Below are 57,671 nucleotides of genomic sequence, written 5' to 3' on the forward strand. Positions count from 1 at the left end.
ATGGCTTTAGGACACAACTTAAGAAAGAAAATTGCAGCATAAGGGCAATTTTTTTCCTTCCCTTAAAATCAAAACATTAAAAGCCAAAATGGGCAACAAATAAAAAACCGCCTCAAATTTTGTTTTGAGACGGCTTCTTTGCTTTTAATTGGCCTTATCATGTTCGACCCAAACGAGATCTGAAACAGTATAACCAATTTCCTGTGCCTTTATAAGATAATCTGATTTTACATTTTCAGGAATAGTTTTTTTCTCTGGAAAGAATCCACATGTATTTTAAACTTTCTCCTGCTACAAGTGCATATTTATAATCCGGATCAATGACAATTACATTATAACCGGAATAAAAAGGACCAAAAAATGAGCCCTTAAGCATACCAACATCGTCCTTTGTGACAGATTTGGCTTTCCCGATGCTTTTCTCCCATTTGTCTTTTTTGACATTATAGCCCTTATTATCAATTTTTATAGTTCCGTTGTCGTTTAGCGAGTATTCTGCAGTAACATTGTTTAAACCCCTTTTTCAGACTTAAAATCTAATTGGGCAATTTCGTACCATTTACCCAAGTATTTAGATTTATCAAAGTTTTGTACAGCAGTCGCTTTTTTTGGAATTGTAGAACCGCAAGAGTAAAGCAGAAAAGCAATTCCTGCTCCAATTAAAACAGGAGCTATATATCTATTTTTCATAACGTTATCTTTTTACATAAGTAAAGATAGCATCAGAATTATACATCTAATTTACGAAATTATTTTTGAATTTTATATGATATGTGCCAGAAAATTACAGTAAAAGAAAAACCCATCAATCCCGAGGTTTGGGACTGATGGGTTTTAAAATATAATTTACGTAAATTATACGTGTAATGCTCTATTATCAGTAGCGGCCAAAGCTGCTTCTTTTACCGCTTCCGCGAAAGTTGGATGTGCGTGGCTCATTCTTGAAATATCTTCAGCAGAAGCTTTAAATTCCATTGCAGTAACTGCCTCAGCAATTAAATCCGCTGTACGTGCTCCAATCATGTGAACTCCTAAAACCTCATCAGTCTTTGCATCAGCGATAATTTTCACGAATCCGTCTAAATCTCCACTTGCTCTTGCACGACCTAAGGCTTTGAAAGGAAAACTTCCCACTTTGTATTCTGTTCCTGAAGCTTTAACCTGCTCTTCAGTTTGTCCAACTGCAGCAACTTCTGGCCAGGTATAAACTACACCAGGAATTAAGTTATAATCGATATGTGGTTTTTGACCTGCTAAGATTTCAGCAACCATAGTTCCTTCTTCTTCTGCCTTATGCGCCAACATTGCTCCACGAACAACGTCACCAATGGCGTAAATATTTGGAACGTTAGTTTGTAAATGATCGTTTACTTCAACTTGTCCTCTGTCTGAAATTTTCACTCCTGCTTTGTCAGCGTTCAATCCGTCTGTGTAAGGACGGCGACCAACAGAAACTAATGAATAATCTCCTTCTAAAGTGATAGTTTCTCCTTTTGCATTTTCAGCCTGAACTACTACAGCATCGCCACTTCTTTCAACTGATTTTACTTTGTGAGAAACGTAGAATTTCATTCCTTGTTTTTTCAATACTTTAGTCAATTCTTTAGACAAAGAAGCATCCATTCCAGGAATGATTCTGTCCATGAATTCTACTACAGAAACCTGAGCACCTAAACGCAGGTAAACTTGTCCAAGCTCGATTCCGATTACTCCTCCACCAATAATTACCAAGTGTTTTGGTACTTCTTTTAAAGCCAAAGCCTCAGTAGAAGTGATGATTCTTTCTTTATCAATTTTAATGAAAGGTAAAGAAGATGGTTTTGAACCTGTAGCGATTACAGTATATTTTGCTTCGATAGTTTCTGAAGTTCCGTCTGCTTTTGCAACTGCAATGTGCGTTGCGTCTACGAAAGAACCTAAACCATTGAAAACAGTAATTTTATTTTTATCCATTAAGTAGTTAATTCCACCTACGGTTTGATCCACAACTGCTTGTTTGCGTGCGATCATTTTCTCTAAATTGATTTTCACATCGCCAGAAACTTCGATTCCGTGATCTGCGAAATGAGCAATTTCTGCATAATGATGAGAAGAAGATAATAATGCTTTTGAAGGAATACAACCTACGTTAAGGCAAGTTCCGCCCAAAGAGTTATACTTTTCTACAATTGCTGTTTTGAAACCTAATTGTGCGCAACGAATTGCTGATACATATCCGCCAGGACCTGAACCTATAATGACTACGTCAAATGAACTCATAGTTTGTCTATTTTATTTTTAGCGCTACAAAATTAAGGAATAAAGTTTTGTTTAAAGTTTAAATTTCAATGTTTTTTGTGTGATTTTTAAGGTGGAGATTTTCTGCCACGAAGGCTCGAAGACACAAAGTTTTTTTTAGGATTGTGGGTTTTTACCGAAGGTTCGCAAAGCTTTATTTTTTTAGTCTCGCAAAGTCGCAGAGCCGCAAAGTTATTATATTCTTTGCTTCTTTTTAATTTTGCTAGAGACAGAAAATAACTTCGTGACTTTGCGAGATTATTCTAAAACCTTTGCCTCTTTACCCCTCTGAACCTTTGTCCCTCTAAAAAGAAATTACCGTCGAATTCTTCACCTCACTAATCATAAAGGTGCTTTGCGTACTTCCTATATGTTGTAACGTTGTGAGTTTGGTTACCAAAAATTCTCTGTAGGCTTCCATGTCTTTTACTAATACTTTTAATATATAGTCATAATCTCCACTTACATGGTGGCATTCCAATACTTCGTTTAGTTTAACGACTTCGCTCTCGAATTTGGTTAGGAATTCTTTGGTGTGCTGAATAAGTTTTAAATGACAGAAAACCACAAAACCTTTTTCAATTTTTGATTTATCGACTAAGGCTACGTAGTTTTTTATGATTCCTTCGCGTTCTAGTTTTTTGATTCTTTCATAAACAGCAGTTACGGAAAGGTTCAGTTTTAAGGATAATTCTTTGGTTGTCTTTTTACTGTCAGTTTGTAGTAAAACCAGGAGTTTTTTATCGGTGGCGTCTAAGATCATTTTTTACAGTTTGTGGTTTGTGGTTTGTGGTTTTCGTTGTGATGAAAAAAAATCTATTAATTTGAGTTTTATCAAACAAATTTAAATTAAAAATCCATAACAAATTCATTTTATAGTTTTAAAATCTAATTATAATCTTAGTCATTGATTAATTTTCTAATAAGATGTTATTTTGAATAGAATTTCCTTTGAAAATGAGTCCTAGCCCTGATTACTTCACTATACTTTTATTTTAATCGGAGTTCAGTGAATTTCATTTGAAGTGGAAATCCTTTTGTGGCGGCGTTCGACACAAAAGATTGAAACGGATAGCAGGAACAGCTCCTAAAAAATATCAATGATAATTTCAAACAACAAACAACAAACAATAAACTAAAACTATGAATGACTTTAATCCGGCAGATAAAATTCAGGATTTGCAGTACTTTGGTGAATTTGGGGGTGTGAATCCTTCGATTTCTGACTCTTCGACTTATACTTTCCTTTCGGCGAAAACTATGTTTGATACTTTTGAAGGCAACATGGAAGGCTGTTATTTGTATTCTCGCCATTCTTCGCCAAGTAATTTGTATTTGGATCAGGCTTTGGCGGCGATGGAGGGAACGGAAACCGCAAACGTATCAGCTTCGGGAATGGGAGCAATTACGCCTACGCTATTGCAGTTGTGCGGCGCCGGCGACCATATTGTTTCAAGCCGAACTATTTATGGCGGAACGTATGCTTTCTTGAAGAATTTTACGCCTCGTTTTGGCATTGAAACGAGTTTTGTTGATATTACAAAATTGGAAATTGTGGAAGCTTCGATTACGCCAAAAACGAAAGTTATTTATTGTGAAACAGTAAGCAACCCTTTATTAGAAGTGGCTGATATCGCTGGTTTGGCAAAGATTGCTAAAAAACATAATTTGAAATTGGTGGTTGATAATACGTTTTCACCTTTATCCGTTTCACCAGCAAAATTAGGTGCTGATATCGTGATTCACAGTTTGACGAAATACATTAACGGAAGTAGTGATACCGTTGGAGGTGTGACTTGTGCCTCGAAAGAATTTATCAATTCACTGAAAAATGTGAACTCCGGAGCAAGCATGCTTTTGGGACCAACAATGGACAGTTTGCGTTCGGCTTCGGTAATGAAAAATCTTCGTACGCTTCATATCCGTATCAAGCAACACAGTCATAACGCGCATTTCCTGGCGGATCAATTTGAAGCTGACGGTTTAAAAACGGTTTATCCGGGATTGAAAAGTCACCCGAGTCATGAATTGTACAAAACGATGATTAATCCGGAATATGGTTTTGGCGGAATGATGACTATTGATGTTGGAACTTTGGAAAAAGCCAACGAATTAATGGAATTGATGCAGGCCAGAAACCTAGGTTATTTGGCAGTAAGTTTAGGGTTTTATAAAACGCTTTTCAGCGCGCCGGGAACCTCAACTTCTAGTGAAATTCCGTTAGAGGAACAAGCTGAAATGGGATTGACAGATGGTTTAATTCGTTTTTCTATTGGGTTGGATAATGATATTCAGCGTACTTATGAGATGATGAAAGCTTGTATGGTTGAATTAGGGATTTTGTAATTGTTATTTCACAGAGATTCACAGAGAGTTTTCGCAGAGAAGCGCAAAGTTATTTCACGCAGATTTTAAAAAGGATTTAAGCAGATCGGCGCAGATTTATTTGCTATACCTTAAAAAACTCTTTTTTAAATCTGCTTTAATCTGCCAAATCTGCGTGAAAAATAAAAACAAAAAAGCCGTTCTGAAATTGATCAGAACGGCTTTTTACATATAACTTCTAACGTTTAACTTCTAACCTCTTCAGGGAAGTTCAGTTTGCTATTCTTTCTACTATAAGTAAAGTAAATAAACAATCCGATTAACAGCCAGATCGTAAAGTAAATCCAATTCCACACGCTTAATTCGGCCATCATGTACAGGCAGCAGATTAATCCTAAAAGTGGAATTAAAGACAGATTTTGTCTGAATGACCAAACCGCTAATCCAACCAAAACGAAAAGGAAAATCCACATTGGAATTTTGTGTTTGAATAAACTGAAACCAGATTCGTATTTTAGAGAATCATTAATTGGCAAACCTTTTACAACTTCAGCATATTTAGCGTCATCGTCTTGATACTGGCTTAATAAATGTTCTAAATCTGATGTTTCGGCCGTTTTATTTTTAAGGTCGATACTTTCTAAATAATTGAAAACTTTCGCAGATTCTTCTTTATCTAAAGACGTAATAATTGTTGTCGCATCGTTTGTTTGTGCTTCATTATTAATGAAAGCCATTGTCGCTTTATTATTGAAAGCAAAAGCGTAATATATTCCGGCAATCATTAAAACCGGTAAAATATACTTCGAATTCACATATGGTGTTTTGAATTTCCCTCTTGGAATTTCAGGTTTGTTTTGTAAAACCAAAACTCCTGCACAAACCAATACAAAGGCAAATAAAGTTCCGATACTACATAAGTCGGTTACCATTGTCAGGTTCAAAAACAAAGCCGGAACTGCCACCACAAAACCCGTTACAATGGTTGCAAAGGATGGCGTTTTGAATTTTGGATGCACTGTCGAGAATTTCTTTGGCAATAAACCATCACGGCTCATACTCATCCAGATACGAGGCTGTCCCATTTGGAAAACCAATAAAACGCTCGCCATAGCGATTACTGCACTTACAGCAATAATTCCCGACATCCATTTTAAGTTTAATTTATCGAAAACAAACGCCAGAGGATCTCCAACATTCAATTCGTTATAACGCACCATTCCGGTTAAAACCAAAGCAATGGCAATATATAAAATCGTACAGATAATAATCGCCCACATCATTCCGCGCGGTAAATCGCGTTGTGGATTTTTACATTCTTCAGCCGTTGTCGAAATCGCATCGAAACCAATATAGGCAAAGAATACCGCTGATACTCCTTTTAAAACTCCGCTAACTCCATTTGGAGCAAACGGATCCCAGTTCGCTGTATCTACATAAAAAACTCCTACTGCAATTACCAAAAGTACAATACAAAGTTTTACAACAACCATCGCATTACTTGCATTACGAGATTCCTTCATTCCTCTGTAAACCAAAGCCGTAATCAAAACAATGATGAATAAAGCGGGTAAATCGGCAACAAAATGAAAAGAACCAATGGTTGGCGCCGTTGTCCAGGCTGTATAGGCGGCTTGTAATCCTGCACCTAAGTTTTCGTATGTTTTTCCGCCTTGCATTAAAGCTGTGGCATCTTTAAATCCGTTTGAGGCTGTTAGATAATCCATCTGAATCCATTGCGGTAAATGAATCTCGCCGCTCTGGAGCAGTCCGGTAAAATAATCACTCCAAGATATCGCCACAGTTATATTTCCGACGGCGTATTCCATGATTAAAGCCCAACCGATAATCCATGCAATAATTTCTCCAAAAGCTACATAAGAATACGTATAAGCACTTCCTGAAACCGGTACCATTGAGGCAAATTCGGCGTAAGCAAAAGCGGCAAAACTACAGGCCAAAGCCGTAAATAAAAATAAGAAAATAACAGCTGGTCCTCCATCGGCACTTGCTTTTCCGATTGTACTAAAAATTCCCGCTCCAACAATTGCTGCGATTCCAAAAGCAGTTAAATCCCTGGTCGTTAAATGTTTTCCTAATGCATTATGACCATCTGCTTCGTTCTTTGCAACTTGCTTGAGAATATCTTGTACCGTTTTTTTTCGGAATAAACCTGATAATGCCATATATGGTTTTGCTTTTTAAAATTAATTTATATCGGTCTTTGTGGTTTTATTTTGCAAATAATGCAAAAATTATCCTGATTTCAAATATATAAAACGATTTTGTTTATATGTGATTTTTTTGCTGGGAATTTTGGCACGCGGATGACACGGATTTAGGCGGATTTGCACTGCGTTTTGTTTCACGCAGATTTAAAAAGATTTAAGCAGATGAGCGCAGATTTGTTATTAGAGTAGCTTAAAAAAATCAATTTAAATCTGCTGTAATCTGCTAAATCTGCGTGAAAAATTTTAGCCACAGATTACAAGGATTAAAATGATTAAAAAAAATCAGCTACAATCCGCCTAAATCCGTGTCATCCGCGTGCCATTTTCGTATTTCAAAATGCACACCTATTTTTTCACAAATTAGAAAAATTCTCACATTTTTTTGCCGCTAACCTTAATAAGAATCTTTCATCTTTTTTTTACATTTGTTACATTATGATAAATGTAAATCACACACTATAATTCCTAATTATTTTTGAATGAGCATTTTACAAAAAAAAAAAACCACCAATGTAATATTTCTCAAAAACACCTATTAATAAACCACCACTACTATAAAAACCAAACCACATGGAAAAAATTTCAAGACGATCATTTGTGAATAAATTTGGGGCTGGTGTTGGAGCCTCCGTGATCATAACAACACTGCCTGCTTTTTTAACGGCACCCGATCCTGACAAAATACCGTATACCGGAAAAAAATTAAATGTTGCACTTTGCGGATTAGGAGTTTATGCCCGAAAAGTAGCAGAAGGCCTGGAAGTTTCTCAATATTGTACGCTTACCGGAATAGTAACCGGTACTCCTGAAAAAGCAACTAAATGGAAAGCGAAATACAATATCCCGGACAAGAATATCTACAACTATCAAAATTTTGATGAGATCGTCAATAACAAAGATATTGACTTAGTGTATGTGATACTGCCAAACAGCATGCACAAAGACTTTGTTGTTCGTTCTGCAAAAGCCGGCAAACATGTCATTACCGAAAAACCTATGGCGATTACAGTCAAAGAATGTGAGGAAATGATCAAGGCCTGCAATGATAATAAGGTACAGCTGGCTGTTGGCTACCGTCTGCATTATGAACCAACACACATAGAAATTAAACGACTCGGGCAAGAGAAAGTCTTCGGACAAGTGCGATACATAGAAACATCCCTCGGCTATAAAACCTATGATACGATCGCCAAAACTCCTGTCAATATAAATGATCCAGGCGTATGGAGGTTAAATAAAAAATTATCCGGCGGAGGTCCGTTAATGGATCTTGGGATTTATTGTATTCAGGCAAGCCGCTATATTTTAGGAGAAGAACCTATTGCTGTAACCGCTCAATTCGGAACTGTAAATGATAAAAACAGATTTTCAGAAACGGAAGAAAGTATTTCGTGGCAAATGGAATTTCCAAGCGGTGCGATGGCCAATTGCAATTCTTCTGTTGGTTATTATATTGACCGAATTTATGCCACTGCCGATGAAGGTAATTTTCAATTAAGTCCGTCTTTGAGTTATGGACCGTATGATGGCAAAACATCAAAAGGACCATTGAAATTCCCGGAAATCAATCAACAGCAAACGCAAATGGATGAAATTGCGAAAGTACTGTTAGAAAACAAAAAACTCCCAAGCCACATTACCGGCGAAGAAGGACTGAAAGATATTAAGGTCATAAACGCCATATACCAAGCCGCCGAAACCGGGAAGAAAGTTTCACTAAAGTAATTTTGCCACAAGGTGCTAAGTCACAAAGTTTTTAAATTATTTCAATTCGTGAATTCGTGGCTATTTTTTCCGCCACGAATTCACGAATTGTTTTTTTTAATCTTTGCGTCCCGAGGCTTCGGGATTGCGTAGACCTTTGCTCCCGATAGCTATCGGGATTGCGGTTAAGCCTTCAGGCAGCTTCTTAAAATACTCACCGGATGCTGTGCTTCCCTACTCGTTCCATCATAAATTTGATGCCGGCAGCTTGTTCCTGCAGCGGCAATTTTTACATTTTCGGCTGTGGCACGCACTTTTGGGAATAAAGTATCCTCTCCCATTTGCATACTCACCTGATAATGTTCTTTTTCGTAACCGAATGATCCCGCCATTCCACAACAACCCGAATTATAAATCGTAACCGTATTATTAGTTGGCAAATTCAACATCGCGAAAGTCGCTTCGACAGAACTCAATGATTTCTGATGGCAATGACCGTGAATCTTGATTTCTTTCTTTTCTTCTGAGAATGAATCTGGTTTTATCTTTCCATCGATAATTTCCTTTTTAAAGAATTCTTCAATCGTAAAAGCATTTCGGGATAACTTCTCTGCTTCTTCCTTATCATCTGCCAAGCGAAGATATTCATCCCTGAAAGTTAAAATGGCAGAAGGTTCAATACCAACCAAAGGCGCATTGCCCAAAACCAAATCTTTAAAAATGTTGACATTATGATTGGCTATTTTTTTTGCTTCCTCCAAAAAACCTTTAGATAAATAGGCTCTTCCGCTTTCTTCATGGTCGATAACCAGAACCTGATAACCTAGTTTAGTTAATAATTCGAAAGCATCTATTCCGATATTTACATCATAATAATTGGTAAATTCATCTACAAACAAGTACAATCTTCCGTTCGGAAAATCCGTAACTGTAGGTTTATGGTTTTCATGCCATTTTCTGAAAGTCTTTTTCGCTAAAAGCGGCACTTGTCTTTCCGGTGCAATGCCCATACTTTTTTTAACCAGCGACTGATTCGAAATAAAGTTGGTGATTGAGGGAAACAAACTTCCCATTTTATTCAGTTTTGCATTGTGTGCAAAAATCTTATTTCGGGTTGAGAAACCGTTTGCTTTTTGATATTGATATAAAAATTCCGCTTTTAAAGTGGCAACATCCACATTACTTGGACATTCGCTGGCGCACGCTTTACAGCTCACACACAACTCAAAAACTTCGTATAATTCTTTCTGGTCGAATTTATTTTCTTTTTCAGAATATGTCAGATATTCACGCAACGCATTCGCTCTGGCGCGCGTAGTTTCTTTTTCATTTTTGGTAGCCCGATAACTCGGACACATGGCTCCTCCTGCTGATGGCAATTTTCTACAATCGCCGGAACCGTTGCATTTTTCGGCGGCGCGCAAAATCCCTAAACTGTCTGAAAAATCCTGAAACGTTTTAATATCCGGTTCTACCCTGCCCGAAACCACACGATGGTTTTCATCCATCTTTAAAGCGTTCACAATCTTCCCGATATTCAAAACCGAATTCGGGTCGAAAGCCAGTTTAATGCGTTTCAGCAATTCATAATTTGTTTCGCCAATCATAAACGGAATAAACTCTCCGCGCACAATTCCGTCGCCGTGTTCCCCGCTTAGCGAACCTCTGTATTTCTTCACCAAAATCGCCACATCGGTTGCGATGGTTCTAAAGAGTTTTAAGTCAGATGTTTTCTTCAAATTCAAAACCGGACGCAAATGCAGTTCGCCCGCACCCGCATGCGCATAATAAATCGCACCTTGTCCGTGACGCAGCATCATTGCCGAAAACTCCGCAATATATGCCGGCAAATCACTCAATTCAACGGCAGTATCTTCAATAGAATCGGCTGCTTTGTCGTCTCCAACGATACTTCCTAAAAGTCCGAGGCCGGCTTTTCTAAGTTCGTTTACTTTTTCAATATCCGCTCCGTAAATTTTTACAAGCGCGTAACTAAAGTTATTTTTTTCTAAATCGGCAATTAAAGCGTTCGCCTGATTTTCGGCATCCTGAGCATCATGTGAAGCTACTTCAAACATCATAATTGCTTTTGGTTCTCCAACCAAAAAGAAACGATTTTTAATGTGCTCGCGATTCGTTTTCGTACAATCCAGAATCGTGTCGTCGATCATTTCTGCTGTGTACAAATGATGTTTCATCGCCACCACAACAGATTCCAGCGATTCCTGAATACTATGATAATGCGCCACAACCATAATATTATTGGCCGGCGGTAAATCGTCCACTTTTAGGGTAATTTCATACGTAAAGGCCAAAGTTCCTTCGCTTCCGCAGAGTAATTTTCCAAGATTGATGGTTGGTTCGGTTCCGCCAAACAAATCCGATTTCAGTAAAATATCAACCGCATAACCCGTATTTCTTCTGTGAATCTCCGGTTTCGGAAACTCTTTTACAATTTCGTCCTGCGTTGCTTTTATCGAAAGTTCGTCGTAAAGGCTTTTGTATATTTTATTTTCTAAGGTCTCGCCTTTAGTTTTTTCGATAAATTCCACCGAAGTCAGTTCCTTAAAAACCACTTCAGATCCGTCGCTCAAAATCGCTTTGATCTCCACAATTTTATCGCGCGTCACGCCATAGCGAATCGAAGTCGTTCCCGATGAATTATTTCCCACCATTCCGCCAATCATACAACGATTGGATGTCGAAGTATTCGGGCCGAAAAACACGCCATGCGGTTTCAAAAATAAATTCAGTTCATCGCGAATCACGCCGGGCTCGACTGTAACTGTTTTTTTAATCGGGTCGAAATTCAGGATTTTGGTAAAATTCTTCGAAACATCGACCACAATTCCGTCGCCCACCGTTTGTCCGGCCAGCGAAGTTCCCGCCGTTCTTGGCGTAATCGAAATCTGATGCTCCCCCGCAAACCGAATCAGTTTACTAATATCTGCGATCGTTTTAGGCACGGCAACCGCTTTTGGTTTAATCCGGTACACCGAAGCATCGGTCGAATAAAGTGTTTTATGAAGATCATCGTATAAAAGTGTTCCTTCCAACGATGCTGATAATTGTTCTAAATCCTTAAGTAGTGACATTATTTATGACCTGAAAATGAATTACAAAAATAGTTTTTTTTAGGTTGTTTTGATAGGTACAGAGGTGCAAAGTTTTTCCTCATTTTATGTCATTTTCGCCGGAGGAGAAATCCTCGCGAGAAGCTCGACAAAGATTGGATGTTTAGTGATATAAATTGTGCGCACGAGCGAGACGCTCGCACCAGCAGACTTCGAAAATATCAAGTAATTAATTATTCATAGTTTTTTATAGTAGAAAGTAATTCTTTTTTGAATTTATAAATTTCATCAAGACTTTGCAAAGATTGCTTTTCACCATTATCTTTTCCATTATGAAATAACTCTACATATTTGTTAGCAGAATTAAAATGTAATCTACATAATGGTTTTCTGTTATTATCATCTAATAAAATTCCAAAGTAAGATTGTGTATCTCTAAAAAATATTCTATTAGCAGGAATTGATTCTCTTAAAATTGCTTTGATAATTTGTGAACCTTCTATTTCTTCTTCGGTTGTAATAAATCTTGGAGTTTCAATTTCTTCATCTACAGAAGATAATTTTTGATTTTCTTTTGATGGAATAGTTTCACCAATATTTAATGCGTTTTTAAGCCTGAAATTTATTGATTCATTTATAGAGTTAGAAAAAGCTTTCTTTGTGTATTCTTTAAAAGCTACTAATCTTGATGCAGTTAATGGTTTATTAAAGAATTTGCTCACTAAAAGTTTTACAATTTCATCAGACGGATTTTGTAATTCTTTTTCAAATTCATTTCTTATTGCTTTTATATATTTTAATGCTTCTGCCGAGTCTAAAATATTTTCTAAATTATAACTGCTTTTGGTGAAATTTTCAAGAATTTTTAAACTAGAATCAGAAATATTTGCCAAGTCTAATGTAAAAAATGGCTTTTCATCCATTATGTTTGGTTTTTCTAAATCAGCATAAAAATTATAAGTATGACCATTAGTTAAAACTCCAAAACGAGATTTTGAAACATGATAATATCTATGAAGCTGTGAATTATGTGCATCAGCATTTTCTTTCCAATGTTTACATTCAATAATTAAAATGGGTTCGCCGTCTTTCTTAATTACATAATCTATTTTCTCTCCTTTTTTTGTACCAATATCACATATGAATTCTGGAATTACTTCTGTAGGATTGAAAATATCAAATCCCAAAATTTGAATAAATGGCATTACAAATGCATTTTTAGTAGCTTCTTCGGTGTTAATTTGATCTTTTAATGAATCAACTCTTTTGTGTAATTGCTCAAGTTTTAGTCTTAAATCCGCTTCCATATTTTTAGTGTATTGGTGTTTCTATTGTTTCTAAATGTTTGTTTGGGTTTAGTCAATTCTCTACACAGTAGCAAAAATGATTACCCGGTGGCGCGAGCATCTCGCTCATAAACGCAATTTTCAAATGTAGACTGTTGATTTACAATTTTTTTACGGAAAACCTTATTTGTAGCGGTAAATCTTATTTATCAAAAGTATCTATTAACCATTCTAAAACAAACAAGTACTTATACCTGATTTTGTCCACAAAAAAAGCCCAACCAAAACGGTTGAGCTTCTATATCTAATCAAATAAAATCTATTTCTTCTCCTTCATCAACTTCTCCAATTTCTCTTTTGTTTCCGGAATTGCTTGGAGCGTTAAAGCTTTTTTGAAAGTTTCAATTGCTTTTGGTTTATCGCCTTTTTCAAGATATAAATCGCCAAGAGAATCATAACAATTGGCACTTTCAGGATAGTTGGTTGTGTTGAGTTTAAATAAGGTTTCGGCTTTTGTTAATTGTTTCGCACCCATCATTTGGTAGCCTAAATTATTAATCTGGCTTTCTCCTGGTTTTACGATATAACCCATGTTTTCAGAAACATTTTTGTAGTGGGCTACCAATAAAGAATCTAATTTAAAATCAGGATTTTTTAATTCGCTGTCGTAAATTTTAAGTTTATAGAATTCAAAAATAAATCGAAGCGCGTCATATTCTCCAATCAAACGTACCGAAGGGTGATTGTCATCTTCATAAAATTTGTATTTAAAACGCAATTGGTTCTTTTTGTTTTTAGACTGTTCTTTAATAAATTCTAAATTACTGCGAATAAGTCCCGTGGTTCCGCTTGTATCTTTTTGAACGCTTAACGTATCTACGCCCCTTTCTAAACGGTTTGCCATTGCCATATACAATGTTTTTCCTTTATAATTTTGAGTTGGTAAAATCGTTTTGGCTTCTTTTACCGCTTTCTGATTGTCCCACCACAAAGAAGCATCAAGAGAAACATATGAATTAAACAATTGTGGATTATGCAAAAAAGTATTCATAACCGTTAAACCTCCAAGCGAATGACCAATAAAAGTTTTATAGGATGTTGTTGGATAATTGGCATCCATATACGGAATCAATTCTTTCTCGACATACGACATAAATTTTTCCCCGCCGCCTATAACATCTGGCAATTCTTTGTCTGTACCAGTTGTTAAATCAACAAGTCGGTTTTGGTGCAGGATTCCAACTACAATCATGGGTGGGCAAAGATTAGATTCTGCCATATGTTCTGTAATACTCACAATGGTATTGAAATTTTCGCTTCCGTCTAACAAATAAATTACAGGATAATTACCTCTGTCTTTAATTTTATTTCCTCCGTTACTATTCGGAATATGGATCCAGACTTTGCGTTGCTGTCCCAATATTTTTGAAGAGATGGTTTCTTCAAATCCTGTTTGGAAAGGACTGTTTTCCTGCGCCTGCATGCAAAAAGTAAGCATAAATAAGGTGACAGAATAAAAAAATGTTTTCATAATTTTTTAAGATTAAATGTTTGATTGATGATTCAAATTCAACAAAACAATTTTGATGAATTTCCGAGCAAACTTAACCAATTAATTATAAAATTTTTTCTACATCTTTTACCTTTTTAGAATTGAGTTCCTTTTTCCGAATTACGGATTTTTAGAAATAAAAAATTCCTTTTTCATTATATTTATATGCAAATAAATCTGATTTTAGCGTTACCAAATAAACACTTCCTTAAAACCTCATTTTAATGAATAAAAATATAAGCGCCCTTTTTGAAATCGCTCAAAAAGAGACCCGAAAAATAATAGGTTTAATGTCCGGGACTTCACTTGACGGATTAGATATTGCGCTTTGTGCTATTTCTGGTGCGGGCGAAAATACGGCTGTAAAAATTCTGGAATTCGAAACCATCAGTTATACCGAAGACATTAAAACCGAAATACGTAAAGTGTTTGCCCAGAAAACCATCGATTTTCAGCATTTGGCTTTACTAAACGAATGGATCGGTCTTTTGCACGCCGGCATGGTCAACGATTGTCTTCAAAAATGGAATATTCCTGCTCACGAAGTCGACTTAATCGCCTCGCACGGACAAACGGTTTTGCACGCTCCGAAGTTTTTGCATCAGCAGGAAAAATTCCCAAATGCGACTTTGCAAATTGGCGACGGCGATCATATTGCCGTAAAAACCGGAGTTATAACCTTATCTGATTTCAGGCAAAAACACGTTGCAGGCGGTGGCGAAGGTGCGCCTTTAGCGGTTTATGGCGATTATTTATTGTTCAGCAAAAAAGGCGAAAACCGCATTATGCTCAACATGGGCGGCATCGCGAATTTCACTTATTTACCCGCTTCCCAAAACGCCGAGGAAGTTTTTGTAACCGATACCGGAACCGCAAATACGTTAATGGACATTTTTACCAAACATTTTTTTCCCGAAAAAAGTTACGATAAAGATGCCGAAATTGCCCAAACCGGAACCGTAAACCAAATCCTTTTAACCGAATTAAAAAGCGATACTTTCTTTCAGAAAAGCTTCCCAAAAACCATTGGTCAGGAATTATTCAATAAAGCTTTTGTCGATTTGGCTTTGGCAAAAACCAAACTCGAAAATATTTCGGCACCAGATTTGCTTGCCACTTTAACAAGACTAAGCGCTGAAACAATTGCAGAAGCGATTCAGTTTGTGGTAAAAAACACGGGAACGCCAATCGAGGAATTCACGGTTTATATGTCCGGCGGAGGCGCAAGCAATCCGTTATTGGTAAAATGGTTAAAGGAATTATTATCGTGCCCGTTCCAGAAAAGTGACGATCTCGGTATTTCGGGTGATGCGAAAGAAGCGGTTTTATTTGCTGTTTTAGCAAACGAAACTGTTGCCGGCGGAGATTATAACTTTGGCACAAAAAAAGGAATCCCCTCCGTCACAATGGGGAAAATTTCTTTACCGAGTTAAAAGAGGTTTGCCACAGATTAAAGGATTAAAATGATTGATCATTCTGCGTGGAATAAAAAATAGCCACGAATTCACGAATTATTTTTTTTAATACTTTGTGTAAAAATAATTTGTGAATTACTTCATCTGTTCCCTTCGGTCGATTCGTGGCGAAAAAAAAGCTTAAAAATTTTAAACACATAGAAAACATAGATTTTAAACTCTCAAAAAAGGTGTTTTTAAAAAATCTAGATTTTCACACATAGGCTCTGTGTTTTGGAGCAAGTGAAACGCCTTTATCGACAAAGAAAAACTATGTTTCTATGTGTTTAAACAAGACCGTCACGAATTTATTTCTGTAAAGTATCTAAAAAAAATAATTCGTGAATTCGTGGCGAAAAAAAAGCATTAATCATTATAATCCTGTAATCTGTGGCAAAATAAAAACTTTATGCCTTAGCACCTTTGTGGCAAAAGGCACGTATAAGAAATTCAAATTAATACCGTTAAAATTATAATCTATTAATTATTTACGATAATCAGCTAAAAAAACTATTTTTGGTTTCTGTTAAAAAAGATTGCAATGCATAAAAATCAGCCACTACTATTCTCTATCATATTCTTACTTTTCTTCGGATGGAAATCCAACGCGCAGGAAAAACTACTACATCCTAAAAACGAATTTAGAGGGGTCTGGATCGCCACCGTCGTCAATATCGACTGGCCAAAGACAGCCATTGATGGAGTTAACAAAGAGAAAGCAGACTACATTGCCACTTTAGAAGCTTACAAAAAATTAAATTATAATGCCGTAATTGTTCAGGTTCGTAGTGTTGGGGATGCTTTTTATCCTTCAGAACTGGCGCCCTGGTCTCGATTTCTGACCGGAAAAGAAGGTCAGGCTCCAAATCCGTATTACGATGCACTAGCCTGGATGATTGAGGAAGCGCATAACAGAGGTTTCGAATTTCACGCGTGGCTGAATCCGTATCGTGCGACTTTCGATTTAAATAAAAACCTTTTAAGTCCAACTCACGACGTTTTCAAACATCCGGAATGGATGATCGAATACGCCGGAAAAATATATTACGATCCTGCATTGCCTGAAGTTCAGGCGCATTTGACAAAAGTCGTAAAAGAAGTCGTTGATAAATACGATATCGACGCGATTCATTTTGATGATTATTTCTACCCGTACACCGTTCCCGGAAAATCATTTAACGATACCGCCTCGTTCAGAAAATACGGAGCTGGATTAAGCCTTGCCGATTGGCGTCGTGCGAATGTGAGCAACTTTGTACACACGATTTCCACCACTATAAAAGCAAGCAAACCGTGGGTGCAATTCGGAATCAGTCCGTTTGGGGTTTGGAGAAATAAATCACAGGATCCTAAAGGTTCTGAAACACAATCAACATCCAATTACGACGATTTGTACGCAGATCCTATTTTATGGATGGACCAAAAATGGATCGATTATATCATGCCGCAATTGTATTGGAGTATGAATAATCCAAGAGCATCGTATTCAAAACTGGTAAAATGGTGGTCAGAAAACTCGAATAATACTGCCCTTTATATAGGTCACGCATCCTACAAAATTAGAGGTGATGCCGATAAAAGCTGGAACTTCGTTAATGAAATTCCAACCCAGATTGATTATGCCAGAAGTTTCAAAAAAGTAGGCGGAAGTGCCTATTTCAGTGCCAAATGGTTTACAGATAAAAACTTTGACATCGTTCGTCTTTTAGAAGAAAATCAATATAAATATCCTGCGCTTCCGCCTCCGGTTCCCAATTTAAAACATGTGATTATTGACACTCCGGTGGTGACTGAATTTGATCAGGACAGTTTGAAATACAGGTTCACTATTAAAGATCCGCTGAACACCAAAGTGCGCTATATGGTACTTTACGGTGCAGATCATATTTCGAAAATCGATATTAATGATGCCCGCCAAATCATCGAAAAAGTGATAGTGCGCCAAAACACTGGGGATATTTTAATTTCGGCTACTGCTGCAAAAATGAATCAGTATAATGCTTGCGCTGTGACATTTATTGATTATTTTGCAAACGAAAGTACGCCAACTATTATTGACTTAAAAAAGCCATTTAAAATCGCTTACCCTAACCAACCAAATGAAAACAGATAATAAACCCTGGTATTGGATTCCGCTTCTAAATTTCGCGTCAGGACTACCTTACGCCGTCATCATTTCCGTTTCGGTTATCATGTACAAAAAACTCGGAATCTCTAACAAAGACATTGGTCTTTATACCAGTTTATTATATCTGCCTTGGGTAATCAAACCATTATGGAGTCCGTTTATTGAATTAATCGGAACTAAAAGAAAATGGTTTCTATCAATGCAATTGCTTATTTCGATAGCCTTTTTATTAGTCGGTTTTACTATTCCAACAAGTGGTTTTTTCATGATGACTTTGGCTATTTTTTGGGTTGCTGCCTTTGCTTCAGCATCTAATGATATTGCCAGCGATGGCTTTTATTTATTGGTTTTACCCGAAGATCAACAATCTTTTTTTATCGGAATCAGGAGTACCTTTTATAGACTCGCCATGTTGGCCGGAAACGGATTAATTGTTTTATTAGCGGGATATCTGGAACACAAATACGGCGACAATACTAAAGCCTGGTCTTATACCATGATTGCTGTTGGCTTGTTAATGACTTTTATAACGGTCTACAACTTTTTCTCGACACCAAAAACCGAAATAAATGCAGGCGAAAAACCTGTAGATACCAATAAACAAAGTTTTGCAAGCATTTTTGCAAGCTTCTTCAGAAAAAAACAAATTATCCTGGTGCTTTCTTTTATCTTATTATTCAGATTAGGAGAATCGCAATTAATTAAGATGCTGACTCCCTTTTTGGTAGATCCAATTAAGTATGAACTAGTTGAAACCGGATCAGATGAAAGTCAGACAAAAGCTTTGGAAATATACAATTCAAAAGTAAAAAACGGAGAAAAATTATCTGATTCAGAACTACAGTTACTTTATTCTAAACTTCCCATTTTAGTAGAAATGAGAGATCAGAAGAAACCGTTGGCAGAAGTAGAAAATAAAGATAAAGCAGAATATAAAAATGCAAATAAGGCCAGAATTGACTTTGTAGATTTATTGATTGTTAATAAAGGAAATCAAAAAACAATTAAAAAAGGCGGGATGGGACTTGAAACCGAGGACATCGGTTTGATTTATGGAACTTTTGGATTAATCGCTTTAACCTTAGGCGGAATTCTTGGTGGAATTGCTATCTCAAAACAAGGTTTGACAAAGTGGATGCTGCCAATGATTTTAACCATGCACTTGCCAATAATTGGTTTTATCTTATTAGCGCATTTTCATCCGGCTTCCATTTATTATATTTATACTGTTGTTATTATCGAACAATTTGGTTACGGTTTTGGTTTTGCAGCTTTTATGATGTATTTGATTTATGTGGCTGAAGGAGAATCAAAAACCGCGCATTACGCTCTGGCAACCGGATTTATGGCGATGGGAATGATGCTACCCGGAATGGTTAGCGGTTACATTCAGGAATATTTAGGTTACGGAAATTTCTTTATTTGGGTATTTCTGGCTACAATTCCTGGTATTATTTTATCACGTTTTTTAATTTTCCCGAAAGATTTTGGGAAAAAATCTGAAGAAGTTTAACCCCAAATCAAACATCTTAAATATGGAATTCAACGAAAATCTGCAAGCCGAACGCAACCTAAAAGGAGCTGAGTTCGAGAAAACAGGAGATTTTGAAAAAGCAATTGAAGTATATGAAGAAAATGTCGCGGAAAGCTTTAAAGGAAATCATCCTTATGATCGGTTAGCTACGATCTACAAAAACCAAAATGATATTGACAACGAAATTCGGGTACTCGAAAAAGCAATTATTGTTTTTGAAGAAATCACACTCGAAGACCGACTCGAAGGTCTGCCAAAACTTTTCCGTTTCAAAAACCGCTTAGAAAAAGCAATTGAAACAAAGAAACAATTGGCTAAACAAAAGAAAGCAAAATTGAAGTAGTAAATTATCGAATAACATTCTTTATTATTTACTGACACCGGAACTGTTTTTCTTTAAAATTAAACTTAATTTTCTTTTCACCATTAAGATATTAAGTAATTTAAGCCAAGCTTTATGAACTTAATGCCTTAATGGTAAAAAACAAAGAAACTTTTTATATAATCATGATTACCTTAAAAAGAACAAATTCTGACGATACTGATTTTAAAAATCTGGTTGTTTTATTAGACCAGGAATTAGCGATCAGAGACGGAGAAGATCATGCCTTTTACAATCAGTATAATAAAACCGATAAAATAAAACACATTATCGTTTTTTATGAAAATGAAAATGCAGTGGGTTGTGGCGCTTTTAGAGAAAAAGAATCAGATACCGTAGAAATCAAACGTATGTTCGTTCATCCCGATCACCGAAAAAAAGGAATTGCATCTGCGGTTCTTAAGGAACTGGAAATTTGGGCGAAAGAAACAAGTTATGCTTACACGATTCTGGAAACCGGAAAAAATCAGCCGGAAGCGATTAATTTATACCAAAAACAAGATTACACTATAATTCCGAACTATCCCCCTTACGAAACTATGGATAATAGTGTTTGCATGAAAAAGACTTTATAATAATGAAAATGACAGCTGAAGCATTAAGACAAAAAGTGGGACAATTCTTTTTTCCCGCAGTTTTCATCAACGATACCGAAGAAAATATTCAGGAAACCGAGCGTTTAATCAAAGAACATAACATTGGCGGATTGACTTTTTTTCACAGCCGTGCGAGTGCGGCAACAAATTATGAAAGCAAGAAAAAAATTGTTTTTAATGATGACAGTTATCAAAAAATAAAAGAGCTGATTGTTCGTTACCAAAAAGCCGCTTCTACTCTCCTTTTGATCAGTATTGATGCCGAATGGGGTTTAGCCATGCGCATCGAAAAAACGCCGCAATATCCGTACGCGATTACGCTTGGCGCTTTGCCGGAAAGTAAATCGAAGTTGGTTTACGAAGTTGGAAAACAAATCGGTCTGGACTTAAAAGCAGCCGGAATTCATTACAATTTATCGCCTTTGGCAGACATCAACAACAATCCGAATAATCCGGTTATTGGGTACCGTTCTTTTGGCGAAAACAAAGAAAAGGTTGCCAATTTTGCTGTTGAATATTTGAACGGAATGTCAGAAGTAGGCGTTTTAGGCTGTCTGAAACACTTTCCCGGACACGGAAATACCAATGTTGATTCGCATTTAGGATTGCCGGTTTTAAAGGAAACTTTAGAAGAATTACTAGAGAATGAATTATATCCTTTCATCAAAGGAATTGAAAATAATGTCGATTCGATTATGATTGGACATTTGGCTGTTCCGAGTTTAAATGACGGAAAAGATACTTCGGCTACCTTATCAAAAGCAGTTATTCAGACCCTTTTGCGTGAGAAATTAGGTTACGATGGTTTGGTTATTTCTGATGCATTAAATATGCACAGTGTTTCTAAATTATATGAAACAAAAGGTGATTTAGAATGGGAAGCCTTCAACGCCGGAAACGATGTTTTATGTTTTGCAGAGAATGTTCCCGAAGGAATTGAAGCGATTCTTAAAAATGCTTCGCCGGAAAGAATCGAAGAAAGCTTCAACCGAATCAGAAAAGCCAAAGAAAAGGTTGGAATTCTATCTGAAAACAAGTTTACTTCAGGCGAATTAAATTTCGAAAAAGCAGCCGAACTAAATTTTGAAATTGCGCAAAATTCCATCACAAAAATCATTGACAATTCCAATACAGACTTAGCTTTTGAAGCTCAGAAAAACAATCAATTAGCCAAATTGAGTCTGTATAAAAATACCGAAAATACGTTCTTCAACACGCTGAATTCAAAATTAGAATCTCCGGAATTTGCTTTTGAAAACGTAGAAGTTTCGGATATTGCTACAATCAAAAAAGAACTTCAAAATTTCGAAACGATTCTTATTTCCTTATTTGTTCCCAAGGCAAAACCAATGAACAATTTCGAAATTAATGGCGAAGTTTTAGCATTGCTTTCTGATTTGCTTCAAACCAAAAAATGTATCGTTTACGTTTTCGGAAATCCGTACGTTTTACCAATTATTCCGAATCTTTCAAAGGCTTCCGGATTAATTCAGGTGTATCAGGATTTTGAGGAATTTCAAAAAAATGCAGGAATTCAATTTCTTGAAAATAAAGTTTGCAATGGAAATTTACCCGTAAATATTGAACTTCAATAACTTACAAAACCCCCTCTCTTACTTATAACTAAATACTATCACTTAATAAATATTTATAATTACTTCTTATTGTAAGTGACTCTACTTATACCCTACTTTTGCACCACAAATAAATTTTAACTTTAAAACGAAAAATATGTCTTTAGTAGGAAAAAAATTCCCAAGTATTGCAGTAGACGCTATCTCAGAAATGGGTGATAACTTGAAAATCAACATTTTTGAAGAAGCAGTAAATAACAACAAAAAAGTATTATTGTTTTGGTACCCAAAAGATTTCACTTTTGTTTGCCCAACTGAATTACACGCCTTTCAAGCTGCATTACCAGAATTTGAAAAAAGAAATACTATCGTAATCGGAGCTTCTTGCGACACAAACGAAGTACACTTTGCGTGGTTAAATACTCCAAAAAATAACGGTGGAATCGAAGGTGTAACGTACCCAATCCTGGCAGATACAAACCGTAACTTATCTAATATTTTAGGAATTTTAGATATCGAATCTACAGAATACAGCGAAGAAACTGATTCAGTTATCATCGAAGGTTCAAACGTAACGTACAGAGCGACTTACTTAATTGACGAAACTGGAAAAATCTTCCACGAAAGTGTTAACGATATGCCATTAGGCCGTAACGTAAACGAGTACTTACGTATGGTTGATGCTTACACACACATTCAAACTAAAGGTGAAGTTTGTCCTGCAAACTGGGAAGCTGGTAAAGAAGCAATGTCTGCAGACAGATTGAGTACAGCTGAGTACTTGAGCGCAAACTAATTTTTTATAAAGGTACAAAGGTTCATAGGTACAGAGTGGCAAACGTTTTTGCTGCGAATGTTTTACAAAGGTTTTAAAACCTTTGTTCCTTTGAATCTTTGCTACTTTGAAATTATTCAAAAACATAAAAGCTACAGAGCGAAAAAGATAAACAAAGTTTCAAACCTTTGTTCCTTTGAACGTTTACCACTTTGAACCTCAAAAACAAAAAACATGTTAATCGACTTAAACGAAGATACGTTAGCAGATTTAGTTGCTAAAAACGAAAAAGTAGTAGTACAATATTCAGCTTCATGGTGTGGAAATTGCCGTATTATGAAACCAAAATTCAAAAAATTAGCAACAGAAAATGAAGCTATCACTTTTGTTTTGGTTGATGCTGAAAACTCTCCGGAATCAAGAAAATTAGCCAATGTAAGCAACCTGCCTACTTTCGCCACTTTTGTAAACGGACAATTGGTTGGAGAAACGCAAACCAACAAACAAGAAGTTTTAATCGACCTGGTAAACGCAATCGCTTAATTTAGATTGCTAGACTTGCTTAGATTTTAGACAACTTAGATGTTGCTAAAATTCAAAGAAAGTCTAAGTAGTCTAAGCAAGTCTAAAAATCTAAGAAGTCTAAATTATGAAATTACCCGTAATAAAGCAATTGACCCAATTTATCGAAGAAAACGATCAGGATTATATCATCGAAACGATTGAAGTTCTGGAAGCGATGACTGAGATTCCGTCTTTAAAAGACGAAGAATTAGATGTAATTGGCGAATTGATCTCAAACATGTATGGCGCGCTTGAAGTACACAAAATGGTAGTTCAGGGCACAGATAAAAAAGAAGCTCTAAATGCGTTCATGAAACGTGTTTTAGGTTCTATCGACAAATAGTCGGCCTCTTTCAAAGAAAAAACAAAAAAAAATTAGGACTGAAGAAGCGTTTCTGGATAAGAGACGCTTTTTTTATGCGCAATCTTGTCATCTCGACGAAGGAGAGATCACACTAGAATTTCCGCAATCAAAATTATCGAGCTACTGGTCATTCTTCTACTCCGCTCAGGATGGCAAAAATGAGAATAAAAACCAGCGCAAACCCGCCCAAATCCCTGTCATCCGCGTGCCATTTCTCTTCCACCAAAATACTAAACCATATCGTTTTTCCGTTAGTCTTAAAACTCGCCTAATTGTGCTCACAACCCACAACAAATACTTTTAGATTCAAATATTAATCCTTACTTTTGAACCTCATTAATTTAAACAAAAATCATGGCTTCAATAACATTAGGAGGAAATCCTATTCATACTTCAGGAGAATTACCAACAGTTGGATCACAACTTGCTGATTTCAAATTAGTACAAAACGATTTATCAGTGGCTTCATTAAGCAACTTCGCTGGTAAAAAATTAGTTTTAAACATTTTCCCAAGTATCGATACTGGAACTTGTGCAACTTCTGTTAGAAAATTCAACGAAAGTGCAAGTAACTTAGAAAACACGACTGTACTTTGTATTTCAAGAGATTTGCCATTCGCTCAAAAACGTTTTTGTGGTGCTGAAGGTTTAGAAAATGTAGTAAACTTATCCGATTTCCAGACTGGAGATTTTGGTAAAAAAAACGGTTTAGAAATCGTTGACGGACCATTGGCAGGTTTACATTCAAGAGCAATTATTGTTGTTGATGCAAACGGAAAAGTGCTACACACAGAACAAGTTGCTGAAATTGCAAACGAACCAAATTACGAAGCGGCTTTAGCAGCACTATAATACCCATTAAATGGAATTTCAAAAAGATAATACTTTTGTTACAGGCCGGTTAAAAAGCATGACATATGCTTTTAACGGAGCTGTAAAACTTATAAAAACAGAACACAGCATTATGGTTCAATTCTCATTGGGAATTGCAATGACCATTGCCGGGTTTTACTTTCATATTTCACAAACCGAATGGCTTTGTCAAACATTAGCTATCGGTTTAGTTTTAAGTGTTGAAGGATTGAATACAGCAGTTGAAAAAATTGCCGATTTTATTCATCCAGATTACAGCAAACGAATCGGTTTTATCAAAGATATTGCAGCTGGAGCGGTATTTTTTGCCGCACTGACAGCAATCGCGATAGGTTTGATTATTTATGTCCCAAAATTTATATAGGCAATACTAAACGCAAGAATGGCAAAAACAACCAAAAAAGAAACTGTAGATAAAAAAAACGAACCAAAGGCCGGGAATAAAAGATCCTGGGAGATAACCAAACAACAAAAATTTGTTTTGGGCTGTCTTTTGGTACTCTTTTCTATTGCATTATTAGTTGCATTTATCTCATTTTATGTCAACGGACAATGGCAAACAGATCAGAGTGCGGTAAGCCATCTTGGCGATCGCTCTGAAGAAGTGCAAAACTGGCTCGGAAAATTCGGGGCTTATCTTGCCGATCTAATTGTATACAGAGGTTTTGGCCTTGCTTCTTTCATATTAGTACGCTTATTTTTCTTAACCGGATTATTTCTGGCGTTAGAAATGTCTACTAAAAGACTAAAAAGTATTTGGTTCTGGGATTTATTTGCCATTATTATCGTCTCCATCCTATTTGGATTTTTCGCCACTTCAGCACCTGAATTAGGCGGAACTATTGGATATGAACTGAATTTATTTTCACAGGATTACATCGGAAAAACTGGAACTTTATTAGCCCTGCTTTTTGGATTAATTGTGTATTTAATTTTCAAAATAAAATTATCTCCGGAGAAAATTCAATCCTATTTTGATTCTACTAAAAAAGAATTGAAATCAGAATTGAATGCTTTAAAAACGCCGCAACAACCTGAAAGCGCTTATAATCTAGAAGAATTTGCTATTGAAGCAGAAGATCCTGAATTAGACAATATTCATCTAAAAACAGAAGACACTCAATTCGAAATCAACAAAGAAGCTTTAAAACCAACAATTTCAAATTCATCAGAAATTGATTTGAATCCGGTTGTAAAGCCAGTTCAAATGGATATCAAACCCGCAATTGTAACTGCTCCGGTTCATACCGAAGAATTTGTTATTGAAAAAGCGGAGGAAGAAGATATTATTGAAGAAAATTTGGCTTCCCGCCTTGTTGCCGATTTTGGATTATTTGACCCAACTTTGGATTTATCGAATTATAAATTCCCAACCATCGATTTATTAAAAGAATATTCGACTGGCGGAATTACAATCAATCAGGAAGAATTAGAAGAAAATAAAAACAAAATTGTAGATACGCTGCGTAACTACAAAATTGAAATTGCACAAATTAAGGCGACGGTTGGTCCATCGGTAACTTTATACGAAATTGTACCGGAAGCCGGAATCAGAATCTCTAAAATTAAGAGTTTAGAAGATGATATTGCGTTGTCTTTATCCGCTTTAGGAATTCGTATTATTGCTCCAATTCCAGGAAAAGGAACAATTGGTATCGAGGTTCCGAACAAGAACCCAACCATGGTTTCTATGAAAAGTGTTATTGGATCAGCTAAATTTCAGGAAGCTGAAATGGAATTGCCAATTGCTTTGGGGAAAACCATTTCGAACGAAACTTTTGTTGTCGATTTAGCCAAAATGCCTCACTTACTGATGGCGGGTGCTACAGGGCAAGGAAAATCGGTTGGTTTGAATGCGGTTTTAACTTCTCTTTTGTACAAAAAACATCCAGCCGAAGTAAAATTTGTTTTGGTTGACCCGAAAAAAGTGGAGCTTACACTTTTCAATAAGATTGAAAGACATTATTTAGCCAAACTTCCTGATACTGAAGATGCCATTATTACCGACAATGCTAAAGTAGTGAACACTTTAAACTCTCTTTGTGTTGAAATGGATAATCGTTATTCACTATTGAAAGATGCGATGGTTCGTAATATTAAAGAATACAACGATAAATTTAAAGCCAGAAAATTAAACCCGGAAGCAGGACATCGCTTCTTACCTTATATTATATTGGTTGTCGATGAGTTCGCCGACTTGATTATGACTGCAGGAAAAGAAGTCGAAATTCCGATTGCGCGTTTGGCTCAGTTAGCCCGTGCTATTGGTATCCACTTGATTATCGCGACACAAAGACCATCGGTTAACGTAATTACAGGTTTGATTAAAGCGAATTTCCCTGCGAGAATTGCTTTTAGAGTAACGTCAAAAATTGACTCAAGAACAATTTTAGATCAACAAGGAGCTGATCAGTTGATTGGTCGCGGAGATTTATTGTACACAAACGGAAATGATGTCGTTCGTGTTCAGTGTGCTTTCATTGATACTCCCGAGGTTGAAAAAATTACAGATTTTATTGGTTCACAAAAAGCGTATGCCACGGCTTATTTGCTTCCAGAGTTCGTTGGAGAAGAAACTGGCATCAATCTTGATATGGATATTTCCGAAAGAGATACTTTATTTAGAGAAGCTGCAGAGATTATTGTCAATGCACAACAAGGTTCCGCTTCATTATTGCAAAGAAAATTAAAATTGGGTTACAACAGAGCCGGTCGTTTGATCGATCAGCTGGAAGCAGCTGGAATTGTTGGTCCCTTTGAAGGCAGTAAGGCACGAAGTGTGAACATTTCGGATTTAAGTGCTCTTGATCAATTTTTTAACAATGAACAAAATTAATCCCATCATGAAAACGAAAATTCAGGAAATCACAAACAATTCTATCACTAACATGACTAAAAAGTGTTTTCAAATGGCAATTTTATTGCTTTTGAGCTTTACTTCTATTCAGGCACAGGATAAAAAAGCCAAAGATTTATTGAATCAGGTAACGGCAAAAATAAAAAGCTACGATAATATTTCTATAGATTTTAAATACTCTTTAAACAACGCCAAAGAAAACATTAATCAGGACAGCAAAGGAAATGTAATCATGAAAGGCAATCAATATGTATTGAATTTTATGGGCGTAACTAAAATATTTGATGGTCAAAAAACATACACAATCAACCCTGAAGATGAAGAAGTTACTGTTTCTAAAGTAAACGAAAAGGATGATAATGCGATCACACCTTCAAAAATGCTTACTTTTTTCAATTCTGGTTACAAATACAATATGGACATCGTTCAAAATGTTAAAGGAAGAAAAATCCAATACATCAAATTAGCACCAACAAACACTAAAGATCAAAGAAAAGAGATTCTTTTAGGAATTGATGTACAAACAAAACACATCTATAATTTGATCGAAACAGGAAAAAATGGAACAAAAACCACTTTAACCGTTAATTCTTTTAAAACCAATCAGCCTTTATCAAAAAATCAATTTACCTTTGTAGCGAGTAAATATCCAAAGTACTACATCAATAAATTAGATTAATTACAAGGTTGAAAATTTTAGACAAATACTTACTAAAAACATTTCTGATTACGTTTACTACGGTATTCGTAATCCTTTTTTTTATATTCATACTTCAAACCGTATGGCTCTTTATCTCTGAACTTGCCGGTAAGGACCTTGATTTGATATTGGTTGTAAAATTCCTTCTTTTTTCAATGCCGAGAATTATACCGTTGGTTTTACCACTATCGGTTTTATTGGCCTCCATTATGACTTTCGGAAACCTGGCTGAGAATTACGAATTCGCAGCTATGAAATCTTCCGGAATATCACTACAAAGAGCGATGCGCGTTTTAATCATATTTATCTTTGTTTTGAGTATTGTGGCGTTTTGGTTTGCCAATAATGTGATTCCGTACGCTGAATACAAGTTTGTTAATTTCCGAAAAAACATTGCTCAGGCAAAACCTGCTATGGCTATTGCCGAAGGTCAGTTTAATGATGTCGGAACTTACAATATTAAAGTCAATAAAAAGTCGGGCGAAAATGGGAATATCTTAACCGGAGTTACCATTCACGAAAAAGCGAATAACGTTGGTGAAAACAAAACCGTTATCAAAGCTAAAAACGGGAAGTTAATCAGTAATGAAAAATCCAGCATTTTAAAATTAGTTTTAAATGATGGTTATTACTATCAGGATGTTACGCCGAAAAAATACGAAGACCGCGCAAAATTGCCGTTTGTAAAAGCTGCATTTAAAAAACAAATCATCAATATTGATTTGTCTGAACTAAATAAGGTTGACGATAATCAGGAAATCAGCAGCACCAACGGAATGCTAAATGTAAACGAATTGCGTTATACATTAGACTCTTTAAATAAAAATCTGGACAATGAAATCCTATCATTTTCAGAAAATATAAATCAGCGTGTTGGATTTAAAAAACAACCTCCTATTGTTATAAAAACGGAGAAAAAGAAAAAATCGTTGCCTAACGATCTTTTATCTCTTTACGACTATAAACAAAAGCTGGACATTTTAAAAATGGCCGCTAGCAACGTTACCAGCAACACCTATTCTATAGACGCTACTCAAAAAGAACTAAAAGACAAACAACGAGACATCAACAAGCATCTCAGCGCTTTATATGAGAAGTTTGTAATTGCTTTTGCTTGCTTTTTAATGTTTTTTATTGGTGCACCGTTAGGCGCAATTATCCGTAAAGGTGGACTAGGTTTGCCTATTGTTTTTGCGGTATTAATCTTTATTACTTTTCATTTCATCAATACTTTTGGAAAACGACTTTCTCAGGAAGGTGGAATGAGTCCGTTTATGGGATCATGGATGTCTTCTTTTATACTACTTCCATTAGCTGTTTTATTAACGTATCGTGCCACAAACGACAACGGATTAATAAATTTTGATGCAATCACAACTCCGATTTCACAACTATTTCAAAAAATTTCTGAGCGGTTTACTCCTGCTCAAAAGCAATAATAATTATGTCAACAATAAAAATACAACTGAACACCATTGAAGAAGCTATAGAAGATATTCGTCAAGGTAAAGTAATCATTGTAGTCGATGATGAAGATCGCGAAAACGAAGGTGACTTTCTGGCTGCAGCTGAGAAAGTAACTCCGGAAATGATCAATTTTATGGCGACTCACGGTCGTGGTTTAATTTGTACACCGCTTACTGAAAGCCGTTGTAAGGAGTTGGATTTACGTGCAATGGTAAGTAACAATACAGATCATATGGAAACCGCTTTTACCGTTTCTGTAGATTTAAAAGGACATGGTGTTACGACAGGAATCTCTGCAGCTGACCGATCTAAAACAGTACAGGCTTTAGTTGATGGCAATACAAAACCTCATGATTTAGCACGCCCTGGACACATTTTTCCTTTAATTGCAAAACAAGGTGGTGTTTTAAGAAGAACTGGCCACACAGAAGCTGCTATTGACTTCGCAAGATTAGCTGGATTTAAATCTGCCGGTGTAATCTGCGAGATTTTAAATGAAGACGGAACAATGTCTCGTTTACCTGAATTGGTGAAAGTGGCGAAGAAATTTAATTTAAAATTAGTTTCGATTGAGGATCTTGTTGCTTATAGAATGCAGCATGATAGTTTGATCGTTAAAAAAGAAGATTTTGATATCGAAACCCGTTTTGGAACTTTCAGACTTAGAGCTTACGAGCAAACTACCAATAAACAAATCCATATTGCTTTAACGAAAGGAACATGGAATCTTGGAGAACCAATCTTAACGAGAATTCACTCTTCGCAAGTAAATAATGATTTATTAGGAACCTTAACCAACAATGCCGAACAACAATTAGACGGTATGTTTAAAGTTATTAATGAAAATGGAAAAGGTGCCGTGGTTTTTATCAATCAGGATATGCAGGCAGTAAACCTATTAAGCCGCATCTCCGAACTTAAATCATTACAGGCAGGAGGTACGATGAAAGCGCCTAAAGTAATTATTGACAGTAAAGACTACGGAATTGGGGCTCAAATCCTTCATGATATCGATATTTCTAAAATTAGATTAGTATCTAACACCGAACAAACAAAACGTGTCGGAATGATTGGCTACGGACTTGAAATCACTGATTACGTAAACTATTAATATGGGTACATTAGAAGAACGAATCATAAAATCAGAAACTCATATATTTAAGGCAGTTTTTCCGAGTACAACAAATCATTATGATACTTTATTTGGAGGAACAGCACTCCATTTGATGGATGAAGTCGCTTTTATTTGTGCGACAAGATTCAGTAGAAAGAAAGTGGTAACAATTTCAACCGGCCAAATTGATTTTAAAAAAGCAATTCCAGCAGGAACTTTAATCGAATTAGTTGCCAAAGTGATTAGCGTAGGAAGAACAAGTTGCAAAATTCACGTCGATATTTTCATGGAACAAATGTATTCTGAGCTTCGGGAAACGGTAGTTTCAGGAACTTTTTCGTTTGTCGCAGTCGATGAAAACAAAAAACCAGTGCCTATTTTGGACTAATCACGTTATTTAACGTAAAATTGTTTTTAAAATAAATACTGATTATGAATGACTTAAAAATTAATTTAAAATAATCAGTAAAAAAGCTCTAAAAAAGTTTTGAGAACCGAAAAAGCGTCTTATATTTGCACTCGCAATCAGCAAATGATCGCAACATACTGGAGAAATGGCAGAGCGGTCGAATGCGGCAGTCTTGAAAACTGTTGACTGTAACAGGTCCGGGGGTTCGAATCCCTCTTTCTCCGCGAAGGCCCGAAAACAAAGGAAAAATAAGATTTTCAAAGTTTTCAAAAAAGGCCAAAAAAAGCGGTAAACCCTGCAAATCCAATGATTTGCAGGGTTTTTTCTTTTATACCGCTTTTCAATATTTATAAAATCGAACAAAAACTTTGTGGCGCATTCGTGGCGCATTTTCAAAGTTCAAAGTTGCGCCACAAAATTCCATCTTAAGTCCCGATATCAAAGGGGTTAAGCACGTTTACATCTTGTTTAAATGAGGTTATAATTCTACATTTACTAATCTAATAAGTTGAATTATGCTAGTTGATTTTCTTTTTGAAAGCACCCCGCCACAATGAGAGTAACATTAGAAGTGTCTATTTCAGGATAACCGTTGACGGAATCCCGAAAGAAGCATCCACCAGACGCCAGTGGGACACTGAGCGCTGGAACAAGAAAACCGAAAGAGCAACAGGCACAAAAGAAGATGCCAAGTCGCTGAACTTTTTTCTGGATTCACTCACTGCGAAAATCCATGAAATCAAATCCGAAATTATGTACACCGGAAAACCCATAACTTCACAAAAGATTATGGATCATGTCATGGGAAGAATAACTCCCAGAGCAAGGGTGCTGGAAGAATTTCAAAAACACAATGATGAAATGAAAGCCCTGATTGGCAACGGATATACAGAAGCGACACTGGAGAGATTCAATATCACTAAAAATCACGTAACGGCTTTCATTAAATTCAAATACAAAACTGGTGATTTTGAATTTGCTGATTTAAATTTTGAATTTATAAAAGACTTTGAATTCTATCTTCGTACCGTAAGGAAATGTGCAAATAATACCACACTAAAATACATTTCCAACTTCAAGAAAATTGTAATACGAGCCATCGATAAAGAAATCATTATCAAAGATCCATTTAAGAATTTTAAAGGAAAGAAAACTAAAATCGTAAAGAAGCCTATATCTGCAAAAGAATTGTCTGAACTGGAAAGACGTGAATTTTCGACTGACCGGCTTAATACCGTGCGTGATATTTTTGTTTTCCAGTGCTACACAGGACTTGCTTATATTGATGCATTTCAGCTCCGGAAAGCTGATATAAAAGATGGCGTTGACGGAAATCAGTGGATTTTATCTGAGAGGCAGAAAACAAATTCTACGGCAAGAATCCCGCTGCTTCCAAAGGCGATCGAAATTCTTGAAAAATACAAAGATCATCCGCTCTGTCTTAAGCGCGGAACTGTATTGCCGGTTTCTTCTAATCAGAAAATGAATGAATACCTTAAAGAAATTGCTGCTTTGTGCGGTTTTCCATTCACGCTCAATACACATATGGCACGCAGAACTTTTGGAAGTACTGTAACATTGAACAATAACGTCCCCATTAATGTAGTAAAGGAAATGCTCGGACATTCATCAGTTAAACAGACAGAATCTTACGCTATCACAGAACAGGCTACTATAGGCCGGGAAATGACATTACTGAATAAAAGACTACACCCTGAAAAAACTGAAATGTCACAGGAAGATCTAAAGGCACTAATCAGACTGGAGAATGAATTAGAATTAATTAAAGAGAAATATAAGATACCATCCTCTTAGAATATAATTTCTAAAATAATTTGATATAAAAAGAAAGAGGTTATCTCAATTATGAGATAACCTCTTTTGATATAATTCAACTTCACTTCTGTAACCAGGATGATAAGAAGGCATATACTTAATATAGCCCAAATCCTGAAGCTGTTTGAAATATTTATGATAAGTGGGCAGTGTATTGATATGTGACAATAACATAAGCTTACGACGGCTGACTTTAATTCTCTGCCTCTCTCCCTGCCTATAGCCTAAACTTAAAATTGCATTTAAAATAGCCAAATGCCAAACGTTGAGCTGCGGATCATCCATATAAATAGATAAGCAATCTATGACTTGGCCTTCCGTTATATTATTAATTTGATTCATCTTTGAAAAGTTTTAGCAGGTCTTCTTTATTGTAGTAGTACGAGCCAAGAACCTTTTTAAATCGGACTTTCTTTGTCATTCGAAGATTTTGAACTGAACCTGCAGAAATATCAAGCAGTTTCCGGACAGCTTTACTTTTTAACCACTCGGGATCTGACGATTCTTTTTGCTGAGAATTCTTTTCTTTAAATATCGTTTGTATTTTATCCAGTAATAGAAGACCGAACTGCCTTAGATCTTCCTTTGTAACAATTTCATTCATAGTACATTTTCATAAAATTATTAATTGCAGAACCTTTAACTGTCCGCATCAGCTTAAAACAAAAAATATACTTCACTGCCACGATTTTTTTTAAAAGATGGTCTATACTTTATGTATCCATACTGATGAAGTTCCTGGACAGATTTATGATACGTATTTGCTGAAGAAACTTTTGCAATAACAATAATCTCCGAGCTGAATACAAAAATTGGATTAATAAAGCCCTTAACGGATCTAAATTGTTATAGAGCTGCATAAATGGCAATATGCATCGGACTAATCCGGTAATCATTCTCTATTGCGGTGAAAAAATCCGATAAAGGCTTTAATTTTTCCATAACTTTTAAAGTGAAGGAGTTTTTCTTTTCTTTACTTTATTATCTTTCCTCCCTGAATCACCTTCATCAGAATCTAGATTTTTTTTTTGATCTTTAGATACTGATTCTTTTTGAGATTCAGCCTTTTTCTCTTCCTTGCTCTCTCGATGATTAATTCTTTGTAAATTTTCATCATAAACATTAACAGTCTTAAACTGGGGATTTGCCTCCACAAACATTTTACTTTCAACACCGCTAACTACGAAAGTCGCTGACTGAAGATTTCCTTTTTTAAGGGAATTTAAAAGGTCTTCTTTATACTGCGGAGTATTGAGCTCTTTGATTGAATGTTTTGCCAGACTTGCTTCCAAATCATACCCATAATTCTGATGGTATTGGTTCAGCTTAAAATTCCCATTGTCAGATTGTTTAAAGTCGATTTTCAGCCAGCAATTATAGCTCTCCCCTTCTTTGTTTTTAAGATCTTTATTGACAGATCTGCCTTCCATCAAATTATAAGCCTCTTTCATTGTAATGCTGGCGTTGTCTTTGTTGATGTAGAAGGTCTGTTCCAGACCAGGTTTGTTTTCTTCTTTCTGAAGATTGACATGATAGGAATTAAAAAAGTACATATCTGTCTGCTCAGACCTTTTGAAATTTAATTCTACAATTAAGGTATCCTTATTTGGCAGACCATTGTTCATAATGCTGGTGTGCATAATTTTAAAATCCTTATCTCCCTTCATTATGTTCTCTCGCAGTTCAGCATCGAACGTTTCTCCAAATCCAGTATATTTTAACTGGTCTTTCAGGTATTCTAAATTTTTCTCATTCATTGCGTTTTCATTTAAATTATTTTCTAAAATTTCTCTCCTATCTATTTCCCTTTTGGCAAATCCAGTAAGTTCTATTGCTTCATTTTCGGAAGTATCTGCCCCGCTATTTAAAACTGCTCGCAAGTCGTCGATAACTGATTCAATCGGCAGGCTCTGAAAATAATTCACATCATTGGTCATAACCAGACAGTACTCCTTCGCATCCAATGGGTTTCTAAAAAACTCAATTGTGTAGGTATCAGTTACCTCACCTGTATTAAAGGCAGCAAATCGATGGCCGTTATAAGCCATTTCCTCAGCAAATGGCAGCATCATTTCAGTGTCAGCTAAATTGATTATCATAATTTATTTTAAAGCTTAAAAAGTGTCACTGCTTAATTCGGAAATCGGAAAAACCAGGTCAGTCAGATTATTATTTATGTCTACTTCCAAATGTCTTCCGCCGTTTTTTTCAATCATCTGAATCGTTAAATACTTATTCTCAGGTATAGTAAATTTCTCCAGCGCATAGACTTTTATTATTTCAGATTTATAAGGAATTACAGAAGACGATGAAGTTGCATACAAAGGCTCCAATTCAATTTCCTGTGAGGCAGTTCGTTTTGATTTTCTCTTATCCCTGATAAAAAAACGAAACTGATCAATATCATAATTAATCTTTGATTTGTTTTCAAAAACAACACGCAGATACAAAACATCCTGCTGGATAAAGATCCCGTTCACCTCCAGTCTGATCTGATACTTTGATTTTTTTAGACCACTGATTTTTTTCTTTTTGGAATACGCAGTCAAAGCACACTGTTCAATTCTTTTCTGATTTTCGTTTTCTAAAGAAAACAGCACATCCCTGCTTGCAACCACTGCATTTTCAGCCTTAAAATTTAAGTCAGGGCACGTTTCATCATAATTCAGTACAAAAACGTACAATTTCCCGTCAGATGTAACAACTGTCAGATTGGTCTGGAAAAAATGCTGTTTAGCAGCTTTTACAAGTAGTATATTCTCAACTCCTTTTGCTTTTTGTACAAGCACTTCTGCGCTTCCTTTATCTATGCTCTTGATTGTATAAGGAAAAATAATGCTTGTGGTTTTAGAAAAACCTACTTGTAGATTTTTATACTGGTCTTCGTAAAAGGCAGTTTCCTTTGCGTTTGACTGTGGATTAACTGAAACACAAACCAGCAGTAAGCTGATTAAAAACAAATAATTCACTCTTTTCATATTTTCTCTCTTTTAAGGTTTTAAATTCTTTTGCTTTTCATCATACAGCAGCACCTGATACCCCGCCTTTACAACCACTTTTATGAGTTTTACCTTTTTGCTCATCAGACTTTTGGCTGCCTCGATGCCCATACCTGCGGCCTGTGCACCCCAAGATTCCGAAATCCCGGTAAGGCCGAGTGTCTGGATAGAACGATCGGCAGATGCTTTAGCCACATCCCTGTTAATCGCTCCGGGAATATAGATGCCGTCAATCCCGTCCATATCATAGACTGCCAGCTCGACGGGAAATATCGAATTATTGTACTGGATGTTTGTGATTTTCACCTCCAGCCTCTCTCCTTTTAAAGCCGCCATACCATACAGAAAAGCATTTCTGGGTATAATTGTTCCTTGGAGAAAAATATCATTCGTGAGTCTTAATTTAACCACCGAGCCATTGACAATAGTCTGCGTCTGATGCACAACTGCTTCAATAGAATTTTGTATTTCTTCACCAGGCTGTGCTTCGTCCAGAGAATAAAATTCATTTGTTTTCAAAGAGGTCTGCAAATCGGCATTCCGCTGAAGTGAGCTTATGTTATTCTCTGCTTCTTTTTTCTGCACTGAATATATTTTGCCTTTTTTGCTCTCAGATGTTTTTTTAAGCCTTTCCTGCACGCGCTGCGGATGCTGTATATCCAAAATATTTTCCAGCATACCGCCTAACTGCTGAAGTTCTGGATCAGGTTCCTGGGTCGTGCTCATCGTCGACATTAGCCCTTCAAGTTTTTTAATCTCTTCCGATTCTCCACGAGAAGTGCCGTAATTTTCAAATTCCCTCATGTCCTGACCGTAAGCAGGGACAGCAGGCTGGCTGATTATGTTTTCAAGAGCCCTCAGCTTCTCATAAACTTTCTGTTCATTGCGGTCCTGAAAAGACTGAGAATTAAAAGCTGATCTGTTTTTTGGAAGCATGCGGGATTCAAAATCACTTGTGGAAAAAGAATCTGCTTTATCTTCCGAGACTTTATTATCAATATAGTTAGGATCTTTTTTTATCTGCTCTCGCAGTTTTATCGAATCAACTGCTGCCTGATCGTAATAGCTCATCTTATCCAGTGCTGAATCTTCTTTAAATTTAGGCAGTGGCAGATGAAAATTGAATCCTTTCCTTTCGTCGTTCCCTGCCATCTTGGATTCCATTCTTCCGCCGCCTAATGAATAAAATAAGAATGTGAGAAATGGAAATGTTATAAGAGGCAGCATTAAAAGCATCTTTCTCTTTTTAGATTCCTTTGGAGATAATGTTTTCTCTTGCATAATTTTAGTTTTTTAAATTGATTGTCTTAATTTTTGAAGCTGTTGAAACCTCAGCTTGTTTATAAAATGTCCTATACAGGTTATAAATTAAATAACCCGATGTCAAAACCGTAAAGAACAGAAGTCCCCAGATCAGTTTTGTTTTAGAGAGCCCATCTGTGACTCTCTTCATTTTTTCTGCCCATCTTTTCTGCAATAGCAGATAATACTTGTGATACACAAAAGGCTCAGTCTGTCTTGTAAAAAAGGATTTCATAAATCTCTATTTTCTGATCTCTGCGGAAAGATCTTTGTTTTCAATCGTATTAAACCGCTCGATAAGAAAACCATGCGGATTATTATCGCTTCTTGATACATTGCGAAGCGCACCTTCTGTAAGCAGGCTTCTTTTCAAAATACTGGTAGTACGGATAATGTTCTGTCTGGCATAACATCTAAAACGGTAGGGATATTCACGGATATCAATGCTTATGCTATCAATCTGGATGCTCTGGCTGATATTTCCTGATATAATACCCGAATAAAAATTGTTTTCCTTCAGGTCATCATAAATCCGTTTTGCACTGTCGTCTGCCAGATATAGCGCTTTTGTGATATTCGTTTTAATGACCTTATCATCAGGATCAAGGGTAAAGAAAAACTTGTGAAAGGTTTTCACATGGTCCCTTGCTTCAACAGCAATGTTATCTTTTCTTTCCGAAGCGTAAGCTTCCAGCGCTTTACCGTTTGCCAGAATATATACTTTATCCTGCATAAGGCTCACTGTCTGGAAACTTTTATAGACAGCATAGCAGCTTATTATGATGCAGCCTGCAATTACAAGCATCGTGAAACCTCTCACATATCTAAATGCCGTATCAATGTTTTTCATTTTGGTAAACATATGCTCCTGTTATTAAGTCTGTTTAGAATTTCCTTTAAGCCTGTCATTCATATAGTTTCCTTTATCAGTAAAATAAGGACTGCTTCCTGCTGTCGCAGCCATGCTGCTGGTCATTCTCCGATCCGCATCTCCCATCGCATCAGCAGTCATTCCAACCGCATTTGAAGAGGTTCTCATAACAGAACTAGCTGAATTTCCAAACATGCTTGTCACTTTATGACCCAGGGCTCCTCCTCCGCCTGCGTGAACAATATAATTGGCAACAGAAGGCACGGTAAAATATCCTATGATGCCTATTATCATGAAAATTAAATATGACATATCGGTCCTGCTGAAAAAAGTGTCACCTGTTGCCTGCACCTGCGAGAGGTCCAGCTTGAGCATGAGTTCCTGAATCTTTCCGATTATGCTTCCGAATATATTGGCAACAGGAAGCCAGAGGTAAATATTGATATATCGGGCAAGCCAGACAGTGAGCGTGTGCTGGAAGCCGTCAAATACTGCTATTCCAAATACCAGCGGACCTAAAATGGAAAGCACCACGAGCTGAAAGGTCCGAAGGGTGTCAATGCATAAGGCGGCAGCTTCAAACAAAACCCTCAGCACCTCGCTCAACCGCGCATTCCTGAATGAGGCAGTCGACCAGCTGGAGGGTCAGATAGCGTCGGCTAAAATCTCGCTGGCGAAACTCTCCTCTCCTCAGCTTTACTACGTACTCTCGGGCAGTGATTTTACCCTTGACATTAATAATCCATCCGACCCGAAAATTGTTTCAATGGGGAACAATCCGCAGAAGATACAGACTTACGGGGCAGTTCTTTCCCTTTTTGTCAGCCGCCTTATCAAGCAGGTAAACCAGAAAGGAAAACTTAAAAGCAGTCTTGTTTTTGACGAGTTCCCCACTATCTATCTCAATAATATTGACAGTCTGATTGCAACAGCAAGAAGCAACAGAGTGAGCACCTGTCTTGGAATTCAGGACTTCAGCCAGCTTCGTAAAGACTACGGCCGTGAGCAGGCTGATGTGATCATTAATATAGTCGGAAATATTGTCTCTGGACAGGTCAGCGGGGATACTGCAAAACAGCTCTCAGAGCGTTTCGGAAAAATAATGCAGGATCGGGAAAGCCTTTCAATAAACAGCAGCGACACCTCCATCAGCCGTTCGCGACAACTCGAATCCGCAGTACCGCCTTCAAAGATTTCTTCGCTGAGTTCGGGGGAATTCGTGGGCATGACAGCCGATAACCCGGACTGCAGAATTGAGCTTAAAACCTTTCACTGCGAGATCATCAACGACCACGAAAAAATTAAAAAAGAAACAGATAATTACCAAGAAATTCCGATCATACGGACAATTGATAATGTTATCATCCAGAAAAATTATCTGCAGATTAAAATTGAGATTCAGGAAATAATCCACAGCGAAATGGAACGGATAATCAAAAGCCCGGCGCTTTCATCGCTGGTTCTCAAAAAAGAAAAATAGCCTCTAATAATGTAATGTATTCATTCTTTAGAGAAAAGAAAAATGGTCCGTTACCTGCCAGGTTCTTTTAAAATCTGAAGCGTATTTTCGTCCTTCTCTCCATTTGTAATATCTTTCAAACACATATCCAAAACAGTCACGCGCAGAAGGCTAAATAGAGTCTTGCAGGATTGCAGTTTTTCTTTCATATCGTATGCCCAAAATTAACACCACACAGTTTTACAGGAAGAATTATGTACAACATAAAAAAAATCCTTAACTAACTTATAGCTCATGCATTGTTTTTTTATATGAGGGCGCAGACAATTTAAAGTTTTGATGATTTTCTACACGAAGAACTTTTTGGATTTCGATAGAAGCTCTCGCAATTCAGGTAGAAAAACTCCTCGATATAAATGCACTTGATTATACAATCATCACTCTTGACTCTTATTAATCCTTTACCGATCATAGCATTTTATAAATTCTATTATTTTTATTTTTTCCTGCTACTTCTAAAATATCAAAGAGCTAAAGATCTGAAAAAGACAACAATATCTGCAAAAAACAGTAGTTCTACCCGATATTTTCAAAAAAATAATCCATATGTTTACCCTTTAAATAATATCAGCAGTTACGGTTTTCCGTAAAAAAGCTTTAAAATAAAAAAGAATATTTGCCCTATTGTCTAACTTTAACAAATCAGAAAAATGGCAGAATACAGAATTTCTGGAATTTGGAAAAATTCCGATGGCATCATAACACATTATGCAGTTCACCTCAGAACAAAAAATGCAGACGGGAAAAGCTATACTATAGATAAGGCTGTGAAAATGACTAAAGCCGCTGCAGTGGAGCTGTTGCAAAAACCAAGCAATACAGCAAAAACATATCTCTGGGACTATGCCGCAGCGAGCTGGTTTGCAGGGGGAGATGTGCACGTTGTAGCAGGAAATCAGTCCTTCCTGAGAACAACACACGACGGTACGGTGCGTGATAATCTACTGCATCTGATCAATTACAGATATATATATTAGAAGGCCGGTCAGAATAACCATACGTTGAACTAAATTTCTTTTAAAGATGGCAACAACCGTAAATCAGGCATTTGAGCAGTTCCTGCACTACTATGTCAGAATAGACACCGCAAGGTCAGACACAGCTAAATCCAGTAAAAATAATCTGGTATCTGAAATCAAAAAATTTCCAGATGATAATAAATTCCCTCTCCTACATCCCGATGTAAGCATCGACTACGGATCATTTTCCAGAAAAACCAAAATCAGGCCTCTGGACGATATCGACCTGATGATTGTCCTACATGCCGAATCAAACTCCAGGACTCAGTACTCCGATCGCTTCGAGATTTCCGTACCACCTGCAGCCACAAGACAGATAGCTCTGTGCAATGCGGGAACAAATATTTTAAATTCAATCAAAGTAATAAATAAATTCATAAGCTCTCTTTCTAGTGTATCTTACTACGATAAGGCAGAAATAAAACGTAATCAGGAAGCCGTTACTCTTAGTCTTAAATCCTACGAATGGGTGTATGACATTGTTCCGTGTTTCATTACTGCTCCTCTGGCTGACGGGAGCACTTTCTATCTCATTCCCGACGGGAAGGGAAACTGGAAAGCTACCGACCCTCGAATTGATAAAAAAAGAATGGATTACATCAATAGCATCCAAGAGGTATCGGTAATTGAGGTAATCCGTATCTTGAAGTACTGGACCAAAAGACCTACTATGCCGACAATGAAATCCTATTTTCTTGAGAATCTGATACTCAACTATTACAATTCAGGAGTTGAAAGTTCGAAATATATTGATATTGAAATACCAAAAGTCCTAGCTTATATCCATAATAACATCCACAAGCCTCTCAATGACCCTAAAGGTTTTCAAGGAGACATAAATCATTTAACCTATGAAGAGAGAAATTCAATTCAGTCAAAAGCAGCCGTAGACTTCAAGACTGCTAACGAAGCACGCCAGCTTGAAATAGGCAAGAAGATAAAAGAATCTATCATTAAATGGGGAAGCATTTTCGGAAGCGAATTTCCAAAATATACAGGAAGTTAAGATATGAATACAATAAAAACTTTACAGAATGATTGTGGTAAACTGAAGTATCTCAAAGCCGGAAGAGTATTGTATAGCAACGCTAAATATGCATTTGGAATACAAATTATCGTTACGGTTGGTCTTACCATTATATTCAGTTTTATGAAATTAATTCCTAGGAACCAACTGGCTTTTGATCTCAATGCCTGCATCGGCATTGCCGCAGTTATAATTACATGCTCAGAAATTCTTTATTTCAATCTTTATGTTTCAGGCCTGCGTACATCAGGAGCTAAAGCACAGGAGCTATTTGATTGCAGTGTGTACGTCCTCACATGGAATGCTATTAATTCGGGGTCAAAACCTGAAAAATATATAATTGAGCATAATTCCGCCCTGTATCTTCCTGACCCAAAAGCTCCCATTGAAAATTGGTATGACATTGATCTTGAAAATCTCTCTCGTGAACGTGCCATACTTCTCTGTCAGGAAACAAATTTATTTTACGATACGAAACTCAGAGAACATTTCAAAATGGCAAATATTTTAGTTTGTTTGGGTTTAGTTATTATATCCCTTGTTATAGCGGTGCTTTCTGACATTAAAGTTAACAACTATATTACTACAGTGCTACTTCCAGTACTGCCTATGATAGTCTTAACTTTAAAAATTGTGATGGAAAACAGAAAATCATTGACATCCTCGATTGAGCTCAGAAAAACTATACTGCAGCTTAAGGAAAGATCACAAGATCCCACTGAAGCCGAACTTAGATCAGTTCAGGATAAAATTTTCTGCAGCAGAAAAGACAGTCCACTAGTTCCCGACTGGTATTACAAATGGAGAAGAACTTCACTGGAAATACTGATGAAAAAAAATGCAAATGCGGCTGAGTAAAGATAATTTAGGAAAACAATAGAATTATAAGGAACTCATATTTAGATTGTTAAATATTGTCTTAAATTCTGTGGCAAAATCGTGGCACTTGCAATTTTATAGAACTATAAACATATCACTTTCTAAAATGGAGATAGTCCAATGCCGTGGTATGAAAAATAACAAATCCCCGCATGATAAAATCATTATGGAGCTCATGCAAAAAAACCTCTACCAAGCCAGTTCCCGAATGAAAAAGCAGAAAAGCGAAAAAGCCTCAAAGTGGAAAAACCGAAGAGAATTCGGTTATTCCGCTTTTTACTATTAATACATTTCTATTCTCTAAACTAAATAAAAAATTCACTGCTGTGTGCTTGTTTAGATACAATATTGTAGTAGTCAACAAGGAGTATTTTAATATATTTGAGAGAAAATTATTAACTATGACAAATCAGGAGAAAGGCAGCAGCTTTGAAAAAATTACACATGATTTTTTTATGTTTTTGTTCAAACAATTAAAAATTCAGGTGAATAATAACTGGGTTCAAAAGTCTGGTTTTCAGCATGGATTTGATGTAGGATTTGAAGTTGCGATTTTAAATGATGCTTTTTTTAAACGGGGTATATTTATTGAGTGTAAAAATTATGAGAAATCCATACTTGAACAAGCACATTTGCTTACCAAAGTAATGCAATTTGATAGATCGGCCTATGAAAAAAAAGACTCAATATTTATTTTTTTGTCTCCAAAAATTGATTTGAGCAAATGTACACAAGACTCAAATCCAAAACATTTGGAAGATTATTTCAATAAAATTAATCCGTTTAAGATCATTATTCTCACTCCAAATAATAAAATAAAGGAAATATTATCTCTCAATGAAGAAATATTTTGCAAAGTCTATGAGGGTGAAGTCTATGCTAAAATGAATTCTGATACTCATAACAGCATTCTGGAATACTTTGAAAAACTTCTATACTCAAAAGGTGAAATTCCAAATTTCAAGTTGTCTCAAAAACGAAAAGAATATTTGGAACAAGCATCAGTTTCTAAACCTAAACTCTATATAAGCAGAAAATTAAAAACAAATAAATTTTCATTCTCCTTTCAGGATAAAAATCTGCTGGATGTAATTAAAACAAACAGCCTTGTTTTATTGTTAGGCGAACCTGGTAGCGGCAAAACCACTGAACTCATCAATGTCTCAAAGTACTTCGAGAAAAACATTTCAAAACTTGAGATCACACCCATATTTGTAAGTTTATCGGGTGTCAAAAAATTTGACAACCTGGATGATCTTTTACCTACCGATTGGGCTTTGAATAAAAAAACTGTACTGCTTCTTGATGCTTTGGATGAATTTGAATTTAAAAACGAGTTAAACAAGGTAATAGAAAATCTATTGGCATATAAGGATATAAGTTTTAAAATAATTGTTTCCTGCAGAACATATGCTTACAATGATGAACTAAAGTCTTTGGAGCCGGCAGCATTCTATTTAGATAATTTCAATTCTGATCAAAGTTTTGAACTGCTCAACAAAAAATACAATATTCCATTAAGCAAATTTAATAAAATCAGCAGAAGCAATTTTAAGGATATACTTCAAGATCCCTTTATGCTTAACAGATTTGGTAAATATTATGAAAACCATAAAAAATTACCTGTCTCTCTTTCTAGCATTTACGATGATATCAAGGAAGAGCTGGCTCAGGATGATCTGGAAGTATACAAAATCTTATCCCTTGTTTTAGAACTGACAAAACAGACAAGTGTTGATAAGAAGCAGCTCAAAGACCTTTTTGGAATTAAATATAAAAAATTAGTAAAACTGAGTTTAATAGAAAATTCATTTGATAAAAGCAGTTTTAAATTTATCCATAAGAATTATCAGGAGTATTTTGCAGCGGCAGCCATCAGTGAACTAAGTTTTGAGCAGATCTTAAGTTTTATTTCGATTCAGGGAATAGAAAAGACGCACCCTACACTATTCAATACAATCACATTTTTAATTAATATTCTCGAAGATGACAAATACAATTCATTAATAGGGTGGCTGACTATAAACAATCCTGAATTACTTATTAAGGCTGATAAAAGCAGGACCGCAAATTTTAGAGTTAAAGTGTTTCAGGATTATTTTAAATCCGAATGTGTCGAAAAAACTTTTTGGATTTCATCGGGAACCTTCTCTATCAAAGAAATCGCAGAATTTGGAAACTGCGAAGACAATTTTGACTATCTGGTTTCATTCATAACGGATCCCAACAATCATTTTAGAGCAGTTATCTCGGCACTGGAACTTTTAAGCTATTTTACAATACCTGAATACAAAAAAGAAAATCTTAAAACCCTATTTTTTAACTTCCTTACCAGCCCGGGACACTCAGAAATGATCAAGTCCCATATACTGGATTGTATTGCAGATCAAAAACTATGTGATGAAGATCCCAAGTATTTAAATAACATTTTTGAACTCTTTAAACAGGAAACAAATAAACAGCTCAATAGATCGCTGCTATCTTTGATTGAATACCGTAAAGAAATTGATACTTTCTTTTGGTTTATTAAAATGGAGTTTCTACTAGAAAAAGGATATAATGAAAGAGCGGTAAAAGATGAAGTAATAAGAGGAACAAGCTGGGTACTCGAAGAATTAATCCTTAGATTAGAAAAATCATCTCATTTTATCACTTTGGCTAAATATTATTTTGATGATGAAAAAGATGACTACAGCAGCAATGACTTTATTGAAAAATTAATAAACAGATGCCTTTACTTTGAAGAGAGGGAAAAATCTTTTCTTACTGAACTGCTTTCTTCACTTCTTGATACAACAAAATTTTACCTTAGAGAAGATGCTTTAAAAACGTTGCTTCTAAAATTAAAGCCCGGAAGTCAGTTAGAAGCTTTTGATTGCTTAATCAGCCGTTTTTCTTTTGACAGGGTTGGTTATTTTCTAGCTTCCATTACCAATGAGAATACTATTGAGTTAATTATCAATAAATTTAGTGACGGTTCAGTGGAAGCCGCCAATCTTGATTATTACAGAAATATAATGGCAAATCACGGGAAAAGATCTCTTGCCGAGCACTTCAACAATACTATGCTGGAGAAAGGATTCAAGTTTAACGAACCGCTATTAACTGATAAAGAATATGATGAATTGGTTGCAAAATTCAAGAGTTTACCGCAGCAGAATTTTGATCTGTTATTCCATAAATCCGAATTGATTTCAAGAATAAAATCTTTATTTGAAGAACACGGGTCATCTATAAGTTCAGAGATGATTCGAAAAATTGAAACAAATTGGTACCATAAAAATGGTCATTCCAATAAAGGAGACATTGCAATCACTTTATTAAGAAGGCTCATCCATCAGCAAAATACGGAAGTAAAATTTGATGATGTCGAGCATCTACTGGAAGATGAAGCTACCTTAATAAATGAAATGAAATCACAGATTAGTGCATTAAATGATACCCATAATAATTTTGTAATCAGTAATGAACAGCAAAACAGGCTAAATCAATGGTGCCAAAAAGAATCATACGAAATCCGTTTTGACAGAATCCTGCGATATGTTACTGCCGATAGATACGGTGCCCTTGAGGATTATGCCAAATTAAAAACAGTATTATTTTTTCTTATGAAGTTTAATTTTGACCTGCCACAGGAATTTCTTTTAAACTGCATTGAATTCGTAGATGTAAATAATTCAAACGAAGGCGATGACAAACTTGAATGGTTAAAGCGTAAAATTAATAATGACCTTATTTTTAATCAAAGGATTATTGACAATATCAATACTAAAAATTTAGTATTTCTGCCTTTAAATATTCATATTCAATATGCACTTGACAATAATTTAAGCGCAGCATTTTCAAAAATCAAAGAACATTTCTTAATGCCTGATTACAATTATAATATTGAAAAGAAACTTGAGCTATTTGTAAATCTTACAAAAGATGTTGAACTGTTAAAAAAACTTTGTCAGGATGTTACAAGCCACAAATGCTGGTCTTCACTTAAAATTCTAATGGATTTAAAAATTGAACAAGATTTCTGCCAGCGGAAAGCAGCAGAATATCTTGAAACAGAAATCTTGGACGAAAAGAATTATTATAGCTCCACTGCCCTATCAATATTATTTGAACTAAATTCAATTTCAGCAGTGAAATATGTTTCTAGCTTTTTAAACAAAAATCAACTTCCTTCATTAAGCCAGGCTTCCTATACAAATTATACTGCTATAGAAGACTTTAATATTTTAAAAACTTTATTTGATAAAATTTATAGAGTAGATTCAGAAGAAAGAGGATTTAGTGGATTAGGAAATTTTATTTTCGCCTACGTTTCAAATTTATCTAAAACTAAGCAAAGTTATGATTCGGTACAAGCCGAACTTATAAATATTAAAGTATGGGCGAAGGAACAAAATTTAGACAATGAATTATTTCACGTTAATCAATTAATAGATAAATCTAAAAACAGTTACATAAACGCGCAATCCAAAGCACTCAATTTCAATGAAGCGTTACAAAAAGTAGAGCAAATCTTAAAATAGCAAAACCATTCTTCATGGTTATCTAGAAAAAAATTGAATACATCAAAATGCTAATAAACTATTTGTTTTGAAGAGTTAAAACTCTATTCAAAATTAATAAGCATCTCATTAATGTTAGAGCTAATATGAAAAGGCTAAATATCAAAAAATAAAACAGATATTCCATAAAGGATTTGGGAGTAATTATTTTAAATACATAACCTGTCAAACCAAGAATTACTAGAGACTTTATGCAGTTTTTTAAATGATGTGTCGTTTGTCCGTACAATGCTGTTTGGAAGAAAAAATCTAACGCAGAGTCATAATTTTCAATTTTATCCTTTTTATGACTCCCTGCTTTAAAAGTAATCAAAACTGTCAGAATTGTTAAAATAAATCCAGTACTACTAAAACTTATATTAGCTATGTCCGATACAGACGACAAAATAAAATCATTTTTGGGAACTTCTATTACTTTATCATAAGTCAGCTTGCAAGTACCTGCAGCTACAAAAACACTGATTATGCAATCCCACGATAAAGGATTTCTAAAATATATGTCTACAATTTTCATATTAAAGTGAATTTACAAACAATGTTAAATCATCTTTTATTAAATCATAACTTTCACCTTGTTTCAAATCTTTTCCTTCTTCAATTTTTCTTTCGAAGAATTTCTTGTCTTTTAATAAATTAAAAGTTTCCTCAACACCTTTACCATCCTCATATACTACAACGAAATTATCGTAATAATCAGTTTCTTCAGGATTAGCCTTGAATACTTCGAGAGCTTTTGCAAACATTCCAGTTGCAATTTTATTTTCAGTTGGCAAGTTCACTTTTTTACCTTGTTTTTTAAAAAATGCTTCAATTCGCAAAAACTCTGGTTTATAAAGATTAGTAATTAAATTAAAACCTTTAAAATAGTTCTTTTCCAATTGCTTATCAATAAGTTCCAAATTTGCAGATTTTAGTTTAATATTGAAACTAAGCACATTTTTCATAGCGCCTAAAGTATTTTCAATACTATTATCCATAAATACGTTTAACTCCGTAAACTTGGCTAATTGTAGCTCGTCTCTTGCTATTTTTTTAAAATAATATTCTATATCAGCAATATTAGGACCATGCGGATTTCTTTCTACACAAACTACATTTTGATCTGTTTTATAATCAATAAAAAAATGTGTGATTTCTACAATATCTCCCATTTGTTTTAATTCCTCCAAAGCAAATGTCCCTTTTTTCATAAACATAGGATTCTTTCCTTTACGAATCAAAGCCATAGTACATCTTATACGACGTTCAGCGGGCAATAAGACTGCACTGGACAAAAAAAGCTCTCTGGGAGAAAAACCCTGCTTTCTTTCATTTCTGTCAACTAAAACTGCCTTACCCTGACTCCTAAGATTTGCTAAATGGTTAGCAACTTCCTTAACAATTTTTGAACTACTATATTCTTTAGCTTTATCAGCATAAGGTTTCATTATAATCGCATATAAATAATATCTAACTTCAGTTAGCTTCGTAATTGTCGTGGTCATGGGTTAGTGATTATAATTTCATTAACAGAATGATGAAATTGTTAGTTTAATGACAAATCTAATAAACTATAAAACAGTAAACATCTTACAACAAATAACTTATTGACAAAATTTTAGTTATAATTGTTTACATTAAAGTGTTATGAAAGTTCAATTTATTATAAAGATTTAGAGCCACAACAATGTACTAATAGAGAAGTTTTGAAAATCAGACCATATATTTTATTTCCATTTTGATATCAATACAATTGTTTCATTATAAGGCTTATATTCATCTAATACTTTATCGACCTTCATGACCACAGGTAGATCAGCCGAAAGTCCAGCAAGAATACAACATCCTTGTGGTAATATTGATAAGCTATCGAATGATATTTTATCTAAATAAGAAACTGTCCTACCGATCGCTTCAATATCTTTATTGTTGATCAGTCTATGCAGAAAGTAATCATACAACTGGGATATTATTGTGTCGGATATATCATAGGTCTCTGGCTGGATATGGTTAAAAATACTCCGAACTTTCTTCCTTCCTTAATAATTTCTTCAAAGGTTTCCAATCGATAATCTTTCCAAGTTTCACTTTCCCTGATAGAATTGCGTGATAAAATATTGTGAGCCTCATCTGCAATGATGTTCAGATACTTCTGCCTGTCAAGATTGCTTCGTTTAAAGTATTCATAATAGTACTTACATATTACCAAAGGGATTATTACTTTCATCTCAACATTAACGTCATTAAGATTTATAATAACTACAGGTTTAGTATTTGTAATTAATTTATCAGCTTTTGTCACGGCAAAAACTTTTGTAATTTCGTTATATTTACTTTCCAATTTGTTATAAAGAGGACCTATGTGTTCTTTGGAATAATACCCCTTAGTTATAACATCGAAATAATTTATTATAATTTGTATTCTAATCTTAATAAATGCATTGTATACAGAGAGGTCTATTGTCAAAGAAAAAATAATTTAGTGTAACCTTTGTAAAAATGCTATGGAATTTTCATTACTTTTTATAGAATCAAGAACATATGGTGCCCATCTGCTGTGCACCTTCAAAAGACCGTTTTTGAGGGATAGGGTCCAAGATTTCAACATGGTCTCCCCAAAGCAGTTCAATAAGAACATCCTCTCCGTCCCTTGCCTTGTAGACTTTAGCTGTTTCTGATTCTAAATATTTGATCGTCTCCATAATTCCAACATTGGTTAAAAGATTGATTTTCAGTTAAAAACACCCTCAAATCTACAGCTTTACATTTATTTTTCACTACGTATAATTACTCATTTTCAAGGAATTAGATAAAATATTTCAATTCAAAACGGATTAAAAGGGCAGCCAAAGTAGTGCCCGCCCTCACCTGCATGCGCATAACGGCTCTTCGCCGCCCTTCGGGACTTATAGCACTCCGGCTCGGTATCCGGACACTGGTCTTCCGCTTTCTTTTTTCCCGTTTTTTCTTTTGAAAAATTTCATTTGGGGGATATGGGGAAAGAAAACTTGAAAAAGTATTCACTAAAAATTTTATGTCATGGAAATCACAGGACGAATTGTAAAAGATGCCTCAGTTTTTAAAGTAAAAGAAAACCGTGAGGTGGTAAACTTCTCCATAGCAGTCAACGACAGCTATAAACCCAAAGGAAGCACCGAAACTAAAAAGATTGTAACCTATATCGACTGTTCGTATTGGATGAGCGCAGGACTGGCACAGTGGCTGAAAAAAGGAACTTTAGTACAGCTCTTCGGGCGCATCGGGCTGAATGTCTATATCGGGAATGACGCTCAGGCGCACGGCTCACTGACCTTTCATACATCAGATATTAAGATACTGGTATTTGCGCAAACGGATAATAATACCCATACACCCGCACTTAAACCGCAGAATGCATCTGATAATCCCGATGACCTGCCTTTCTAGTTTTTCAACGCCTTTAATTTTTATACGCCTAAATATTATATCATGAAAGCCTTAAAAAAATCCAATTACAGCGAATATCGTGTAAGCGATGCCTTCAATCAAATTATTCTTCAAAGCATCACTTCTTACGACGGGAAAAGAAGAGAACAACTGAAAGCTTTTTTTCTTGACCTACAGCAAGGAGGCTGTGTGAGCGGTATGATTTCAGAATTTATCTACCACGCCGACTGCAAAGAATTTTACATCGAGCATATCGATGACCTTGAAAATATCCGAACCGAATTGGAAGAAGCTATCGGCGAACCGATTGAAAACCGATTTGGGGCACCGCATTACACTTTTGTATGCTGGCTCTGCTTTGAAGAATACTGCTTTGACCTCTATTCAAGACTTTTTGAATAGCAATTTTCACTCTTAAATATACTCTTATGAAAGCATCTGAAAATTTTAAAAATGCCATAGAGAACTATCTCAGCACTTTGGCGCAGGGCGATACCGCCTTTGCACCGCACTACGCCAAAGCTTCTAAAAATTTGGAAAGCTGTCTGCACTACATTTTCGGGGAGGTCAAAAAAACAGGATTATGTGCCTTTGACAATCAGGAAATCTTCGACATGGCAGTAAAGTACTACACCGATGATTCCATCGGCACGCCTGCCCCAGTAGCATGCAAAGTTGTGGTGCAGACCCCTGCTCCGTCCGACCTTTTTACGCAACCTGAAATACCTGCTATGACAGTCAAAACAGAAACTGTTCCACCAGTAAAAAAAGAAGTTAAACCCGTGCAGACCGAACTAACACTCTTTGACCTATGATACCCAGAACCCACATCGAAAAACAACTTACGGCGTTAAGCAGTTCACTTGCGCCCATAAGACCTGAGGTATTCACTTGGGCGGAGCAGAATATTTTTCTCAAATGGGGCGTATTGTCACGCTCCAAATTTTACTGTTTGCAGTGCACCCATGTTTGGAAACCCTCCTGCCAAAGTACCTGCGCTAAGTTCACTTCCTGCCCTGCCTGCGCAGGAAAACTTAAAATGATGCCTTATAATCAGGTGCATTTTAAAGAAACTGAATACTCTGCCGTTGTGGATAGCTGTGAGGGGTTTCAGGTCGTGCGCATGATAATTAGCCACAAACACATGAAAAAAAATTTCACGCCGACCTATTTTCATAAGGAAGTCATGCAGCATTGGATTAATCCCAAAGGCGAAGTCCGCACGCTCGCACTCAGCACCAATGTGTTTTCAAGTACGCTAGATGCATGGAAATTCTATTCCCCGCTTGAAATAAAGCCAAAGGATTTCAGCCGTAATGCTAAATTTTATATCAATCCTTTTAAAGTTTATTCGCAGATTAAAGTGCTTCCGATTTTAAAAAGAAATGGCTTTAAAAGTTCGGTCTACGATATTGCACCGCACCTGCTCTTCTCATCACTTTTATCCGACCCCATCGCAGAAACCCTGCTAAAATCACGACAGCTGAACCTCTTGCAGTACTATCTCGGCGCTTCAAGACAGAACATCCGACGAAACTGGCAGGCTGTCAAAACGGTCATCAGAAATGGCTATAAGATTTCGGATGTGCAGATTTGGGAGGATTATCTCGAACTGCTTCGGTATTTCAAAAAAGACCTCTGTAATTCCGTTTACGTCTGCCCCGAAAACCTCAGCGAAGCGCACGACCGTTTGTTGCAGAAAAAAAGGGGTTTGCTAAGAATGAAAAAGCTCCAAGACCTGCGCCTTGAAATCGAAAAGGCGCAGAAAAGATACCAAAGCGACAAGAAGCGTTTTTTCGGGCTGTCGTTCCACAAAGGGGAACTCAGCATTTCCGTTATAGAAGAAGTAAAGGATTTTATGCGGGAAGGCGACGATTTGGGGCATTGCGTATTCACCAACGAGTATTATGATAGAAAGGATTCGCTGATACTCTCCGCTAAGGTCGAAGACAAATCTGTCGAAACCATCGAAATCTCACTCTTTAAAATGGAAATCCTGCAATGCAGGGGACTAAAAAACAAGCCCTCCAAGCACCACAAGCAGATACTGCAGCTCCTTTCCGAAAACCTATACCGCATAAGGGAACGCATGAAAAGGAGAAAGAAAAAAAGAAAGCCGATAGTTATATCGGCTTTTTATGTTCTGTACTTTTAATCTTTGAAACGTCTGGAGCCCGCCGGCATTCTGCCGGCGGGCTGTCTGTATCTAGGAAGCCCTATTTCAGGCTCACCGTATCTGAAAGGTTTTCCATGCCTATAAAGGCTTCAATATATTGCATTACTTCGTTGCGGTTTCTTGGATCGGTTTCAAATGAATTGATATGGAATTCATCATCCTGATCTTCAATATGGATAATCTCATTATAGGCTTTGGAAATAAGGCTTCCCTTAAGCCTTATTACCTTATTCTGTTTTAGGGCATCCAAATCTTTTCTCTCTTAATTCTATTGCCGTCTCCATCCCTAAAAGAATAAAAATTTAAAATTGATTGCAATTGCTTTCCAAATTTAGAAATTATTCCCCCATTACAATCGCAGAGCGTGTTAAAATAACAATAGCCTTTGCTAATGGGAGTTTCTCAATAAGTCAGTAATTTTGATCTGCACGATATTCTTCTGGTCAATTCCCATTAAAGAAAGCGTCTCTTTGTGGGCATCTTTTTCTACTTCCGCAAAATAAGAAACATGCCAGACCGCATCGGCTTTAATCTTTGCCTTTATCTCCTCAAAATACTTCAGGTCGACCTCAGAAATGGAGTGTCCCAAAACAATCACCTTCCCGACATCCCCAAGGCTTGAGAAGAACCTGCTGTTCTCTATGATGATTGCCGCAGTATTTTTAAAGGCTTTGGTATAGTAGGACAATATTTCCTCTTTGGCGCTTTCATATGAGTAGTCGTACTGGTCTGCACGCTCCTGCTCCCATTCAAAAAGCTCCTCATCACTGAGCCCCGCAGGAGGTCTTTGCTCTTCAGATTGGAAATTTGCGGGATCCGTTCCATGCCCTAAAATCAGGCTACTCTCGTCCTCCGAAGCTCTGTTATGTATATAGGTTATCCTTTTATCTCCTATCTCGTAGGCTTGAGAAAGCGTGCTGGTGTAATTGAAGCTCAAAAAATGGCTGTCATCGTCAATTTCTATAAGTGCCTTTTCAAGAATGCTTCCATAATCGGCTTTAAGTATGAAACTGTTGAACTCGCCCACTAGGTTTGTGGTCAGATCCTTAATAATCAGCTCCATCTGCTGCTGGTACTGGTGCCATTCCCGGTCTTTGAAATCCTCTGCAGACGGATTGGCAATCCAGTCGGAATTGTCATCCAGCACAGAAATATAGTCCAAGTCTGCAAGAGCCTGCTCAAATCTAGACCATATGCCGTACTCCTCGTCGGTAAGATCAGGATCGGTGATGTCGGGAAGGCCGTAATAGGTAAGCAGAAGATTATAGAGCTCTGAATTGTTTTCATCCAGATATTGCGCAAAGCTCTGATATCTGGTGTCAAGGCCATGGTGGATATCAAAACCGTTGCCGATAATGTAGAGTGTCTTCATTCTGTAGTATTTACATTTTATATTTCTTTTTTTCAATCTCAAAATATGTTTGCCCGTAAACTTTTAGGAAAAGTACTCCGCCAAAAAGTCATTCGGATTTATGCCACTGGGATCCGCGCTTCTTACGGCGTCTAGGGACTCGCTGTCCGATGGCCAGAGGATTACCGCGTTCGAGAGGTCAAGGAGCTTGGTTTTCTGGATTTCTCTCGCGAAAGGCGAATTGCTTCCTTGTTCATTCTTGTACATAAAGGTTATAGCGCTTGCAATCAAGTCCGCGCACTGCACCCCGAACTCATCCTTTGAGTCTACCATCTTAAGATCGCCGATCTGCGGAGGAAAAGTCATCACGCGCTCATCGTACCCGAGCTGGGTCTTCTCCGCTCCGCTTGCGGCCAGTTGCCTTGTATGGTCCAGATAATCGCTGTAATGGCTGACCTGCTTAGAAACGTCAAGCTTCACATCGATAAGGCCTTTATGAAGCTTGTACCAGCGGTCGCACAAAACCAGAAATGAAGAGAATGTGACGTCAATGGTATACTTGTCAGCGCAGTCCAGTATGTCATCAATATATTTTCTGCTTTCCAGAACCGGCTCAAGCACGCTTTTCTCTTCCACCGAGTCCAAAAGCGTTGCCGCAGTTTGGTAGAAACCCTCCACGGACTCGGGTGTCTTGGTTCTGATCATCTCAACAAAGTACCGTATCAGATCAGCATATAACTGCTTGTCCCAGAAAAAATTTCCAAAATAAAATAGATAGTTCATGTAGAATAGGTTGTTTCCCTTTACATAGATATCATGTCCGCGGTGATGCATGACAGTTTCGATCAGCTGGTCTGTAATCTGCCCGCAGACATTGAATTCCTTATGCACCGCATAAAACATAATATTCGATTCGGTTATCAATTCGTGATCGAGGAACTCCAGTATCTTTTTCCTTCCCTCAATGCTCTTTCTCAACTTCTTGAAATGCATCTCCCCCTTGACTCCGAAAATCTTTTCAAGCTCTCCAAGCTCCTTTTCATTAAAACTTACTGAAGCCAGCACAAATACCGGCTGCTCTGCATTGAGCATATCCTGTCCCGTATTTCCTGACTCATCGAAATAAACTATTCTTTTTGACATAAGCGCTCTGATTAAAATTATTGCTGTTTTATAGAAACTAGAGCTAAAAATAGTCTATTATCAAGGAATGCCAAAGAGTAGAAATACCTATTCTTCTTCAAGTCTATTTCGATACCTGGAAATTAGGCGTGCAGAAATATCGGGATATCACAAGTGGCGAAAAGCATCTATTTTTTTATTTTCTTTCTCCTGCAAACTATTGAAAACTTACCTACTTTTGTAGAGTAAAGATACGAACTGGGACAGAACCTTATCCCAAATATCAAGTCGCTGATTTTAAGGACGGAAAAACATTCTGAAACTATTAATCAATCCAGATTCTCGAAATACAATACGCTTTAAAGAAACCTCTGATTCAAATTTGAAATGATACTGTGAATCTCAAATTACATAAAACCTGAACTATACTTAACCAAAATCCGAACTATAAACATGATTTATCAGATAATTTTGCCCTTCTGTGCAGTTTTTCCAAATGAATCTCCGAGAGAAATTAAAGAATATATCAAGGGAATTTCAAAAGAAACACTGATCACCGCCGGCTGCTTCTTTCTTGGATTCAAGACCTATGGTTCCAAGTATGCAGATCCTTCAGCTTTCTTGAAGATGCTTTTCGGCAGCGACAAAGTACAGATTGAAAAAGCAGAACAAAACATTAAAGCATTTCTCGCCGCAAACCGATATGTTTCGGAAACCCCTACAATTCCGCATGTGGTAAGCAGTTTGCAGTTTTTTGAAATTGCCTATAAACTTGATGCAGCAGAGCAGACTAAAACACAAAAACAAAGCGAGCTGGATATTCTCAAAGCTTATCTGCTTTTGAATGAGAGTTTATCCGAAAGAACCCGAACCGTTGAACAGATTGAACAGCACTTTCAAGGTCACATGAGAATTGTCGCCAATCACCTCTTCTACCAGTTTGACAGGTTTGATTTGACCAATTACGATACCGATAAGCTCTATTCCACCCAATTATTGAGAGCCTGCATGTTTTTTGAATTCTTAAGCCAGAGGAAAGACTGCGCACTGCTTCTGCATGAATTCTATCGCCATTTTGAAGTTAAAGACCATAAGGATTACCTTAAGCGCATATTAACCCTATCCTTTGTAGTAATTACTGCAGAAAAGGAGGCCCAAACGGATATCGTTTTGGAAAATGATCCAGAGCAGGCATCTTTTCTCGACAGGATGGCAATAAATAATGCTGAAATTATAGACGATTTTGATTTTAAAGCAATCAGGGCAAATCCAATATATAAGGTTTCAGAGGGAATATACAGAATAATATCGCCTCTTTTTGCAATAGAACTGATCTACAATGGATTAGTCTGGAAATTTAAAGAAATATACGATAAGATGCCTGAACAGGACAGGCCAAAAAGTTTTCAAGGTTTGAAAACCCTCGATTTTTCAGAAAAATTTGTGCTCAATAGCGTTCTTCCAAAATATTTTGATGAGCGGCATATGCAAAAGACTGGCCAAGAGCTGGACGAAAACTATCAAGGCGCTCCAGACTACTACGTCAGGAATTTGAATAGCATAATTCTATTTGAATCTAAGGATATCATGATTAATGCTGAAGTAAAGCAATCTGTTGATTTTCTGAAAATAGAGCAGGCATTAAAGGAAAAATTGTATAAAAAATCAAACGGCAAATCAAATGCCGTGCTGCAGCTCATTAAATCAATCGAAAAAATACTGTCCAAAAAGCAGGCTTTCGACAGCGACTATTCTCTCGACAAAGTTACCATCAGCCCAGTAATAATACTACATAACAGAATGTTTAATAACACGGGCCTCAATAAATTCATAAATTTCTGGTTTCAGGAAGAGCTTCAGATCCTAAAAAATAAAGGTTTTAAAATCTCCAATATAAGGCCACTCGTCATTATTGACATAGACACGTTGATTTTTAACCAGGACCTTTTTTCTGATCGAACTCTCGATTTGGAATCTTGCCTGCATGAATACCAGACCCAATATGTAGGTTACAGCGGCCCAGGATCTGTCCAGCATCCAATTGCGCAACAATTTAGTCCAACCGCCGATAAAGAAAGCTTGCTGCCATTTGCAAAATATCTGGAAAATAAAATTCTCCATATGGGGCTGCGCCGCATACCTCGGGAAGCAAAATTAAAGAACACTGAAATATTTAATTAAAGCCTTAACATATCAGTTTTGATGAGATATTATTTGGATACTGTCGCAATTAGAAAATTAAGCAGAGAGCTTAATGGAATAAAAGACCGTTGCTACACATCGGCCCTGTGCATTTTCGAATTGATTTCGGGAATAAACCAAAAAGAATTTTCCGCAAGGAAGAAGGCCCTGGAAAACCT

The 57,671-nt window shown here is 36.3% G+C and carries 49 protein-coding genes, 1 tRNA gene and 1 pseudogene (1 of these 51 running past the window's edge); 31 read left to right on the plus strand and 20 right to left on the minus strand.

Annotated elements, in window-relative coordinates:
- Positions 1 to 144: 144 nt before the first annotated feature.
- The 3 genes and pseudogenes from ASC72_RS06800 to ASC72_RS06810 all read right to left on the minus strand — a co-directional run bounded on the left by ASC72_RS06800 (position 145) and on the right by ASC72_RS06810 (position 3,040).
- A pseudogene (locus ASC72_RS06800) lies at positions 145 to 690 on the minus strand (lipocalin family protein).
- Positions 691 to 855: 165 nt separating this feature from the next.
- Complete coding sequence (lpdA, locus tag ASC72_RS06805) at positions 856 to 2,259, minus strand: dihydrolipoyl dehydrogenase (RefSeq protein WP_056188789.1); 1,404 nt, start codon at positions 2,257 to 2,259, stop codon at positions 856 to 858.
- A 322-nt stretch (positions 2,260 to 2,581) separates the two neighbouring features.
- The gene (locus tag ASC72_RS06810) at positions 2,582 to 3,040 is read right to left on the minus strand and encodes an Lrp/AsnC family transcriptional regulator (protein ID WP_056188793.1); all 459 of its coding nucleotides are present in this window, start codon (positions 3,038 to 3,040) and stop codon (positions 2,582 to 2,584) included.
- A 380-nt stretch (positions 3,041 to 3,420) separates the two neighbouring features.
- Here ASC72_RS06810 and ASC72_RS06815 point away from each other — a divergent pair, with 380 nt between their 5' ends.
- Complete coding sequence (locus ASC72_RS06815) at positions 3,421 to 4,623, plus strand: aminotransferase class I/II-fold pyridoxal phosphate-dependent enzyme (RefSeq protein WP_056188796.1); 1,203 nt, start codon at positions 3,421 to 3,423, stop codon at positions 4,621 to 4,623.
- 224 nt (positions 4,624 to 4,847) lie between these two features.
- Here ASC72_RS06815 and ASC72_RS06820 read toward each other — a convergent pair whose 3' ends face one another.
- Positions 4,848 to 6,788 (minus strand): amino acid permease, encoded by a 1,941-nt coding sequence (locus ASC72_RS06820; RefSeq protein WP_056188800.1) that lies wholly within the window; start codon positions 6,786 to 6,788, stop codon positions 4,848 to 4,850.
- Between the two features lie 615 nt (positions 6,789 to 7,403).
- Between ASC72_RS06820 and ASC72_RS06825 the strand changes: the two genes are divergently transcribed.
- Positions 7,404 to 8,558 (plus strand): Gfo/Idh/MocA family protein, encoded by a 1,155-nt coding sequence (locus ASC72_RS06825; protein WP_056188802.1) that lies wholly within the window; start codon positions 7,404 to 7,406, stop codon positions 8,556 to 8,558.
- 164 nt (positions 8,559 to 8,722) lie between these two features.
- Here the strand turns inward: ASC72_RS06825 and ASC72_RS06830 are convergent, their stop codons facing one another.
- The 3 genes from ASC72_RS06830 to ASC72_RS06840 all read right to left on the minus strand — a co-directional run bounded on the left by ASC72_RS06830 (position 8,723) and on the right by ASC72_RS06840 (position 14,428).
- Positions 8,723 to 11,632 (minus strand): FAD-binding and (Fe-S)-binding domain-containing protein, encoded by a 2,910-nt coding sequence (locus tag ASC72_RS06830; protein ID WP_056188805.1) that lies wholly within the window; start codon positions 11,630 to 11,632, stop codon positions 8,723 to 8,725.
- Between the two features lie 212 nt (positions 11,633 to 11,844).
- The gene (locus ASC72_RS06835; RefSeq protein ID WP_056188808.1) at positions 11,845 to 12,918 is read right to left on the minus strand and encodes a type I restriction endonuclease; all 1,074 of its coding nucleotides are present in this window, start codon (positions 12,916 to 12,918) and stop codon (positions 11,845 to 11,847) included.
- 298 nt (positions 12,919 to 13,216) lie between these two features.
- On the minus strand, positions 13,217 to 14,428 hold the full coding sequence (locus ASC72_RS06840) for an alpha/beta hydrolase-fold protein (protein WP_056188811.1): 1,212 nt from the start codon (positions 14,426 to 14,428) through the stop codon (positions 13,217 to 13,219).
- Positions 14,429 to 14,673: 245 nt separating this feature from the next.
- Between ASC72_RS06840 and ASC72_RS06845 the strand changes: the two genes are divergently transcribed.
- The 18 genes from ASC72_RS06845 to ASC72_RS06930 all read left to right on the plus strand — a co-directional run bounded on the left by ASC72_RS06845 (position 14,674) and on the right by ASC72_RS06930 (position 33,055).
- Positions 14,674 to 15,882 carry an anhydro-N-acetylmuramic acid kinase gene (locus ASC72_RS06845; protein ID WP_056188813.1) on the plus strand — a complete coding sequence of 403 codons (1,209 nt, stop codon included), beginning with the start codon at positions 14,674 to 14,676 and terminating at the stop codon, positions 15,880 to 15,882.
- 562 nt (positions 15,883 to 16,444) lie between these two features.
- Positions 16,445 to 18,016: a glycoside hydrolase family 10 protein gene (locus ASC72_RS06850; RefSeq protein WP_056188816.1), complete on the plus strand. Its 1,572-nt coding sequence runs from the start codon at positions 16,445 to 16,447 to the stop codon at positions 18,014 to 18,016.
- Positions 18,003 to 19,544, plus strand: coding sequence for an MFS transporter (locus ASC72_RS06855; RefSeq protein WP_056188818.1), 1,542 nt, complete (start codon positions 18,003 to 18,005; stop codon positions 19,542 to 19,544). Before ASC72_RS06850 ends, ASC72_RS06855 begins: the two co-directional genes overlap by 14 nt.
- A gap of 22 nt (positions 19,545 to 19,566) precedes the next feature.
- A complete protein-coding gene (locus ASC72_RS06860) occupies positions 19,567 to 19,908 on the plus strand; it encodes a tetratricopeptide repeat protein (protein ID WP_056188821.1) in 342 nt (113 codons plus the stop codon).
- A 164-nt stretch (positions 19,909 to 20,072) separates the two neighbouring features.
- Positions 20,073 to 20,522: a GNAT family N-acetyltransferase gene (locus ASC72_RS06865; protein ID WP_056188955.1), complete on the plus strand. Its 450-nt coding sequence runs from the start codon at positions 20,073 to 20,075 to the stop codon at positions 20,520 to 20,522.
- Positions 20,523 to 20,530: 8 nt separating this feature from the next.
- The gene (locus ASC72_RS06870) at positions 20,531 to 22,138 is read left to right on the plus strand and encodes a glycoside hydrolase family 3 protein (RefSeq protein ID WP_371258441.1); all 1,608 of its coding nucleotides are present in this window, start codon (positions 20,531 to 20,533) and stop codon (positions 22,136 to 22,138) included.
- A 136-nt stretch (positions 22,139 to 22,274) separates the two neighbouring features.
- Positions 22,275 to 22,913 carry a peroxiredoxin gene (locus ASC72_RS06875; RefSeq protein ID WP_056188826.1) on the plus strand — a complete coding sequence of 213 codons (639 nt, stop codon included), beginning with the start codon at positions 22,275 to 22,277 and terminating at the stop codon, positions 22,911 to 22,913.
- A gap of 213 nt (positions 22,914 to 23,126) precedes the next feature.
- Entirely contained in the window at positions 23,127 to 23,435 is a 309-nt protein-coding gene (locus tag ASC72_RS06880) for a co-chaperone YbbN (RefSeq protein ID WP_007805605.1), read from the plus strand.
- A 106-nt stretch (positions 23,436 to 23,541) separates the two neighbouring features.
- Complete coding sequence (locus ASC72_RS06885; protein ID WP_017495510.1) at positions 23,542 to 23,799, plus strand: hypothetical protein; 258 nt, start codon at positions 23,542 to 23,544, stop codon at positions 23,797 to 23,799.
- Positions 23,800 to 24,174: 375 nt separating this feature from the next.
- Positions 24,175 to 24,672 carry a thiol peroxidase gene (gene tpx / locus ASC72_RS06890; protein ID WP_056188829.1) on the plus strand — a complete coding sequence of 166 codons (498 nt, stop codon included), beginning with the start codon at positions 24,175 to 24,177 and terminating at the stop codon, positions 24,670 to 24,672.
- A 10-nt stretch (positions 24,673 to 24,682) separates the two neighbouring features.
- Positions 24,683 to 25,057: a diacylglycerol kinase gene (locus ASC72_RS06895; RefSeq protein ID WP_056188832.1), complete on the plus strand. Its 375-nt coding sequence runs from the start codon at positions 24,683 to 24,685 to the stop codon at positions 25,055 to 25,057.
- A gap of 18 nt (positions 25,058 to 25,075) precedes the next feature.
- Complete coding sequence (locus ASC72_RS06900; protein WP_056188835.1) at positions 25,076 to 27,529, plus strand: DNA translocase FtsK; 2,454 nt, start codon at positions 25,076 to 25,078, stop codon at positions 27,527 to 27,529.
- 7 nt (positions 27,530 to 27,536) lie between these two features.
- Positions 27,537 to 28,229, plus strand: a complete 693-nt coding sequence (locus tag ASC72_RS06905; RefSeq protein WP_082564259.1) for an outer membrane lipoprotein carrier protein LolA — start codon at positions 27,537 to 27,539, stop codon at positions 28,227 to 28,229.
- Between the two features lie 8 nt (positions 28,230 to 28,237).
- Positions 28,238 to 29,689 (plus strand): LptF/LptG family permease, encoded by a 1,452-nt coding sequence (locus ASC72_RS06910; RefSeq protein WP_056188841.1) that lies wholly within the window; start codon positions 28,238 to 28,240, stop codon positions 29,687 to 29,689.
- Positions 29,690 to 29,694: 5 nt separating this feature from the next.
- Complete coding sequence (gene ribB, locus ASC72_RS06915; RefSeq protein ID WP_056188843.1) at positions 29,695 to 30,828, plus strand: 3,4-dihydroxy-2-butanone-4-phosphate synthase; 1,134 nt, start codon at positions 29,695 to 29,697, stop codon at positions 30,826 to 30,828.
- Position 30,829: 1 nt separating this feature from the next.
- On the plus strand, positions 30,830 to 31,219 hold the full coding sequence (locus ASC72_RS06920) for an acyl-CoA thioesterase (RefSeq protein ID WP_056188847.1): 390 nt from the start codon (positions 30,830 to 30,832) through the stop codon (positions 31,217 to 31,219).
- Positions 31,220 to 31,379: 160 nt separating this feature from the next.
- Positions 31,380 to 31,464: transfer RNA gene (locus tag ASC72_RS06925), tRNA-Ser, on the plus strand.
- Positions 31,465 to 31,765: 301 nt separating this feature from the next.
- The gene (locus tag ASC72_RS06930; RefSeq protein WP_371258443.1) at positions 31,766 to 33,055 is read left to right on the plus strand and encodes a site-specific integrase; all 1,290 of its coding nucleotides are present in this window, start codon (positions 31,766 to 31,768) and stop codon (positions 33,053 to 33,055) included.
- Between the two features lie 45 nt (positions 33,056 to 33,100).
- Here ASC72_RS06930 and ASC72_RS06935 read toward each other — a convergent pair whose 3' ends face one another.
- From ASC72_RS06935 to ASC72_RS24700, 7 genes are all read right to left on the minus strand, one after another.
- On the minus strand, positions 33,101 to 33,418 hold the full coding sequence (locus ASC72_RS06935; protein ID WP_241775655.1) for a hypothetical protein: 318 nt from the start codon (positions 33,416 to 33,418) through the stop codon (positions 33,101 to 33,103).
- Positions 33,405 to 33,680: a helix-turn-helix domain-containing protein gene (locus tag ASC72_RS06940; RefSeq protein WP_056188854.1), complete on the minus strand. Its 276-nt coding sequence runs from the start codon at positions 33,678 to 33,680 to the stop codon at positions 33,405 to 33,407. Before ASC72_RS06940 ends, ASC72_RS06935 begins: the two co-directional genes overlap by 14 nt.
- A gap of 343 nt (positions 33,681 to 34,023) precedes the next feature.
- Positions 34,024 to 35,175 carry a hypothetical protein gene (locus ASC72_RS06945; protein ID WP_082564257.1) on the minus strand — a complete coding sequence of 384 codons (1,152 nt, stop codon included), beginning with the start codon at positions 35,173 to 35,175 and terminating at the stop codon, positions 34,024 to 34,026.
- Positions 35,176 to 35,190: 15 nt separating this feature from the next.
- Positions 35,191 to 36,054: a conjugative transposon protein TraN gene (traN, locus tag ASC72_RS06950; RefSeq protein WP_056188857.1), complete on the minus strand. Its 864-nt coding sequence runs from the start codon at positions 36,052 to 36,054 to the stop codon at positions 35,191 to 35,193.
- 12 nt (positions 36,055 to 36,066) lie between these two features.
- On the minus strand, positions 36,067 to 37,356 hold the full coding sequence (traM, locus tag ASC72_RS06955) for a conjugative transposon protein TraM (RefSeq protein ID WP_056188860.1): 1,290 nt from the start codon (positions 37,354 to 37,356) through the stop codon (positions 36,067 to 36,069).
- A 262-nt stretch (positions 37,357 to 37,618) separates the two neighbouring features.
- Entirely contained in the window at positions 37,619 to 38,239 is a 621-nt protein-coding gene (gene traK, locus ASC72_RS06965) for a conjugative transposon protein TraK (protein WP_056188866.1), read from the minus strand.
- A 12-nt stretch (positions 38,240 to 38,251) separates the two neighbouring features.
- Positions 38,252 to 38,623: a hypothetical protein gene (locus ASC72_RS24700; RefSeq protein WP_256380471.1), complete on the minus strand. Its 372-nt coding sequence runs from the start codon at positions 38,621 to 38,623 to the stop codon at positions 38,252 to 38,254.
- Between the two features lie 184 nt (positions 38,624 to 38,807).
- On the opposite strand from ASC72_RS24700, the gene ASC72_RS06975 reads away from it, so the two are divergent.
- The 5 genes from ASC72_RS06975 to ASC72_RS07000 all read left to right on the plus strand — a co-directional run bounded on the left by ASC72_RS06975 (position 38,808) and on the right by ASC72_RS07000 (position 47,218).
- On the plus strand, positions 38,808 to 39,728 hold the full coding sequence (locus ASC72_RS06975) for a type IV secretory system conjugative DNA transfer family protein (RefSeq protein WP_241775656.1): 921 nt from the start codon (positions 38,808 to 38,810) through the stop codon (positions 39,726 to 39,728).
- 689 nt (positions 39,729 to 40,417) lie between these two features.
- A complete protein-coding gene (locus ASC72_RS06980; RefSeq protein ID WP_056188869.1) occupies positions 40,418 to 40,744 on the plus strand; it encodes a DUF3892 domain-containing protein in 327 nt (108 codons plus the stop codon).
- 46 nt (positions 40,745 to 40,790) lie between these two features.
- On the plus strand, positions 40,791 to 41,792 hold the full coding sequence (locus tag ASC72_RS06985) for a hypothetical protein (RefSeq protein WP_056188873.1): 1,002 nt from the start codon (positions 40,791 to 40,793) through the stop codon (positions 41,790 to 41,792).
- A gap of 3 nt (positions 41,793 to 41,795) precedes the next feature.
- The gene (locus tag ASC72_RS06990) at positions 41,796 to 42,671 is read left to right on the plus strand and encodes an S-4TM family putative pore-forming effector (protein ID WP_056188876.1); all 876 of its coding nucleotides are present in this window, start codon (positions 41,796 to 41,798) and stop codon (positions 42,669 to 42,671) included.
- 422 nt (positions 42,672 to 43,093) lie between these two features.
- A complete protein-coding gene (locus tag ASC72_RS07000; protein ID WP_056188883.1) occupies positions 43,094 to 47,218 on the plus strand; it encodes an NACHT domain-containing NTPase in 4,125 nt (1,374 codons plus the stop codon).
- A gap of 58 nt (positions 47,219 to 47,276) precedes the next feature.
- On the opposite strand, the gene ASC72_RS07005 is transcribed toward ASC72_RS07000, so the two are convergent.
- From ASC72_RS07005 to ASC72_RS07015, 3 genes are all read right to left on the minus strand, one after another.
- Positions 47,277 to 47,771, minus strand: coding sequence for a hypothetical protein (locus ASC72_RS07005; protein ID WP_056188886.1), 495 nt, complete (start codon positions 47,769 to 47,771; stop codon positions 47,277 to 47,279).
- Between the two features lies 1 nt (position 47,772).
- Positions 47,773 to 48,741: a hypothetical protein gene (locus ASC72_RS07010; protein ID WP_131725787.1), complete on the minus strand. Its 969-nt coding sequence runs from the start codon at positions 48,739 to 48,741 to the stop codon at positions 47,773 to 47,775.
- Between the two features lie 464 nt (positions 48,742 to 49,205).
- Positions 49,206 to 49,703, minus strand: coding sequence for an ATP-binding protein (locus ASC72_RS07015; RefSeq protein WP_056188893.1), 498 nt, complete (start codon positions 49,701 to 49,703; stop codon positions 49,206 to 49,208).
- Between the two features lie 572 nt (positions 49,704 to 50,275).
- Between ASC72_RS07015 and ASC72_RS07020 the strand changes: the two genes are divergently transcribed.
- Genes ASC72_RS07020 through ASC72_RS07035 form a run of 4 tightly spaced genes read left to right on the plus strand, consistent with a single transcriptional unit; the run spans position 50,276 to position 52,817 of the window.
- The gene (locus tag ASC72_RS07020; protein ID WP_056188897.1) at positions 50,276 to 50,662 is read left to right on the plus strand and encodes a single-stranded DNA-binding protein; all 387 of its coding nucleotides are present in this window, start codon (positions 50,276 to 50,278) and stop codon (positions 50,660 to 50,662) included.
- Between the two features lie 42 nt (positions 50,663 to 50,704).
- On the plus strand, positions 50,705 to 51,064 hold the full coding sequence (locus ASC72_RS07025) for a hypothetical protein (RefSeq protein ID WP_056188900.1): 360 nt from the start codon (positions 50,705 to 50,707) through the stop codon (positions 51,062 to 51,064).
- A gap of 26 nt (positions 51,065 to 51,090) precedes the next feature.
- Positions 51,091 to 51,477, plus strand: a complete 387-nt coding sequence (locus ASC72_RS07030) for a Cas9 inhibitor AcrIIA9 family protein (RefSeq protein ID WP_056188903.1) — start codon at positions 51,091 to 51,093, stop codon at positions 51,475 to 51,477.
- Positions 51,474 to 52,817 carry a PcfJ domain-containing protein gene (locus ASC72_RS07035; protein WP_056188906.1) on the plus strand — a complete coding sequence of 448 codons (1,344 nt, stop codon included), beginning with the start codon at positions 51,474 to 51,476 and terminating at the stop codon, positions 52,815 to 52,817. The genes ASC72_RS07030 and ASC72_RS07035 overlap by 4 nt, the downstream gene beginning before the upstream one ends.
- A 61-nt stretch (positions 52,818 to 52,878) precedes the next feature.
- On the opposite strand, the gene ASC72_RS07040 is transcribed toward ASC72_RS07035, so the two are convergent.
- The 3 genes from ASC72_RS07040 to ASC72_RS07050 form a co-directional block, all read right to left on the minus strand.
- Positions 52,879 to 53,088, minus strand: coding sequence for a hypothetical protein (locus ASC72_RS07040; protein ID WP_371258442.1), 210 nt, complete (start codon positions 53,086 to 53,088; stop codon positions 52,879 to 52,881).
- Positions 53,089 to 53,226: 138 nt separating this feature from the next.
- Positions 53,227 to 54,210, minus strand: coding sequence for a bacteriophage abortive infection AbiH family protein (locus ASC72_RS07045; protein WP_056188908.1), 984 nt, complete (start codon positions 54,208 to 54,210; stop codon positions 53,227 to 53,229).
- A 63-nt stretch (positions 54,211 to 54,273) separates the two neighbouring features.
- Positions 54,274 to 55,332, minus strand: a complete 1,059-nt coding sequence (locus tag ASC72_RS07050) for a DUF3800 domain-containing protein (protein WP_056188911.1) — start codon at positions 55,330 to 55,332, stop codon at positions 54,274 to 54,276.
- Positions 55,333 to 55,764: 432 nt separating this feature from the next.
- Between ASC72_RS07050 and ASC72_RS07055 the strand changes: the two genes are divergently transcribed.
- Both ASC72_RS07055 and ASC72_RS07060 read left to right on the plus strand, forming a co-directional pair.
- On the plus strand, positions 55,765 to 57,492 hold the full coding sequence (locus tag ASC72_RS07055; protein ID WP_056188913.1) for a hypothetical protein: 1,728 nt from the start codon (positions 55,765 to 55,767) through the stop codon (positions 57,490 to 57,492).
- Between the two features lie 18 nt (positions 57,493 to 57,510).
- Positions 57,511 to 57,671, plus strand: partial view of a hypothetical protein gene (locus ASC72_RS07060; RefSeq protein WP_131725788.1) — the 5' end (the start) only. The gene runs 673 nt beyond the window's last position; only the first 161 of its 834 coding nucleotides appear in the window; its start codon is at positions 57,511 to 57,513; its stop codon lies beyond the right edge, outside the window.

The sequence above is a fragment of the Flavobacterium sp. Root420 genome (assembly GCF_001427905.1).
Classification (GTDB): Bacteria; Bacteroidota; Bacteroidia; order Flavobacteriales; family Flavobacteriaceae; genus Flavobacterium.

Bases quoted from the DNA above. Each gene is read 5' to 3' on its own strand.
- ASC72_RS07025 (WP_056188900.1), top strand. From the start codon at position 50,705: ATGAAAGCCTTAAAAAAATCCAATTACAGCGAATATCGTGTAAGCGAT.
- ribB (WP_056188843.1), top strand. From the start codon at position 29,695: ATGTCAACAATAAAAATACAACTGAACACCATTGAAGAAGCTATAGAA.
- ASC72_RS24700 (WP_256380471.1), bottom strand. From the start codon at position 38,623: ATGCTCAAGCTGGACCTCTCGCAGGTGCAGGCAACAGGTGACACTTTT.
- ASC72_RS06935 (WP_241775655.1), bottom strand. From the start codon at position 33,418: ATGAATCAAATTAATAATATAACGGAAGGCCAAGTCATAGATTGCTTA.
- ASC72_RS06865 (WP_056188955.1), top strand. From the start codon at position 20,073: ATGATTACCTTAAAAAGAACAAATTCTGACGATACTGATTTTAAAAAT.
- ASC72_RS06810 (WP_056188793.1), bottom strand. From the start codon at position 3,040: ATGATCTTAGACGCCACCGATAAAAAACTCCTGGTTTTACTACAAACT.
- traM (WP_056188860.1), bottom strand. From the start codon at position 37,356: ATGCAAGAGAAAACATTATCTCCAAAGGAATCTAAAAAGAGAAAGATG.
- ASC72_RS07010 (WP_131725787.1), bottom strand. From the start codon at position 48,741: ATGACCACGACAATTACGAAGCTAACTGAAGTTAGATATTATTTATAT.
- ASC72_RS06850 (WP_056188816.1), top strand. From the start codon at position 16,445: ATGCATAAAAATCAGCCACTACTATTCTCTATCATATTCTTACTTTTC.
- lpdA (WP_056188789.1), bottom strand. From the start codon at position 2,259: ATGAGTTCATTTGACGTAGTCATTATAGGTTCAGGTCCTGGCGGATAT.
- ASC72_RS07035 (WP_056188906.1), top strand. From the start codon at position 51,474: ATGATACCCAGAACCCACATCGAAAAACAACTTACGGCGTTAAGCAGT.
- ASC72_RS06830 (WP_056188805.1), bottom strand. From the start codon at position 11,632: ATGTCACTACTTAAGGATTTAGAACAATTATCAGCATCGTTGGAAGGA.
- ASC72_RS06905 (WP_082564259.1), top strand. From the start codon at position 27,537: ATGAAAACGAAAATTCAGGAAATCACAAACAATTCTATCACTAACATG.
- tpx (WP_056188829.1), top strand. From the start codon at position 24,175: ATGGCTTCAATAACATTAGGAGGAAATCCTATTCATACTTCAGGAGAA.
- ASC72_RS06820 (WP_056188800.1), bottom strand. From the start codon at position 6,788: ATGGCATTATCAGGTTTATTCCGAAAAAAAACGGTACAAGATATTCTC.
- ASC72_RS07050 (WP_056188911.1), bottom strand. From the start codon at position 55,332: ATGTCAAAAAGAATAGTTTATTTCGATGAGTCAGGAAATACGGGACAG.
- ASC72_RS06835 (WP_056188808.1), bottom strand. From the start codon at position 12,918: ATGGAAGCGGATTTAAGACTAAAACTTGAGCAATTACACAAAAGAGTT.
- ASC72_RS06855 (WP_056188818.1), top strand. From the start codon at position 18,003: ATGAAAACAGATAATAAACCCTGGTATTGGATTCCGCTTCTAAATTTC.
- ASC72_RS06880 (WP_007805605.1), top strand. From the start codon at position 23,127: ATGTTAATCGACTTAAACGAAGATACGTTAGCAGATTTAGTTGCTAAA.
- ASC72_RS07020 (WP_056188897.1), top strand. From the start codon at position 50,276: ATGGAAATCACAGGACGAATTGTAAAAGATGCCTCAGTTTTTAAAGTA.
- ASC72_RS06895 (WP_056188832.1), top strand. From the start codon at position 24,683: ATGGAATTTCAAAAAGATAATACTTTTGTTACAGGCCGGTTAAAAAGC.
- ASC72_RS07005 (WP_056188886.1), bottom strand. From the start codon at position 47,771: ATGAAAATTGTAGACATATATTTTAGAAATCCTTTATCGTGGGATTGC.
- ASC72_RS06825 (WP_056188802.1), top strand. From the start codon at position 7,404: ATGGAAAAAATTTCAAGACGATCATTTGTGAATAAATTTGGGGCTGGT.
- ASC72_RS06860 (WP_056188821.1), top strand. From the start codon at position 19,567: ATGGAATTCAACGAAAATCTGCAAGCCGAACGCAACCTAAAAGGAGCT.
- ASC72_RS06885 (WP_017495510.1), top strand. From the start codon at position 23,542: ATGAAATTACCCGTAATAAAGCAATTGACCCAATTTATCGAAGAAAAC.
- ASC72_RS06875 (WP_056188826.1), top strand. From the start codon at position 22,275: ATGTCTTTAGTAGGAAAAAAATTCCCAAGTATTGCAGTAGACGCTATC.
- ASC72_RS06870 (WP_371258441.1), top strand. From the start codon at position 20,531: ATGACAGCTGAAGCATTAAGACAAAAAGTGGGACAATTCTTTTTTCCC.
- ASC72_RS06940 (WP_056188854.1), bottom strand. From the start codon at position 33,680: ATGAATGAAATTGTTACAAAGGAAGATCTAAGGCAGTTCGGTCTTCTA.
- ASC72_RS06990 (WP_056188876.1), top strand. From the start codon at position 41,796: ATGAATACAATAAAAACTTTACAGAATGATTGTGGTAAACTGAAGTAT.
- ASC72_RS06840 (WP_056188811.1), bottom strand. From the start codon at position 14,428: ATGAAAACATTTTTTTATTCTGTCACCTTATTTATGCTTACTTTTTGC.
- ASC72_RS07055 (WP_056188913.1), top strand. From the start codon at position 55,765: ATGATTTATCAGATAATTTTGCCCTTCTGTGCAGTTTTTCCAAATGAA.
- ASC72_RS06985 (WP_056188873.1), top strand. From the start codon at position 40,791: ATGGCAACAACCGTAAATCAGGCATTTGAGCAGTTCCTGCACTACTAT.
- ASC72_RS06845 (WP_056188813.1), top strand. From the start codon at position 14,674: ATGAATAAAAATATAAGCGCCCTTTTTGAAATCGCTCAAAAAGAGACC.
- ASC72_RS07045 (WP_056188908.1), bottom strand. From the start codon at position 54,210: ATGAAGACACTCTACATTATCGGCAACGGTTTTGATATCCACCATGGC.
- ASC72_RS06920 (WP_056188847.1), top strand. From the start codon at position 30,830: ATGGGTACATTAGAAGAACGAATCATAAAATCAGAAACTCATATATTT.
- ASC72_RS06900 (WP_056188835.1), top strand. From the start codon at position 25,076: ATGGCAAAAACAACCAAAAAAGAAACTGTAGATAAAAAAAACGAACCA.
- ASC72_RS06980 (WP_056188869.1), top strand. From the start codon at position 40,418: ATGGCAGAATACAGAATTTCTGGAATTTGGAAAAATTCCGATGGCATC.
- traK (WP_056188866.1), bottom strand. From the start codon at position 38,239: ATGTTTACCAAAATGAAAAACATTGATACGGCATTTAGATATGTGAGA.
- ASC72_RS07000 (WP_056188883.1), top strand. From the start codon at position 43,094: ATGACAAATCAGGAGAAAGGCAGCAGCTTTGAAAAAATTACACATGAT.
- ASC72_RS07030 (WP_056188903.1), top strand. From the start codon at position 51,091: ATGAAAGCATCTGAAAATTTTAAAAATGCCATAGAGAACTATCTCAGC.
- traN (WP_056188857.1), bottom strand. From the start codon at position 36,054: ATGAAAAGAGTGAATTATTTGTTTTTAATCAGCTTACTGCTGGTTTGT.
- ASC72_RS06815 (WP_056188796.1), top strand. From the start codon at position 3,421: ATGAATGACTTTAATCCGGCAGATAAAATTCAGGATTTGCAGTACTTT.
- ASC72_RS06945 (WP_082564257.1), bottom strand. From the start codon at position 35,175: ATGATAATCAATTTAGCTGACACTGAAATGATGCTGCCATTTGCTGAG.
- ASC72_RS06975 (WP_241775656.1), top strand. From the start codon at position 38,808: ATGCATAAGGCGGCAGCTTCAAACAAAACCCTCAGCACCTCGCTCAAC.